The organism is Solimonas soli DSM 21787 (assembly GCF_000474945.1).
Taxonomy (GTDB): Bacteria; Pseudomonadota; Gammaproteobacteria; order Nevskiales; family Nevskiaceae; genus Solimonas; species Solimonas soli.
The window spans coordinates 1-54,500 of record NZ_KI440837.1 but is presented as its reverse complement, the minus strand read 5'-3'; the positions used below and the strand labels follow the sequence as shown (position 1 = coordinate 54,500).

Genomic DNA, 54,500 nt, shown 5'->3' with positions numbered 1-54,500 from the left:
CGGGCGGAACCAGTCGGCGGGAATCAGCGCCGCGACGCGCGCGCCGAGAAAGCCGAAGATCAGCGCCGCCATGACCGTCGGCCAGGTCGCGCGCCATTCGATCGTGACGCGGCGCGCATACTGCACGGCGGCCGTCGTCGTGCCCCAGACGCTGACGAACTTGTTGGTGCCGAGCAGCGTGACCGGCGCCATCTGCGGCAGCAGCACGAACAGCGCCGGCACCTGGATCAGGCCGCCGCCGCCGACCACCGAGTCGACGAAACCGGCGAGGAAGGCGAAGCCGCACAAGGCGGCCCAGGTCGATGCGAATTCAGGCGCGAGCGTCATCGCCGCCGGGCCGGCATCGCGCTCAGGCGGGCAGGCCGAGTTCGCGCTGGCGCTTCTTGCTCAGCTTGCGTGCGGTCAGCTCGTAAGCGCGGCGCAGGCTCGCCGCGTACCAGCCGCGGGCGTAGCGGCGCGGCTCGGTGACGGTGATCCACTTCGCGCGCGCTAGATACGCCGCGGCCTGAATGCCGGGCTGCTCGGTCAGCGCCAGGAACAGATCGTCGTCGACCTTGAAATGCAGCCAGCCGGCGCGCGGCCAGCCGGGCAGGTTCAGCATCGCGAACATCCTGCCGTCGACCGAGGCGACGCGATGGCTCTGCCACTTCACGTCGAGCGTGACGCCGGGCCAGGCGGCGACGAGTTTCTCGAACTGCGCCTCGGTCATCGTCCGTCACCGTGTCGGTTCAAAGCAGCGAAGCGACCTTCGACGGAATCTTGAAGCGCTTGCCGGCGAGCAGCTGGTTGAGCAGCAAGGTGATCCACTCGCGCGAGGTCGAGAAGCTGCGCAGCTTGAGGTAGACGTCCTCGCCTTCGCGCTCGATCTCGTAACGGTCGATCGAGGCGCTGGCCGGTTCCTTCTCGCCGCGCAGCAGCACGCGGAACTGCAGGCGGTTCTCCTGGGTGTCGACCTGGCAGTCGAGCACCTCACCGTATTCCTTGTAGCGATCGTTGACATAGGCGCGCAACGCCACGGCGAGCGCGCCCTCCTTCATCGACTTGCCCAGCTTTCCGAGCATGCGGACGTCTCCGGTTCCTGTTCTTCGCGAATCGCTACAGGATATCCGATGCGTAGGCAGCGAGGCGCGAACGTTCGCCGCGCGCCAGCGTGACGTGGCCGCCGTGCGGCCAGCCCTGGAAGCGGTCGACGACGTAGGTGAGGCCCGAGGTCGTCTCCGACAGATACGGCGTGTCGATCTGTCCGAGATTGCCGAGACAGATCATCTTCGAGCCGGGGCCGACGCGCGTGATCAGCGTCTTCATCTGCTTGGCGGTGAGGTTCTGCGCCTCGTCGATGATGATGTAGCGGTTGAGGAAGGTGCGGCCGCGCATGAAGTTCAGCGAGCGGATCTTGATGCGCTTGGCGAGGATGTCGTTGGTCGCCTGGCGTTCCCAGTCGCCGCCCGAGCTGTTCTGCGTCAGCACTTCGAGGTTGTCCATCAGCGCGCCCATCCACGGCGCCATCTTTTCTTCCTCGGTGCCGGGCAGAAAGCCGATGTCCTCGCCGACCGGCACGGTGACGCGGGTCATGATGATCTCGCGGTAGCGCTGCTCGTCCATGGTCTGCGCGAGGCCGGCGGCCAGGGTCAGCAGCGTCTTGCCGGAACCGGCGGTGCCGAGGATCGTCACGAAGTCGACGTCCGGATCGAGCAGCAGGTTCAGCGCGAAGTTCTGCTCGCGGTTCTTGGCGTGGATGCCCCACACGCTGGTCTTGGCGGCGCGGTAGTCGCGCACCACGCGCAGCTCGGCCATCGTGCCTTCGATCTTCGAGACGACGAGTTCGAGGCCCTTGTCGTGGTCGTCGTCGGGAATGTAGAGAAACTGGTTGACGTACCAGTTCTTCACCAGCGGCCCCTTGATGCGGTAGCAGGCGCGGCCGCGCGAATCCTGCCAGCTCTCCATCTTCTCGCCGTGCGTCTGCCAGAAGTCGGCCGGCAGTTCCTTGTAGCCGGTGTAGAGCAGGTCGAGATCGTCGAGGACCTGATCGTTGTGATAGTCCTCGGTGTGGACGCCGACGATCGCCGCCTTGATGCGCAGGTTGATGTCCTTGCTGACCAGCGCGACGTGGCGATTCTGGTTCTTCGCCTGCAGGTCGAGCGCGTTGATCAGGATGCTGTTGTCGGCCTTCTGGCCCGGCATCAAGCCGGGCAGCACGGCCTCGGTCGGCCGCGTCTGGAAGAACAGCTTGCCGGTGGCCGGTTCGCCGGAACGGCCGCGACCGTGGCCGTTGAGCGGACCGCGCAGGCCCGGCAGCGGCAGACCTTTCTCGATCTGCGCGTGGTTCTTGTCCTTCATCAGGTCGTCGAGGAAGCGGCTGACCTGACGCGCGTTGCGCGCCACTTCGCTGGTGCCCTTCTTGGAGTTGTCGAGCTCCTCGAGCACCACCATCGGGATGAAAAGATCGTGTTCTTCGAAACGGTACAGCGCGGAGGGGTCGTGCAGCAGGACGTTGGTATCGAGGACGAAGATCTTGCGCTTGCTCATCGGGCGTTGAAGCACCTCGCGCGCGCGGGCGGAGCCTGCGGCGCTGTCTGGAGACGTGGATGGAGACACCGCGGACAGCGACCCTCGTCCTGTGGGGGCGGGCCTGTGTAGCGCGCGCCGGAGCGCGATGGAGCAGGGTGTGTACTAATTTTTCCGGGGAAGCTTGGCTGGGAGAGCCGCGTCGGTGGCGCCGACGACCGGCTTCAATCTAGCCCATGCGCTTTGCAGAAAAAAGTGCTTTTCAGCGCGGGCTTTTGCCGCTACTGTGGGATTCCGTCGCGGCGCCTTTCTGCTGATTTTTTGACCGCACGCTACAGCGCGCGCACCGCTTCCAGCACTTCGGCGGCGTGGTTCTTGACCTTCACGCCGCGCCACTCGCGCACCAGCTTGCCGTTCGCGTCGAACAGGAAGGTACTGCGCTCGACGCCCATGTACTTGCGGCCGTACAGGCTCTTTTCCTTGATGACGTCGAAGGCCTGGCACATCGCCCCGTCGCCGTCGGACAGGAGCGCGAACGGGAACTCGAACTTGGCGATGAAGCTGTCGTGCGACTTGACGCTGTCGCGCGACACGCCGAGCACTTCGGCGCCGGCCTTCCTGAACTGCGCGTAGAGATCGCGGAAATCCTGGCCTTCCTGGGTGCAGCCCGGCGTGTTGTCCTTCGGGTAGAAGTAGATCACCAGCGCCTTGCCCTTGAACGAGCGCAGGGCGAGCGTCTGGCCGCCGCTGGCCGGCAGCTTGAGGTCGGGAATCTTGTCGCCGGGCTTCATGCGTGTCGCACCGCGTCAGGTCTTGATCGGGTCGAGCATGCCGTCGGCATTGAGATCGTCGCAGAGATCCATGAAGGACTCGCGCAGCGCCTGCGGATGCTGGTTGACCGGCACGTGCAGCACCATCTGCACGCTCGCCATCTCGGCGCCGGTGTAGGTCGACTGGTATTTCTGCGTCGAGATCTCGACGACTTCGACGTCCTGGTGCTGGAAGAACTCGAGGATGTTGACCAGAAGATTCGGGTCCTGCGGCGCGATGACCTCGGCCGCGTAAGGACGGAAATCCGGATTGACCGGCCGCACCTCGCAGCGCTCGAAGCGCACCTGCAGTTCCAGCTTCTCGGCGATGCCCGGCAGGGCGGTCTCGAGCCGGCCGAGCGTGCTCCAGTTGCCGGACACCAGCAGGTTCGCCGTCAGGCGATCACCGATCTGCGCGATGCGGCAGTCCTCGACTTCGCCGCCACGCTCGCGGATCGCCTTGAACAGCTCCAGGGGCACGTTGCCTTTCGGCTTGCCGATGACGGAGACGGTGAGCAGATTATCGTTGGCGGACATGGGCTCGGCAGGCGGAAAAGCGGCCTATTGTAGTGCCCGCGGCCAGAGCGCGTAAGCGGCGCCGCTACGCCGGCGTAGCGGCAATCGCTATACTTGCGCCCCCCGCAAACCCAGTTTCCCCGCACCGCGCATGATCAAGGGCAGCATTGTCGCCATCGTCACACCCATGTTCCCGGATGGCGCGGTGGACTGGGACAGCCTGTCCGCCCTGATCGAGTGGCATATCGCCGAAGGCACCGACGGCATCGTCGCGGTCGGCACCACGGGTGAATCGGCGACGCTCGGCGTCGAAGAGCACATCGAGGTGATCCGCCGCGCGGTCAAGCTCGCCAAGAAGCGCGTGCCGATCATCGCCGGCGCCGGCGCCAACGCGACCGCCGAGGCCATCGAGCTGACCAAGGCCGCCAAGGACGTCGGCGCCGACGCCGTGCTGCAGGTGACGCCGTACTACAACAAGCCGCCGCAGGAAGGCCTGTACCGCCATTTCAAGGCGGTCGCCGAAGCGGTCGACATTCCGGTGATCCTCTACAACGTGCCGGGCCGCACCGGCTGCGATCTGCTGCCGGCGACCGTCGCGCGTCTCGCGCAGATCAAGAACATCGTCGGCCTCAAGGAGGCCAAGGGCGATCTGGCGCGCATCAAGGAGCTGCTGGCGCTCGGCCTGCCGCGCGATTTCGCGATCTACTCGGGCGACGACGCGACGGCCTGCGAATCGATCCTGATGGGCGCGCACGGCGACATCTCGGTGACCGCCAACGTCGCGCCGCGCAAGATGCACGAGATGTGCATCGCCGCCCTCGCCGGCGACCGCGCCAAGGCCGAACGACTCGACGCGGAACTTCAGCCGCTCCACAAGCATCTGTTCGTCGAACCCAATCCGATTCCCGTCAAGTGGGCTTTGAACGAAATGAACAAGATTCCCGCCGGCCTGCGCCTGCCTCTGGTTCCCATGGATGCCGCGCACCAGGATGTGGTGCGTGCGGCGCTGCGCAGCGCCGGGGCGATCTGATGCGCCAGCTCGGAATCATCGCCGTGTGCGGCGCGGCACTCCTGATCGGCGCCTGCAGCAACACGCGCCGCTGCGATGCGACGCTGCCCTACCAGAAGGCGGAAACGCTGCCGCCGCCGGCCGCCGTGCCGGGCCTGACGGTGCCGGATTCGCCGTCGGCCCTGCGCATCCCGCCGCCGCCGGCGAGCGACGTGCCGTTCGGCCAGCGAGTCGCCGAGGCCCAGGATCGCCGCGACACCGCCAGGTACGAATGCCTCGACACGCCGCCGCGCCTGGCCGGCAGCGCCGAGCTGCAGCAGGCGGAGCGGGACAACAAGGCCGGCAAGAAAGTGCCGGACGCCAACGAAGGCGAAAAGAAGAAGCACTGGTGGTGGCCGTTCTGAGGCCCCTTTCTCTATAATCCGCCCCCTTAATCCGCGGTACCGATTTCCCGGAGAGATGTCCGAGTGGTTGAAGGAGCACGCCTGGAAAGCGTGTATACGGTTTATAGCCGTATCGCGGGTTCGAATCCCGCTCTCTCCGCCAATTTGGCGATTCAGGAGTAGTCCTGAAGCATCAAAGCCCTGATTCTGAGGGGCTTTTTGTTGCCTGACTACTTGGGACAGCCACAGACAACTCCTGAATACTCGATTCGCTGTGGGCTAAATTGTGGGCTAAGGTATCTTTGTGCGAGAGGGCACGATCGCCACGCAGAAAGGGCGCTCCACGGGTTCAAACCGCCAGGAGCGCGCTACCGGAACAGCAAACAGACACCAGCCGCGAATTGCTGTTCTGGTCGACGGCGGCAGCGCGGCTGCGTCCGAGATCGTAGCCTCTGCGCTGCGAGTTCATGCCGGCGCGCTCGTCGTTGGCCAACGTACTTACGGGCATGGCAGTGTTCAAACCATCATGCCCTTGCAGAACGGAGCGGCAATCAAGCTCACTACGGGTCGTTGGTACGACGCTGCTGATGTGCTGCTCGAAGGCAATGGCTTGAGGCCTGATGTTGAGCTACCGACGCCGCCTGACAAGCTCCTTGCCGGCGTGGAAGATCCATGGATCGATCGAGCTGTTGAGTTACTGAGGAGTCAGCGTCATTGAGTTCCCGCGGGGTTACGCGGCGTTGATGAAGTCTGTTTTCGCTCCAATCAACCAGCCGCTAAAAGGGGCCGACTAGATTGACAGTCGCTCGCGGCCACCGACTTCCATCGTATGGTGCTGCGCAGGATGGCGAAGAGGCTCAAGATGACGAGCACAGCCGGACCGAGGGCACCACCACCGCCGGAATCGCCCGTCGATGCCGCGCCGTTGGCACGGCGCAGTTCTGGTGATCCAGCGACACGTGTGATCTCGATGCCACCGTGGCCGGGCGGTGCGTACAGTGCGATCTCGGTACCGCCAACGTTAATCGCTCCGCCCGAACGCACGAGCAGCAGCCGGCCGTCATCCAGCGCCCTTCCTACCGGCGCCATTGCACTCTGGAAAGGGCCGGTGTCGAGACCGCTGCCGTTGAAGGTCGTGTCACGGCTGCCGTCGGCCCGCAGCCGCGCAACGACCAGCGTTGACGGCGTCGAAGCGGCGACGCTAAACGCGCCGCCTTTACCCGGCTGCAGGTCTACGCAAGCGGCCGGGCCATCGAGATCGACTTCTTTCGAGCCACCGTCCCCAAACGTCGTAACCGGCATTCCATTGGCGCTCAAGCGCCCGACGCGAACCCCATCGTCGGGAAACTCTATGCCCGGCGACGTGCTCCGGAATCCCCTTGGGCCGCAGACAAAGATGTTGCCGTCGCGATCTCGGCGCAACACTGAAACCGCAGGCTGTCCAGGGGCCGAAATCAAGCCAGTACGGCCGTCGGTGCCAAAACTTTGATCGACACTGCCGTCCGACAGCAGCCGTGACACGGAGATGCTGCCACCATCCGTCGACGCAGTCAGAATGCGGCCGTCTTCGAGTAAGTCGATCGCGTCGACTTCGGAGATCAGGCTCGCGACTGCCGGGCGCGCGATGCCGCCATCGCCGAATGTGGTATCGAGAGCGCCGTTAAAGGCGATCCGCATCACGGCGGCGCTGTTCGGCACGCCAATGCCGGAAGTATCACCGGCACCGCCAACGAGCAGTCGCTGCTGCTTCTCATCAACGGCGATCGCTGCCGGGGCGAAGGCAGGCGTATCCGGCAGCAAAAGCACGCCGCCGTCTCCGAAGCTCGAGTCGAGAACACCGGAGGCCGTCAGACGCATGATCGCTGCATATTCGGTAGCCGGGTTCGGAATCGGTCCCACATCCAGGCTGGCGCCGTAGACCGGAACATAGATTCGCCCTTGACTGTCGACCGAGGGCTCGCCGGGCTGCAGCAAGGTCTGTTGTGCCGGCGTCACGGCCTTTCCGTCGGTGCCGAACGTCGAATCCACATCGCTGGGGGCAGCAGCGCTGGTGGCGATTCCACTCATCAGCAGCATCACACCGAAAACTCGGGAGACTGTGCGCATCGCGGCTCCAGCCGACGGGATTGGTCCGTCCATGGTAGGCGAACTCACTAGAATTTCGGCAGTGTAAATGAGATGCACGTCTCATTGACGCCGCCGCCGGACCGCTTTCGCCTTGGTCCATCAAGGCCCCGAGTTTTTTGGGAAAGCCCGCAGGCGGGAGAAGCGGTCGTGCCCCGCCTGTAGAGTCGGTATCTGTAATCGCCAGGCCGCTGTCCTTTGTGATCTCGTCTAGGAAAATCGAGCGTTGGCCTCGTACGGCGCTCTTCTCCAAACGGGAAGCTATCCCCGCTTGGCATTGCCAAAGCCATGACAGGATCATCCGCGTGCGTGCTGGGAAAGCTGCGCCCACGGCCCACACTGACCGTGCTGGGGAGGATCACATAGTCAGCTTCGCCGCCCTTTGATCGATGCATGGTGAGGAACGAGAGATTCATCCACTGATCAAATGGTGAGCGTGTGGTTGGCAGAAATGGCCGACGTATGCGGCATCAGATCTCTCCGAGTTCCACTGATCAGTATCACTCGCTTTTTCGTCCCGGAAAGACTGAACCGCCCCGGAAATCTCGGAGGCTCCATAACTTGAGAGAATGGAGCCATGGCAAGAGTATCGAAGTATTCCCCGGAGTTGCAGGAACGTGCGGTTCGGCTGGTGCTGGAGCACGGGTCCGAGCATGAGTCGCAGTGGGCGGCGATCGCGTCGGTTGCTGCCAAGATCGGTTGCACGGCTGAGACGCTGCGGCGCTGGGTTCGGCAGAGCGAGCGAGACACCGGCGCGCGGCGTGGCCCGACGACATCGGAGATCGAGCGCATCAAGGCGCTGGAGCGCGAGAATCGCGAGCTGCGGCAAGCCAACGAGATTCTGCGCAAGGCCAGCGCGTATTTTGCCCAGGCGGAGCTCGACCGCCCGTTCAAACGATGATCGGGTTCATCGACGATCACCGCGAGGCCCATGGGATCGAGCCGATCTGCAGGCTGCTGCAGATCGCCCCATCGACGTACCACGCGCACAAGCAGCGGCAGCGCGATCCGCAGCGGTGTTCGGCGCGCGGCCAGCGGGACATGGCGTTGCTGCCGCAAGTCGAGCGGGTCTGGAATGAAAACTTCCGGGTTTACGGCGTGCGCAAGGTCTGGCGGCAGCTGCGGCGCGAAGGCTTCGGCGTGGCGCGCTGCACGGTCGAGCGGCTGATGAAGCGCCAGGGCCTGCGCGGCGTGATTCGCGGCAAGGGCGTGCGCACCACGGTGAGCAATCCGTCCGCACCGTGCCCGCTGGACCATGTGCAGCGGCACTTCAAGGCTGACCGGCCCAATGCACTTTGGGTGTCGGACTTCACCTACGTTTCGACCTGGCATGGCTTCGTCTATGTCGCCTTCGTCATCGACGTGTATGCGCGCCGCATTGTCGGCCGGCGCGCATCAACCTCGGCGCGGACCGACTTCGTGCTCGATGCACTGGAGCAGGCGTTGCACGCGCGCCGGCCCGTTGGGCCGAACCGCCTGATCCATCACAGCGACCGTGGCGTGCAGTACGTGTCGATTCGCTACACCGAGCGCCTGGCCGACGCCGGCCTGGAGCCTTCGGTCGGCAGCGTCGGCGACAGCTACGACAATGCCCTGGCCGAAACCATTAACGGGCTCTACAAAGCCGAAGTGATCCATCGCCGCTCGTCCTGGCGGACGCGCGAAGAGGTCGAGTGGGCAACGCTGCAATGGGTCGATTGGTACAACAACCGCCGACTGATGGAACCGCTGGGCCACATCCCGCCAGCGGAAGCCGAAGCAAACTACTATTCACAAATCCCGAGTCTCGCCATCGCGGCTTGACTCACACCAGCGGGCCTCCGGGAAAACCGGGGCGGTTCAGACGACGCGTTGCACGTTCTGAGCGTCCGGAAGTATGTAGCGGATGATCTGCGTCTTGCTTGGACCTTTGTCCGAGTCTGGGCCGCCGATATAGAACGTGCGACCGTCGTCGGAAATGCCATGGCCGCGTGTAAATCCCAGCGGATTTTCGATGAAGGTCCCGATGGTCGGTACGCCGACCGCGGGGATGCGTACTACTTCGACCAAGGTTCCGCTGCCCTCCGCAATGAGGGCCCTGCGTCAACGCGCGGGACCCTGCGCGCATGGAGGACTGTATGGATTTACAGTCGACGACCGAATGGATACTGTATGGATGTACAGTTATCGGACTCCGCCATGGACCTGACGTCGCGCCAAGCCGAAATCCTCGCCTTCATCCGTCGCCACTGCGATGCGCACGGCATGCCGCCGACGCGGGCCGAGATCGTCACCGCCTTCGACTTCCGCTCGCCGACCGCCGCCGACGACCATCTGCGTGCGCTGGCGCGCAAGGGCGCGATCGAGCTGCGGCCCGGCACCTCGCGCGGCATTCGCGTGCTCGACGCCGAGGACGCGCCGCCGCCGGCCAACGAGGGTATTCCGCTGGTCGGCCGCGTCGCCGCCGGTCTGCCGATGCTGGCGACCGAGAGCATCGAGGCCTGGTACAAGCTCGACCGCCGCATGTTCATCGCCGAGCCGGATTTTCTGCTGCGCGTGCAGGGCTGGTCGATGCGCGACGTCGGCATCCTGCCGGGCGATCTGCTGGCCGTGCAGCGCCGCGCGACGGCGCAGAACGGCGAGATCGTCGTCGCGCGCATCGGCGACGAGGTGACGGTCAAGCGCTTCGAGCGGCGCGGCGACATCGTGCGCCTGCTCGCCGCCAATCCGGACTTCGCGCCGATCCGCATCGACCTGCGTCGCGAGGAGCTGGTCATCGAAGGGCGCGTCGTCGGCCTGATCCGCAACGGCGGCTTCAGCCTCGCCTGATCCGCGCGCAGTCCTGCGATGAGCGCGCGTGCGCAAGCCCTGCACGATCTGCTGCGCGACGCGCGCCTGTGGCGTGGCGACGGCCAGGCGCCGCTGCGCGCCGAGCCGACCGGCCACGCCAGCCTCGACGCGCTGCTGCCCGGCGGCGGCTGGCCCTGCGCGGCGCTCAGCGAAATCGTCTACGCCGCGCCCGGCGTCGGCGAGCTGCAGCTGGCGATGCCGCTGCTCGCGCGCCTGGCACGCGGCCGGCGGCGCCTGGCGATGATCGCGCCGCCGTATGTGCCGTATGCGCCGGCACTCGCGCAGCACGGCCTCGACGCGCAAGCCCTGGTCGTCGTCGATGCCGGCCGCGAGAGCGATGCGCTGTGGGCCGCCGAGGAGCTGCTGCGCGCGCAGGCCGGTGCCGTGCTGCTGTGGCAGGACGCCATCGCGCCGACCGCACAGCGCCGCCTGCAGCTCGCCGCCGAAACCGGCGACGGCTTCGCGCTCGTCTATCGCCGCGCGACGACGCGCGATGCGGCCGGCGCATCGGCTTCGGTGGCGAGCCTGCGTCTCGGCATTGCGCGCGAGCGCGGTGTGTCGCGCGTCGATGTCCTCAAGTGCCGCGGCGCGCGGCCGACGCGGAGTTGCGCGCTCGGCGCGTGAGATCGCGATGCTGTGGCTGTGCCTGCACCTGCCGCGTCTGCCGGCCGAAGCCCTGGGGCTCGACGGCGAGTTCGATGTCGTCACCGATCAGCGTGGCGCGAGCCGCTGGCTGATCACGGCGGCGCCCGGCGTCGGCGTCGGCACGCCGCTCGGCACGGCGCTGTCGCTGCAGCCGCTGCTGCGGGCGCACGCGCGCCATGCGAAGGCCGAGCGCGCGATGCTGCAAGGCCTTGCCCACACGCTCTATCACTACGGCAGTCCGGTGCATGCCGAGCTGCGCGAGTTCGACGAAACCGGGCGCGCGCCGCAGGCGCTGCTGTGGCTCGAGATCTCGGCGAGCCTGCGTCTGTTCGGCGGCTATCTGCAGTTGCAGGCCGGCATCGAAGCCGAACTCGCCGCCGGCCGCCATCGAATCTCGCTGGCGGTGGCGCCGACGCGCGCCGCTGCGGCCCTGTTCGCCTGTGCCGGCGACGGCATTCGCGTGCGCGGGCCGGCGGCGCTCGCCCGGCGTCTGGCGGCGCGGCCGATTCGCGAGCTGCCGTGGCCGCAGGCGCAGATCGAGGCCTTGCGCGGCGTCGGCCTGCAGGCCATCGGCGAGCTGCGTGCGCTGCCGCGCGCCGCTTTCGCGCGCCGCTTCGGCGCCGGGCGCCTGCGCGAACTCGATCGCCTGCATGGCGAAGCCGCCGAGCCGGCCGTCGCCATCGTGCCGCCGGAGCGCTTCCGGCGCCGCTTCGAGCTGCCGGGCGAAGTCGAGCAGCTCGAGTCGCTGCAATTCCCCCTGCACCGGCTCGCCTACGAGCTGCAGGGCTGGCTGCGCGCACGCGACCTGACGCTGCGCGCCCTGCGTCTCGACTGCCTGCACGCGCGCCAGCGCACCAGCTTCACCTTGCGCTTTCTCGATGCGCATCGCGACGGCAAGCGCATCTTCAACGGCCTGAACGAGCGCCTCGGCCGCGAACCGCTGGGCGCGGCGGTGCGTGCGCTCGAACTGCGCGCAACCGAGCTCGGCGGCGCGCAGCGCACGCAGAGCGATCTGTTCGACAGCGGCGGCGGCCAGGCGGAATGGACGGCGGCGATCGAACGCATCGCCGCACGGCTCGGCGCGCACGTCCTGTGGACGCCGGCGCCGCAGGCTGATCATCGTCCGGAGCGCGCCTGGCGCAACGATGGCGACGCGCAGACGGTGAGTGCGCGGCCGCGACCGCTGTGGCTGCTGCATCAGCCGCAGCCCTTGCCCGGCGAGCCGGCGGTCGACGCGAACGTCGAGCGCATCGAAAGCGGCTGGTGGGACGGCGGCGAGCTGCGCCGCGATTACTACGTCGCCGAATGGCAGCGGCAGCGCGTCTGGGTGTTCCGCGAGCGCGCCGGCGGTCGCTGGTTCCTGCATGGCCTGTGGGGCTGACATGGGCTACGCCGAACTGCACGCCTTGTCCGCATTCAGCTTCCAGCGTGGCGCCTCGCTGCCGCAGGAGCTGATGGCGCAGGCCGGCGCGCTCGGCTATGGCGCGCTGGCGCTGACCGATGAATGCTCGGTCGCCGGCGTCGTGCGCGCCTACGAGGCACAGAAACGTCTGCGCGAAGCGCGCGAGCGCGATCCGCGCGTCAAGGTGCCGGAGCTGCTGATCGGCAGCGAGCTGAACTTCATCGACGGCCTGCGCTGCGTGGCGCTCGCCGAAACGAAGAGCGGTTACGCGAACCTGTGCCGCGTCATCACGCAGGCGCGGCGGGCGAGCGAGAAAGGCGGCTACCGGCTGGCGCGCGCAGACGTCGAAGCCTCGCTCGTCGACTGCAGCCTGCTGTGGCTGCCGCGCGGCGAGGGCGACGAGGAGGCGCTGGCCTGGCTGCGCGAGCGTTATGCGGGGCGCTTGTGGATCGCTGTCGAACTGCACCGCGACGGCAGCGACGCCGACAGGCTGGCGCGGCTGCGCGCCCTCGGCCGGCGCTGCGCCGTGCCGCTGGTGGCAAGCGGCGACGTGCACATGCACATCGCGCAGCGCCGCGCCTTGCAGGACGTGATGACGGCGCTGCGCCATCACCTGCCGGTCGCGCGCTGCGGACATCGCCTGTTTCCGAACGCCGAACGCCATCTGCGCACGCTCGATGATCTGGCCTCGCTGTATCCGCGCGATCTGCTCGACGAGACGCTGCGCGTCGCCGAGCGCTGCGCGTTCCGCATCGAGACGGTGAAATACTGCTATCCGCAGGAGATCGTCGGCGACGGCCACACGCCGACGAGCTGGCTGCGCCATCTCGTCGAGCGGCATCTGCCCGAGCGCTGGCCGGACGGCTGTGCGCCGCAGATCCGCGACACGATCGAGAAGGAACTGGCGCTGATCGCCGGCAAGCAGCACGAACCGTTCTTCCTCACGGTCCACGACATCGTGCAATGGGCGCGCAGGCACCGCATTCTCTGCCAGGGCCGCGGCAGTGCCGCGAACTCGGTGGTCTGCTACGTGCTCGGCATCACCGAAGTCGATCCGCAAAGAAACGATCTGCTGTTCGAGCGCTTCATGTCGGCCGAGCGCGACGAGGAGCCGGACATCGACGTCGACTTCGAGCACGAACGGCGCGAGGAGGTGATCCAGTACGTGTTCCGCAAGTACGGCCGCGAGCGCGCGGCGATCGCGGCGACGGTGATCGGCTACGGCGCGCGTTCGGCGCTGCGCGACGTGGGCCGCGCGCTCGACATCGGCGAGGAAGTCGTCGACCGCGTCGCCAAGTCGCTGGCCTGGTGGGACGATGCGGGCCAGCTCGACGAGCGGCTGCGCCGCGTCGGCGTCGATCCGGCGCAGCCGCGCATCGCGCTATGGCTGCGACTCGCGCAGATCCTCGCCAGCGACGGCGGCTTTCCGCGGCATCTGTCGCAGCACGTCGGCGGCTTCGTCATTTCCGATGGCCCGCTGCACGAGCTGGTGCCGGTCGAGAACGCGGCGATGCAGGATCGCACGATCATCCAGTGGGACAAGGACGATCTCGAGACGCTGGGTCTGCTCAAGGTCGACGTGCTCGCCCTCGGCATGCTCACCGCGCTGCGCAAGATGCTGGCGCTGCTGCGCGAGTTCGGCGAGCGGATCGACTATCGCGACATCCGCGATCGCGGCTACGACGAGGATCGGCTCACACGGGAAACCTACGACATGATCTGCAAGGCCGAGACGATCGGCGTGTTCCAGATCGAATCGCGCGCGCAGATGACGATGCTGCCGCGCCTGCGGCCGAAGTGTCAGTACGACCTGACGGTGCAGGTCGCCATCGTGCGGCCGGGGCCGATCCAGGGCGGCATGGTGCATCCGTATCTCAAGCAGCGGCATATGGACCCGGATGACATCCGGTATCCGCTCGGTCCCGATGATCCGATCAAGAGCGTGCTCAAACGCACCTCCGGCGTGCCGATCTTCCAGGAGCAGGTCATGCAGATCGCGATGGTCGCCGCCGGTTTTTCGGCGAGCCGCGCCGATGCGCTGCGCCGCGCGATGGCGGCGTGGAAGCGCAACGGCCACGTCGACAAGTTCCGCGACGAACTGATGGCCGGCATGGACGCCAAGGGCTACAGCCAGGAATACGCCGAGCGCATCTTCAAGCAGATCGAAGGCTTCGGCTCCTACGGCTTTCCGGAGAGCCACGCGGCGAGCTTCGCCTTGCTCGCCTTCAAGTCCGCCTGGCTCAAGCGGCATCGGCCGGCCGCCTTCGTCTGCGGCCTCATCAATGCGCAGCCGATGGGTTTCTATCCGGTATCGATGCTGGTCGGCGAGGCGCGGCGCATGGGCGTCGAGGTGCGCGCGATCGACGTGCAGGCGAGCCGCTGGGACTGCCATCTCGAACGCGATGCGCAGGGATGCGCGGCGATCCGCCTCGGCCTGCGGCTGGTGAAGGGCTTCAACGAGGCGGCCGCGCAGCGCATCGCCGCCGCGCGCGCGACGCGCACGTTTGCCGACCTCGACGATCTCGCGCGCCGCGCCGCGCTGTCGGCGCGCGAACTCGACCTGCTGGCGGCGGCCGATGCGCTGGCATCGCTGGCCGGGCATCGCTTCCAGGCGCGCTGGAAGACGCGCGGCCACGCGGCGCTCGACGGCGTGCTGCGCGAGGCCGTACTGCCCGACGAGCCGGCCTTGCTGCGCGAACCCACGGAAGGCGAGGCCGTCCACGCCGATTACCGGACGACCGAGTTGAGCCTGCGCCGGCATCCGGTCGCCTTCCTGCGCGACACGCTCGAGCGCCAGCGCATCGTGCCGAACGGCAGCCTCGCCGATTTCGAGGACGGCCAGACCGTGCGCGTCGCCGGCATGGTGATGTTCCGCCAGCGGCCGGGCTCGGCGAGCGGCGTCGTCTTCGTCACGCTCGAGGACGAGACCGGCATCGTCAACCTGATCGTGCGCCCGCAGCTGATCGAGGCCGAGCGCGAGGCGATCATCGGTGGCCGCTTCCTGATCGCCAGGGGCCGGCTGCAGAAGCAGGGGTCGGCCGACAGGGGCTGGGTGATCCACGTGCTCGCCGAGCGCTTTGCCGACCGCTCGCGGTGGATCGACGGCCTGCCGTACCTGTCGCGCGATTTCCACTGACGGCAGCCGGAAATACAAAAGCCCCGAAGGTATCGGGGCTTTGGCATGGGTCCCATGGTGGGAACAGGAATGCAAAAGCGGCCTTTCCCTATTGATTCAGAAATGTTTTTGCCCGTGGCCACGGACTATCTGCCCGAAAAGTTGCCCGAAATTGGCTGGGCTCCCCCAAGAATCATGTCTGCGGCCTTGGCCGCTCGCCGATCATGGCGAGTATTCTTTCCTGATCTTTCCGACGAACGGTCGCACGGTCGCGCGCATGAAGAGCACTTCGCGCGAAAGTTGCGCCTGCGGCAAGCGACCTACCGAGCTACGGTCGGCAGGCCTGACGATCGACAAATCGGGTTGCGGAGCAGGGCGACGGCCCAAGATGGTTGCGTCTGGAAGGCGGGGCATGTTGATTTCCTGTGTGCTACGGCTTGTCCGCTTCGGGCTGAGCGGATTCTTTGGCTTTCTTCACAGCTGCTTCGAGGGCAAAACAGATCGCCTTCGCCAAGTCGATATCACCCAGAGGCGGTATCAGCGGCTCGCCGTCCTTTCCCGTGTGCTGGACCTTGTCCGTGAACATCCCGAGATAGCGAGCCATGTTCGCGAGAGCGGAAACCTTGTCATGCATCTTGACCCGCAGGCCGTTCTTGCCGTGACTCACTTCGGCAATGGCGGCGGCGGTGTCGTCGTCTAGTTCATTGCTGGGGATGAACAGCACCTCACTCTCCACGCGAACCTTGCCGTCTTCTCCGTCGATGAGGCGTTCCTGATTGCTCCATTTAGCGACCTTGCGGATATCGGCCGTGGCGATCTTGGACCACGCCAGGAAAATCCTTTGCGCAGTCATTTCTGCCACCTTGGCGGCCTCGCTTTGGATCTCGGTGATCCGCGCCGAAACCCTAACGTCGCTTACCAGCCTGGATGCCGCCGCATCCGTAGCGTCGTCGGATTCGGTGTCGTAGCCAGCGGCACGATAGGCGGCACGCTGTGACTGCCCCTTCGCTACTTCTTGGGCAAACAGCTCATGACGAGGGTTGGAGAGCACAGGCATGGATCAGCCTTGTCGAGCGGCCTCGAAAGGCACAACCGCGCTTTCCCCTGAGGCAGGCTCAGGCCGATGTTGCGCGCCCCCCGCGTTAATCTGCACTGCGTTCCCGATATTCGTCTGTCGGACGAAGGTGAACGGCGCCGGATTCTTGAGGATTGCTAGGGACTCAGCGGTGGCCCGACTCTGAGCTTGAGCTTCGAGAGCCAGACGCAGATAGGTCTCTGCCGCGGGGAGGTATTCGCCGAGGTTTTGATTCGCCTTCCTGAGCATGGCGTTGAACACGGCGTCCAGGCTATGGGCCTGCACAGTAAGCATCGTCTCCAGCCGAGAAAGATCGCCCCCATGAACCGCTTTGGTCTGCGCGATCAGTTCGTTCATGACCGCTTTCTGATCAAGAACCTCCTCCGACAAGCTGAAAAGCTGAGCAGACCGGGCGCCCGCCGCCAAAGGATTAAGAAGCGCTTCGGCAATATCTGCCGGCGTCATGTCCTCAGGAGAGGCCGGAGCCTTCCCGCGCGAGCTCGTAGTTGAGAGCTCTGACATCAGGCGGCCTTTGCCTGCCGCTTGGCCAGGATCAAGGCATTGCGCCAGCCATAAGTGCATTGTGGGTGCACGAGACCCTCGCCAGTTGATTGGCCTATCCCACAATAGGGCTGCAGCTCTTCGGGCGTCCGATCCTCATTCATTCCGCAATACTTGCATCGGACCCCGCCGGGCAGCGGCGGTGCGACCAGAGTCTGAATCTGCGTCGGCGTCATGAACCGGTTCGGATTCGTGACCACAAGGCGTATCAGGCCATCGGAGCCCTTCCAGATATGGATGTTCTGAACACTCAGAGCCCCGACCACTTCGGGGATTCGGAGTGAGTTCACGAACGCCTGTTCGTCCGTCATCCAAGTCCCAGGCAGGAGTGGTGATGTGGCGATCTCCGGGATCATCTTCATGAGATGGACCGCTTTTCCACGCCAGATGGGCGTGTACTGGGAGATACCCTTGATAACGTCAACAAGCTCTTCCAAGTGTTCGTTCATTGCAGATCTTCTATCGACTAGTCGGAGGCAGCAGGCAGAGCACGAGAAGCGCCACTGCTGATAAGAAAAGGGGCTCGTTAAGAGACATTGGCGCGCGGCTCCGTGTTGTCGCCTTTGTCGCCTCCCCTATAGGGGAGAGGCGACATTGGCGACATCTGCACTTCGGTCTGTCTGCTGTCGCCATTTGTCGCCTGGGCTACAGTTGGCGACATTGGCGACAAATCTTCTGGGTTACTGCTCGCATCACTTGCGGCTATCCCCTCTGTCATCGTCGCTGGCCTGTGGACGGGCGTCGCTGTGTCGCCTTGTCGCCGATCGGCCTCCGGCGACATCGCGGTTTCCTTCACGAGTCTGACGGCGCCAGCAAACTCAATAAGGCGGCCAGCCGCCTTCAAGGCCTCGATCTGCTTGTAGACCGACTGGCGGAGGCACCCATGCGACTCAACGATGTGGTTGACGACATTGGTCCGCTTCACCGCCGTGTCGCCTTGGCTGAGAAACTCCACGATCGCGCCGCCGATCTCACTGACGCGTTTGTTCCTCGTCTGCTTGACCGGAGCGTTGGTTGGCTGCACGACGCAACTCGTAAACGGCTCGCCCCACTTGGTCGTTCCCAAGTTCACTTGCTCAAGTTGGAAACCAATGCGCGTGCCTTTGCCGGCGATATCGCGCTGCTTGGTGACTTCAGCGCAGCGCAGTCCGGTGGCGTCGTCGGCCGTGACCTCGATCTCGGTGTCGACAGCGGCCCGCAGGCCTGACCAACCGCGGGCGCCTTTAGCCTGGTCCTTGCCTGCGTGGTGGATCAGCATGACGTGCGCGCCGGTCGCTTCCCTGAGCGCATCAACGCGCTTGATAACGCGACCCATGTCCTCGCCGCTGTTCTCATTGGCACCGGCGCTGACTCTGGCCAGCGTGTCGGCGATGATGAACTGGCACGTCTTGTGGGTTTTGCCCTCGATCTCCTTGACCAGGTTTACGATGTCATCCTTGTCGCCGTCGCCGTTGAACAGATCGACCGGCGACGAAACGATGACGATGTTCGGGGTCTCGCATTTGAATGCAGTCCGGTAAGCCTGCAGGCGCGTGCGCGGCGAGGCCGGCGATTCGCTGGCAAGGTAGACGACAAGGCCGGGCTCTACGTGGCGATCGAACCACTGCGCGCCCCGGGCGACAGCGGCGGCGATATCGAGTGCGAGGAAAGTTTTGCCTGAGTTGCTGTCGCCGTACAGCAGGGACACGCCGCCACGGACCAAGAGGCCTTGCACGAGCTCGTCGGGAACGTCGCGGGCAGTTTCGTCGGTCGCCCATTCCCACTTGAGCCGTCGCGTCGTCGTGTCGTCGTTGTCGCCTACGACGACATTGGAGGCAACGAGGTTGCGCCGGATCGGCACGGTGTTGCTGACCAACTCGCGGATCACTTCACGATTGCGGCCAAATCGCTCCTGCGTGGCGGCGTCGATCATGCGGCTACCGCCATGTCGTTGATGTCGCCTTTCGTCGTTGGCGACATGATGAAGCGCGTCTCGGCACCCGCTTCGATCCACCTCAGCGCGCAGTCCTCAGCAGCGCTAATGCCGGCCGCATCATGGTCGACCGCAATGGTCAGGGCCTCGATGCCGGGCAGTGGGCCGAACTCCTTGAGATTGCCTGCGTCAATCAGCGCCCAGACCGGTGTAAAGGCGTGCGCGAGGCTCAGGGCAGTCTCGATACCCTCGGCGATTCCCAGTCCATGCGTCACGGCCTCGTTGGGCCAGAGACGCACGACGCCGCCCTGCTTGCGATGGTTCGGGATCAACAGACGGGGCGGATCGGTGGCTTTCCTGCCATCCGGCTTCACCCAAGTGCGATGTAGGCTCAGAGGCTCGCCGGTCACCTGGTCCGTGATCAGCGCCACCATCGCCGGGCCAACGTGGCCGCTCGGATGCTTGAGGGCTGCGTGGCAGCGCAGATGTCCATCCTTGGGCGGGACGACGCAGTTGCGTGCCTGCAGATACTCGCGGGCGGCACCGTGTATCGGGTCGCAGGCGTCCCACAGCGCGCGCCAGTACTCGCTCAGGGTTTCGTGCTTCTGCTCAAGGATGATCGGCATCACCGAACCCGCGCGGACCAAGCCGTCCCGGTGCTCGACGTGATTGCAGCGGAAGCAGTGCGCGATGCCCTTCTCATGGGTGATCGTCACCCCAAGCGTCTTGTCCTTTGGCCCTTTCCCGCAATTCGGGCAGGTCGCGCGCGAGTTGCCGTCCGGGAGCGATGTCCAAGGGACTCGCATTAGTTAGCCCAGCGTCTCGCTGTTGCCATCAGACAAGATGGTATTGGCGCGGCCACCACGGGCACGCTGCTGAGCAATGGAGCGCCGCTTCGCGGCCGCCAACGCTTCTTCATCCGGCATCGGCACAACCGGATCAGGGCGCGGCGGCGGTGGTGTGGCGCCTCCGAACAGATTCCCGGGATCGGCCACCCGCGACATTTGGCGATAGCCGCTGTCACCGAGAACATGTCGAAGGGTGCGATGACCAAGTGAATTTTGAATGCCGCTACCAATTCCAGCCATGGCGGACTCCTTAGGCAGCGATGCGCGTGGAAGCCAGCCGGCGCACATATGCCAGCAGATCGCTTTCGAGATGGAAGGAGTTGCGTCCGCGCTTAATCAGCGGGGGAAGCTCGCCGAGCTTGATCAGGTTGTAGTACGACGTAGGCGATCGAACGCCGACGATCTTCATGCCCTCGGACGGAGGGACGAGTCGGTCAAGGCTTGGGGTCTTCGCATCCATATCCATTCACCTTTGCTGTGCCGCATGGCGGCGGTGAATGGAAGACTAGCTATTCGCCTTGATTTATTAACTCATCGCTTGGGATTCTTTCTGTGAGTAGAGCGAAGCTTGCAAAAATCTTCCCGGACAAACTCCGGAAGGTCGTCTTCACTGACCTCAGATAATGCCTTCGAAAGGCGGTTCTCAAATGCCTTGACGCTCATAGGCCCCCAGGCGTTAGCGAGGAATTCAAGCAAAGCGGCACGGGTTTCGTGATGTCTTTTAGAGCCCAAGTAGCTCTGAACCAAAGCAACATGCAGGTTCTTGTTCCAACGCTTTGTTCTGTAAGAAGGTCTAGACGATTTCCCGGAATTTATCGTCTTTCGTAGCCGCGAATAGAGGTCTCTGTTCTCTACGGCCAAGGCTACAAGGTCATCTATGGCTTTTCGTGCAAAAGAAGGATCAGCTCTTGCCTCAATCAAGATCGCGATTCGAGCGCGATCCAGCCATTCCTTACGCAGTGTCTCAACAAGTTTTCGTTCTTCATTTTGGTCGAGCGGCTCAATGTCGGATAGAACGGTAATGGCTCGTCTATGCGGCTTCACAGACACCCCCATGTCCGAGCCTCCCATATTGTTGATGCGATGAGGCATGGGCCAAGAATCGCTTGGTAGAGAAGATCGCTTTCAGTTGGTTCAGGAAGTCCCTCCGTAAAGAGGGGCGTGCGCGGCGAACACTCATTCTCATGCCGGAGCCTGTAGGCCGCGTCTTGGCAGCGTTCAAACGAGCGAGCACGTTGTTCGTCGCTGCGTGCGGCTGCTGCGACATTGGCATTGCGCCTTTGAATCCAATCGCTATGGGCTCGCGCCGCCAACATGCGGATTTCATCGTCGCTTAACTTACTTAAGGCGTAGCGATACATAACGCCCTTGTCAGGCCTTGCGCGATAGTGCGCGAACAAGGCGACGGCGACAGCAATGCTCGTTGCTATGACAGCAAAGAGCAGGATGCGCTTCTGATTCAGTCGACTTTGGTTTTCCATCCGCTTCCCCGTTCTCAAAAAAGCGCCGCGCGAGGTCAGCCAAGACCCCGCGCGGTGGTGCGGTCAGGCAGATTGAATATCGGTGGTCATACCGACGGTATTGCCAAAATCCTTGCAGCCAAGCCGCCGGCGGATATCGGCGAGCTCGTGATCGGGGTCAGTGAGCGCCCACATGGAAGCGCGGCTGAGCGCCAGTAAGCGGGCAGCCATGCCACGGAAGTCGAGCCGATCGAGCCCGCACATTTCGATCATGCGCAGACAGAGCTGCTCAGCCTCCCATGCTGCCTCGATGGCGATCTTCAGGCGCTCAGGTTCGACCTGATCTTGATCAGGGGCGGCGTTCATCCTTCCACCTTCGCAGACTCGGCCGCATTCATCCTGCTCAGCGCAGCTGTCGTGATGTTCTGCGCCATGCTAAGCATGTTGAATGCTCCCCAAAGCATCCGCGCTGCAGCTTCCGGGTTGGCGGTTGTCTGCGAACCCTTATCTCCCAATTCGATCGCCAGAGTATTGACGATCTCAAGTGCGGGCTCGGACAAGGCCAATGCATCTTCCAGTAACGCGCTCGACGTTGCGTTGTCAGCGATGAGGTAATTGGCGTTCATGGTGAACATGGAGTCGCGCGCTTTCATGACTATGCCCCAACGATATTCTTGTGGAGAAGTCCACTACTCACGGCATCGATGAGCGCCTTTCCCATCTCGTTGAGATACTTGGCGGCGTGCGCCATGTTCGATTCGGCGGCGTTATCATCGATTTCCGTCGCGACGATGCGCGAAAGCGTTTCCGCACAGTCGATGAAACAGCTTGCATGCTCAAGCGCGATTTCGGCGGATATCCCGGCGGGAACGCTGAATAGGCCGATCTTTCCAGGCGCGTACTGAACAAACGAATGCGCGGCCGTCGCCGGCGCGTTACCATCTTTTTCAGCTTGCTTCATGGCTTTCTCCATGTTGCGAGTCAGAGTCAGCGGCGTGGGACAAGTACGTCGCTGATTCGCTCGAATGCCTAGCTGTCGTCCGCCGCCAGGCTTCGCGGTAAGTATTCAGGCTGCTCGCAAAAGCCCAGGCTTCGCGGTGTTGCTCTTCAGGGCGCCGCAATGATCGGCCCAGAACTGCATCAGCTTGCGGCGCTCGGGCAGGTGCTGCGATCGATCGTAGGCGCGCTTGATGGCGTTGCGCTCTTGATGCGCCAGCTGTCTCTCGATCACGTCGGATCGCCAGCCCAGCTCATGCAGCAGCGTTGACGCAGTGGCCCGAAAGCCATGGCCAGTCGCCTGTTCCTTGCTGTAGCCGAGGCCGCGCAGTGCGGCATTGACGGTGTTCTCGCTCATCGGCCTGAGGCGTGAGCGCGAAGAGGGAAACACGTAGCGTGGCGCATCGGGCCTCAGGTCCAAGCCATGGCCGGTCAACGGCTGCAATTCGCGCAGGATTGCGACGGCCTGCTCGCTGAGTGGCACGACGTGCTCGGTCCGCATCTTCATCTTCGACGCCGGTATGCGCCATTCAGCCGCCGACAGGTCGATCTCGCTCCACTCGGCATGCCGCAGCTCGCCGGGGCGCACGAAGAGCAATGGTGCGAGCCTGAGGGCGCAAGCAACCACGAAAGAGCCGCTATAGCCGTCCAGGTCGCGCAGCAGCTTGGCGAAGCGGTCGGGCTCGGTGATGGCGGCGCGATGGCGGACCTTCGCCGTCGCGAGCGCGCCCCGCAAATCCGCGGAGGGATCACGTTCCGCCCTCCCAGTGGCGATGGCGTAGCGGAAAATCTGGCCGCAGCGTTGCTTGAGCCGCTGCGCTGTCTCGATGCGGCCTCGTTCCTCGACCCGGCGCACGACGGCGAGCAACTCGGGAGCGGTGATTTCGCCAATCGGACGGCCGCCGATCCATGGGAACGCCATCTGCTCAAGCATGATGCGCGCCTTGTCATGCGTGGCGCGGGCCAGATGGCGCTGCTTCGCCAGCCATTCGCGGGCGACCGCCTCGAAGGTATTGATGGTCGCCGCCGCGACTGCGGCACGGGCCTCGCGGCGCTCGGCGCTTGGATCGATGCCGGCAGCGAGAAGGCGGCGTGCTTCGTCCCGGCGCTCCCGGGCAAGAGCCAGAGGAACATCGGGGTAGGGGCCCAGGCTGATCTGCTTTTCCCGGCCGGAGAAGCTGTAGCCGAACCGCCAGAGCTTGCTGCCGGTGGGCATTACCACCACGTATAGGCCGCCGTCTCGGGTCGACTTGTACGGCCTGGCCTTGGCCCGGAGCGCGCGCAGGTAGGTGTCGGTCAGCTTCTTCATGGGTCGGGCAACTTTTCCGCAGTGGTGGTGCGGGGCCAATGTTGCCCGACAAGTTGCCCGACGCAAGGGCTGGATGTTGGTGGACGGTACTGGACGACAGAAAACCGTAAGCCAAGAAAAAACCGCGCATTAAGCGCGGTTTCTGTACAGCGATGGACCCTTGCGGACCCTTGAATGGTGCCGGGAACAGGAATCGAACCTGCGACCTACTGATTACGAATCAGTCGCTCTACCGACTGAGCTATCCCGGCGAGGGGCGCGAATTATAGGGTGCTCGCCTGTCGCGAACAATGCCAACCGCGCCGACGGCCGGACCGCCCGGCGCGCCCGGCATCGCGATCGGGACGTCCGCCTGCGGCGCAGCGCGCGCGTGCCTGTGCAAGCATGACGAGCCCGCAAGCGAAAGGAGGATGCCGTGCAGCGATCGAGATGCTCAGCGCCATCGAAGACATCCGCTGGGTGAAGGCGCGCCACTTCCGTGGCGTCGATGCCGGCGACGGCGAACTGGTGCACGGCAGCCTGCCGACGACTGCGGGCTCGACTACCGCGGCTGCTGTACCGATCCCGGCAGCGGCCGGGGCTTAGGGCGCGGCGGCGCATGGCGGATCGCCGCCCTGCGCACCGAACGCATCCGCGTCCAAGTCAGCTGAGTGCCGCGCTTCATGGCGGGTTCATCGGCCTTGCCAATGATGCGGATCGGCGGGATCAAGTGGCGGAGAGAGAGGGATTCGAACCCCCGGAACCTTGCGGTTCAGCGGTTTTCAAGACCGCCGCAATAGACCACTCTGCCATCTCTCCGAGCCGGGAATCTTACCGGAAACCCCCTGCGCGCGGTCGTGTATCGGGGCCTGCATCCTGATACCATCGCGCGCCAAATTACCGCTCGAACACCACAGGCATCGCATCAGGAGTGCATGAATGAATCAGGAACAACTGGCTAAAGTCGCCAAGGGCCAGGGCTTCATCGCTGCGCTGGACCAGAGCGGCGGCAGCACGCCGAAGGCGCTCAAGCTTTATGGCATCGAAGAGTCCGCTTACAGCGGCGAAGCGCAGATGTTCGATCTGGTTCACGCCATGCGGGCCCGCATCGTCACCAGCCCGGCCTTCAGCGGCCAGCGCGTGCTCGGCGCCATCCTGTTCGAGATGACCATGGATCGCGAATTCGGTGGCCTTCCGGCCGCCGAATATCTGTGGAAGAAGAAGGGCGTGGTGCCGTTCCTGAAGGTCGACAAGGGTCTGGCCGCGGCCGCCGACGGCGTGCAGCTGATGAAGCCGAACCCGGGGCTCGATGAACTGCTGAAGCGCGCCCGCGCCAAGGGCATTTTCGGCACCAAGATGCGCTCGGTGATCGACGAAGCCAACCAGAAGGGCATCGACGCCGTGCTCGATCAGCAGTTCGAAGTCGGTCTGCAGATTTTCAATGCCGGCCTGATGCCGATCATCGAGCCGGAAGTGTCGATCAAGTCGCCGGACAAGGCGAAGATCGAAGACCTGCTGGTGGCGGGCCTTCTCAAGCGTCTCGACGCGCTGCCGGCGGGTACCTCGGTGATGCTCAAGCTGACGCTGCCGGAAGTGGCCGGCAAGTTCGATGCGCTGGTCAAGCATCCGAAGGTGACGCGCGTGGTCGCACTGTCCGGCGGTTATTCGCGCGCCGATTCCAATGCCATCCTCGCCAAGAACAAGGGCGTGATCGCCAGCTTCAGCCGCGCATTGACCGAAGGTCTGACCGCGCAGATGTCGGACGCCGAGTTCGACAAGGCGCTGGACGCCGCCATCGAGAGCATCTATCAGGCCTCGCTGACCTGATCGGCCGAATCAAATCCGCGGTCTTGCGGGCCAGACCCGCGGACGCCCGCTCCGGCAACGGAGCGGGCGTTTTCTTTTTGCGGTGCCGGAAAACATCAACCACAGATGCCGCAGGTGAAGCGACGGGGGAACATTTCTTTCTGTGTAATCTGTGAAATCTGTGGTTCCAACGGTCGGTGGTTCGAAGGAGGGGCGCATGACGGACATCGCGGGCAGGACGATCTGGATCACCGGCGCATCGAGCGGCATCGGCGAGGCGCTGGCGCTGCTCGCCAGCCGGCGCGGCGCGAAGCTGGTGCTCAGCGCGCGACGTGTCGATGAACTCGAGCGCGTGCGCGCCGCCTGCGCCGATCCGGCGCGGGTCGCCGTGCTGCCGCTCGATCTGACCGCGTTCGACGCCGCGGCGGCGCTGCGGGCGGCCGAGGCCTTTTTCGGGCCGATCGAGGTGCTCGTCAACAACGCCGGCATCTCGCAGCGCAGCCTGCTCGTGGATACCGGCATGGACGTCTACCGCCGCATCATGGAACTCGACTTCTTCGCGCCGGTGGCCCTGACCAAGGCCCTCGTGCCGGGCATGCGCGCACGCGGCGGCGGACACGTCGTCGTCATCAGCAGCGTGGTCGGCAAGATGGGCACGCCGCTGCGCACGGGCTACGCGGCGGCCAAGCACGCGCTGCACGGTTTCTACGAGGCTGCACGCGCCGAGCTGTGGCGCGAGGGACTGAAGTTCACGCTCGTATGCCCCGGCTTCATCCGCACGCAGGTCTCGGTGAATGCGATCACCGGCGACGGCGGCCGCTACGCGAGGATGGATGCGGGGCAGGAGAAAGGCATGGACGCCGAGGCCTGCGCGGCGCGCATCTGGGCCGGCGTCGGACGCGATGCCGAGGAGTTGTACGTCGGCCGCGAGAAGCTGGCGATTTACGCCAAGCGCTGGGCGCCGTCGCTGGTGTCGGCGCTGATCAAGCGCGCCCGGGTGACGTGAATGCGCGCGCCGTGACCGGCGCGTCCCGCCTCAGCGATGTGCGGCCAGCAGTTCCAGCACGCGTCGCTCGGCCCAGCTGCGCAGCGCGAAATCCTCGATGAAGCCGCAGTGGCCGCCATGCCGCGTCAGATCGAAGGCGTGCAGCGCGCCCTGCGCGCGCAGGCCGGCGAAATCGGCGACCGGAATGACCGGATCGTCGGCGGCGGTGAGGATCGCCAGCGGTGACGGCGATGCCTGCAGCTGTTCGGCGCCGAGTGTGTAGGCGGCGAAGTAGGGATCGAGCGCGCCGTACTCGGTGTGGCGCTCGGCGAAGCGCGCGGTGATCGCCATCAGGCTGCTGCCGTCGAGCAGCGCTTCGGTATCGAGGTCCGGCCACGCGGCCTTCTTGGCCAGCACGGTCTTGCGCCACTTGCCGGTGAAGTACCAGCGGAACAGCGTCGGGCCGTCGTCGATCGCCTGCATCGTCGCGCGCGGATTGATCGCCGGCGAAATGCCGATCGCGAGCCGCGGCCGCACGTCGAGCGCCGGACCGTACAGGCCGACGCGCAGCGCGAAGTTGCCGCCGAGCGAGAAGCCGATCACGTACAGCGGCGCGGCCTCGCTGTGGCGGCGCGCGTCGGCGATGGCGTGCACAACCTCGTCGATGCGCGCCGAGTGGAAGAACTCGCGGTTCAGATGATGCGTCGCGCCGTGATCGCGCAGATTGAGGCGCAGCACGTCGTAGCCGGCGGCGTAGACGGTGCAGGCCATCGAGTACAGATAGCTCGATTCGTGGCTGCCTTCCCAGCCGTGGATCAGCACGGCCAGGCCGCGCGGCGCGACGCCTTCGGCCTGTTTCGACAGGTACGCGGCGAGCCGCACGCCGTCGCTGCCGTCGAGCAGCAGCGCCTGCGCGCAGGCTTCGAGGCGGTCGTCGCGCCGCAGCCAGCGCCGGCGGCGCGGGCTCTTGGTCGCCAGGATCGACTGGATCTGCGCGTGGCGCAGTGCCCAGTGCGGGCGAAAGCTGTCGCCGGCGGCGGTCATCGTGGCGCGCGCGCCGTCGCTCACAGCAGGCGGTCGAGCGTGCCTTCGTAGATGCGGCTCAGCCGTTCGAGATCGGCGACGCGCACGTGCTCGTTGACCTTGTGGATGCTGTCGTTGACCGGACCGATCTCCACGGTCTGCGCGCCCCACGGCGCGAGGAAGCGCGCGTCCGAGGTGCCGCCGCCGGTGAACAGCAGCGGATCCGCGATGCCGGTGACGTCGGCGATCGCCGCCCGCGCGGCGGCGACCAGTTCGGCCTCGCGCGTCAGGAAGGGCTCGCCGGACAGCCACCAGTCGGCCTCGTAGCGCAGGCCGTGGCGATCGAGGATGTCGCTGACGCGGGCCTTGAGGTCTTCGGCGCTCGACTCGGTGCAGAAGCGGAAGTTGAAGATCAGGTCGACGTGGCCGGGGATGACGTTGCTGGCGCCGGTGCCGCCGTGGATGTTCGAGATCTGGAACGAAGTCGGCGGGAAGTGCGCGTTGCCGCGATCCCAGACTTCGGCGCTCAGTTCGGCGAGCGCCGGCGCCAGGCGGTGGATCGGGTTGTCGGCCTTTTCCGGGTAAGCGACGTGGCCCTGCCTGCCGAGCACGCGCAGATTGCAGCCGAGCGAGCCGCGGCGGCCGATGGTGATGCGGTCGCCGAGCTGCTCGGCGGCGGTGGCCTCGCCGACGATCGCGTAGTCCGGCCTGATGCCTCGCGCCTTCAGCACCTCGACGACGTGGCGCGTGCCGTGCTTCGCCGCGCCTTCCTCGTCGCTGGTGATCAGGAAGGCGAGGGTGCCGGAGATTGCTGCGGCAGCCGCGGGCTGCCGACCCTCGTCCCTCGCCCCGCGCAGCGGGGAGAGGGGGGGACCGTCGGCAGCGCCGACGGTGGGGTGAGGGGCGCGCCGCGCCAGCAGGCGCTCGACGGCGACGACCATGGCCGCCAGTCCCGACTTCATGTCGGCGGCGCCGCGGCCGTAGAGCACGCCGTCGCGAATGTCCGGCACGAAGGGATCGCTGAGCCAGTCGCCGCGCGGGCCGGGCGGCACGACGTCGGTGTGGCCGGCGAGGATCAGCAGCGGCGCGCCGCTGCCGCGGGTCGCCCACAGATTGGTCACGCCGCCGGCGTCGATGGATTCGAGCGTGAAACCGAGCCTGGCGAGGCGTTCGCCGATCAGCGCGCAGCAGCCGGCGTCGTCCGGCGTCAGCGAATGGCGCGCGATCAGCGCGCAGGTCAGATCGAGTACCGCGTGTTCGGCGAGGTCATCGGCCATGGCTGGGTCTGCCGGCAGGGCGGCCGGGCGGCCGCGGGGAGTAGCGCGCAAGTTTAGCGGCGCAAGTCCGGTGGCGCACCGCAAACGCTGCCCCTCATGGATAATGCGGAACATGGACGAGACTCAGGTTTCAGCGATCGCGCATACCATCCAGGTCGCCGTCGCGCCGGTGTTCCTGCTCGGCGGCGTCAGCACCATGCTCGGCGTGCTGACCAACCGCCTGGCGCGCATCGTCGATCGCGCGCGCAAGCTCGAATCGGATCTGGTGACCGCGGCGCCGGGCCGCGCGCCCGGCATCCGCATCGCGCTGCGCCAGCAGGCGCGCCGCGCGCGGCTGACGAACCTGGCCATCGTCTTCTGCATCGGCTGCGCGCTGCTGATCAGCAGCGTGATCGTCGTGCTGTTCGTCGGCACGTTCTCGAAGTGGAACCTGTCGCGGCTGATCACCGGCCTGTTCGTCACCTCGATCCTGTCGCTGATCGGCGGCCTGTTCTGCTTCCTGCGCGAGGTGCAGCTGGCGACCCGCTATCTGCGCATCGGCGAGCTCGATCCCGAACAGGCCGTGCCCGGGGCGCAAACCGTCAAGACGCATCGCGGCCAGCCGACCGACTGAGCGCGGCCTGCGTTGATGGCGCGGAGGGCGGCGCGCTACATTCCGGGCGCGACCTCGCGCTTCCCTGATCGGGGCATTCCATGAGCATCTCTTCCCTCCCTTACGCGATCGCGCGGACCGACATCGTCTTCGAGTCCTTCGATGGCGACGCCGTCGTGCTCGATCTGGGACAGGGGCGCTACTACGGATTCTCGGACTCCGGCAGCCAGGTCTGGCAGGCGCTGATCCTGCAGGTGCCGCCGGCGGCGCTCGTCGGGCAGGCATGCGCGGGCCAGGCGCTGAGCGCGAGCGATGTCGAAGGCTTCGTCGGCCGCTTGCTCGGCTTCGGCCTGCTCGCCGCCTCGCCGGAGGCCAGCCCGGTGCCGCTGCCGGCGGCCATCGCGGAGGCCTTGCAGGCGGCGCGTGAACCGCTGTCGGTGGAGATGCACGACGAGCTCGCCGATCTGCTGCTGGTCGATCCGATTCACGACGTCGAAGAACAGGCCGGCTGGCCGATCCGCAAGCAATAGCGCGACGCTCATGCGCCACGCCGATCGCGTCGTGCCTTCTCCGATCGTGTGCTCGGCCGGGTTGGTCGCGCCGCGTCCGCGGCGGGCGATGCATCGTCCTTCGTCGGCCTGCTGATGCGCCGGGTCATGCCGCAGACGCTGGTCCGCTATGCCCGCGACACACTGGCCCGGGCCGCGGCGGCCGACGCTTCCATTCCCTGCCGCCGCCGCGCGCGCCTGCCGGCGCTGGACGTCGAGATTCGCTGTGATCACGGCCCGCTCGCCGAGGCGATGGCCGGTTTCGCCGCGGGCGTCGCGGCGGCGCCCGACATGCAGGTGCGCATCGTCCATCCGGGGCTCGCCGGCATCGCGCCGCCCGCCGAGTGGGGCGACGCGGATTTCGGCAGCAACGCCTTCGCCGATCTGCTGGCGGCCGAGGGCCTCAGAGGCAGCTATTTCCACGAACTGCGCTTCTGGCAGTTCTACGATCCGGCGAGCCGCCAGGGCGTGCAGCTGATGGCGGCGCGCGACGCCTTCCCGCCGTGGGAGACCGGTGCGCCGCTGCGTGCGTTCCTGCACTGGTACTACGCCGCCCTCGGCATGCGCCTGACACACGCTGGCACGCTGGGCCATGGTGGTCGCGGCGTGCTGCTGGCCGGCGCCGGCGGGGCCGGCAAGTCCGGCACCGTGGCGGCCGGCCTCGTCGAAGGGCTGGACAGCGTCGGCGACGACTACGTGCTCGTGCAGCTCAGGCCGCAGCCCCGGGCGCACCGCCTGTTCGATACGCTCAAGCAGGATCCGGCCGGCTTCGCGCGCCTGCGGCTGGCGCGCGTCCTGCCGCAGCCGGGACCGCTGAACTGGCAGGGCAAGCACGAATTCCGCATCGGCGATCTGGCGCGCCGCGCGCCGGTGGACCATCTCGCGCTGACTGCGCTCCTGCTGCCGCGCATCGGCGGCGGGGCGCGCACGACCATCAGCCCGGCGCCGGCCAGCGAGGCGATGCTGGCGCTGGCGCCGTCCGCCATCAACCAGATGCCGGGTGATCGCCTGGCGGGATTCCGTTTCTTCGGCGCCCTGACGCGCAGCCTGCCTTGCTTCCGGCTGACGCTCGGTCACGACGCCGCCGAGATCGCCGCCGCCATCGCCGCCTTCATCGAAGGCGATCCGGCGTCGATGCAAGGACGGCGCGCATGAAAGTCAGCGTGATCGTGCCGGTCTTCAACCGCGCGGCGATGATCGGCGGCGCGCTGCGCTCGATCCTGCGCGAAGCGGCGCATGCCGAGCTCGACATCATCGTCATCGACGACGGCTCGACCGACGACAGCGCCGCGGTGGTCGAGGCGCTCGTGCCGGCGCATCCGCAGATCCGCCTGTTCCGCCAGTCGAACCGCGGCGTGACGGCGGCGCGCAACGCCGGGCTGGCGCGGCTGCCGGCGGATGCCGACGCGGTCACCTTCCTCGATTCCGACGATGCCTGGGCGCCGGGCCGGCTGGCCGATCTGGCCCTGCTCGCGGCGGCGCCGGACGCCGCGTTCTGCTATGGGCGCATGGCGATCGTCGCGGCGCTCGACGCCGAGACACTGGCGCCGGATCCCGCCGACGTCGTGGCGACGCTGCGCGGCGTGCACCTCGGCGTCGCGCTGTTTCGTCCGTGGCTGCTGGCGCGGCTCGGCGGTTTCGATGAAAGTTACCGGCAGTCCGAGGATCTGGATTTCCTCATGCGCGCTTTCGAGTGTCGCGTGCCGCATGTGCTGAGCGAGCGCGTCGCCATGTACTACCGCCGCCACCCCGGCAACATGACCGGCCGGCGCGACGAAGCGCGCCGCGACTTCGCCCGCGCGCTGCACGGATCGATGCGGCGGCGGCGCGCCGATCCGTCGCTCGGTTCGATCGCCGAGGTGATCGACATGGGCGATCTGGCGCGGAGGGGATTCCGCTGATGCCGGCCTACGACGTGGTGATCCCCGCCTTCAACGCCGAGCGCACGATCGTCGCGGCGCTGCGCTCGGTCGCCGCGCAGTCGCCTGCGCCGCAGCGGATCATCGTCGTCGACGACGGATCGAGCGACGGCACGGTCGACGCCGTGCGCCGCAGCGGCATCGACGTGCTGCTGCTGACGCAGCCGAACGCCGGCCCCGGCAGCGCCACCAGCCACGGCTTTGCCGCGAGCCGGGCGGCACTGATCGCGACGCTCGATGCCGACGACGTGTGGCTGCCCGACAAGATGCGCAGACAGATGGCGCTGATGGCGGCTGAGCCGGGCATCGCCATCAGCTTCACGCACTGGCGCCATTTCCGCGACGCCGATCCGGCCACCGCCGGACCGGCGGGTCCGGGATGGACGCGCAGCACCATGCTCGCGCGCGCCGAGGCGATCGCCGCCATCGGCCCCGTCGTCGATCCGCCCGGCCGGCGCGGCGAGATGGTCGACTGGCTCGGCCGCGCGCGCGCCCAGGGGCATCGCCTGCAGATGATGGAGGAGGTGCTGGTGCTGCGGCGCATTCACGCGGGCAGTCTTTCTTACGGGCGCGATGCCGCGCGTGACCGCGGCTATCTGGAAGTGGCGCGCCGCGCGCTGCTGCGCCAGCGTGCGGCGCGCGCCGCGCGCGACACCGAGGACGGAGCATGAGCGCGGACCACGCAGGCCGGTCGCCGGCGCGCCGCCTGCGGCGCTTTCCCGGTCATGGCTGGGCCTGGCCGGCGGGCGGGCGCGACCGCCTGCTGCGCGCCGCGCTGCTCGCCGACGACGCGGCGGCGCTCGCCGCGGCGCGGCGCTGGCTCGACGAGCACGACATCAATTCGGCCGGCTTCGCCGAGCATCGTCTTCTGCTCGCCATCGCCACGCGGCTGAGCGAGGCGCTGGCCGACCATCCGGCCTGGCCGCGGCTGGCCGGCCTGCAGAAGATGCTGTGGACGCGCTCGCAGCTGGCGCTGCGCGACACCCTGCCGGCGCTGCGCGCGCTGCATGCGGCCGGCATTCCGCTGATGATGCTCAAGGGCGCGAGCCGCATCGCCGTCGACGCGGCGGCGCAGCGCGGTCGGATCGCCTATGACATCGACGTTCTCGTGCCGGCCGCGGCGATGGGCCAGGCGCTCGATCTCCTGCACGAGCGCGGCTGGCTGGCCGCCAGCGGTGTGAGCCACCCGTATCTCCGCGCGCGGCTGGGCGCGCAGCGCGCCATCAACCTGCAGTACGGCCGTTTCGGCGATATCGACCTGCATCAGTGCGCCTATCACCCGCTGCAGGCCGATGCCGGCGACGACCGCGCCATCTGGGAGCGCGCCCGTCCGGCACGTTTCGGCGGGCTCGATGTCTGGGTGCCGTCCGCCGCCGACCGGGTGGCGCTGGCCATCGCCCATGGCGCGCGCAACACCGCCGCGCACAGCGACTGGCTGGTCGACGCCGCGGTGACGCTGCGCCAGGGCCAGACCGATGCGGCGCAACTGATGGACGTGCTGCGCCGCCGCCGGCTGCTCGATCCGGCGGCGGTCGCATTGTCCTATCTCGCCTGCGGCCTCGACGTTGCACTGCCCGAGGGACTGCTGGACGCGGTGCGCGCCGCGGCCGGGCGACCGGGCCTCACGCGGCTGATGACGCTGGCGTCGATGAAACCCAAGCAGGGCCTGAATCCCGTCCTGCGCCTGCTGCGGCGCGGCGTGCGTGTCCTGGCGGCGCGCGCCGAGCGCCGGACGATGCCGCCGGAGGTGACGGTGAAAGGCAAGGTCGTGGCCGGCGCGCGGGCGGCACACGAAGCCGCGGCGGTGCTGCGCGCCGAGCTGCCGCTGCCGGCGGCGCCGGCGCGCGGCACGACGCTGCGATTCGATCTGCGGCTGCGTTTCGAGATGCCGGTGCTGCCGAGTTCGCGCGGCATCCGCCTGGAACTGAAGGCGGCGGGTGTTCATCTCGCCCATCTCGTGTACCGGCATGCGCGCAAGCGCGGCGGGCCGCTGATCCTGCGCTTTCGCGGCGAGGTGCCGTGCCCGCTGCCGCTCGGGGCGCTCAGCCTGGAATCGCGCTGGCTGCGGCATTGTCGCGACGGCGAGCCGCAATCGACGGTCGAGCGGTTTGAGGCCTTGCCGTTCCGCGTGCTCTCGGCGCGCGTGGAGCCGGGCTGAGCGCCGCCGCGCATCGCGGCGACGCGGCGACGGTGCGGGCCGCGCAAACAAAAAGCCCCGCAGACTCGAAGTCCGCGGGGCTTCGCGCGCCGCAGCGCCGGGCTCAGAGATCGCGCAGCAGGGCGTTGATGCCGACCTTCTTGCGCGTGTTTTCGTCGACGCGCTTGACGATCACCGCGCAGTTGAGGCTGTACTTGCCGCCGGCCTTCGGCAGCGAGCCGGCGACCACCACGGCACCGGCCGGCACGCGGCCGTAGCTGACGGTGTCGGCGTCGCGGTCGTAGATCGGCGTCGACTGGCCGATGAACACGCCCATCGAGATCACCGCGCCTTTCTCGACGATCACGCCTTCGACGATCTCCGAGCGCGCGCCGATGAAGCAATCGTCTTCGATGATCGTCGGGCTCGCCTGCAGCGGCTCCAGCACGCCGCCGATGCCGACGCCGCCCGACAGATGCACGTTGGCGCCGATCTGCGCGCAGGAGCCGACCGTCGCCCAGGTGTCGACCATGGTGCCGCGGCCGACGTGCGCGCCGATGTTGACGTAGGAGGGCATGAGGATCGCGCCCGGCGCGATGTAGGCGCCCTTGCGCACCGCCGCCGGCGGCACCACGCGCGCGCCCTGCGCCTTGAACTCCTCCTCGCCCCAGCTGGCGAACTTCAGCGGCACCTTGTCATAGCCCGCCAGCGCGCCCATGTCGACCGGAATGTTGTCGTGCAGGCGGAAGTACAGCAGCACCGCCTTCTTCAGCCACTCGTTGACGATCCATCCCGAGGCTGACGGCTGCGCCACGCGCGCCTCGCCGCTGTCGAGCAAGCCGATCGCGTCCTCGATCGCGTGCCGCACCGCCGCGTCGTTCTTGTCGAACGCCTCGCGCTGATCCCAAGCCGCTTCGATGGTGTTCTGCAGGGTGGTCATCGGGATTTCTCTCGTTGTCGTTTGTCTGTTTCAAAAATCGTGAGGAGACCGCAAGCCGTCCTTGTGAGCAGGGCCAAGGTCGCGGCTTCCGCGCACAGCTGTGCCGAGGCACGGCGAGCACGGAGAGCGCGGGATCGGCCCGCGCAGCGGCCGGATCACGCCGTCTCCGGCCGATCGAGGGTGCGGACGAGGACCTCGCGCAGATCGTCCAGCACGTCCTCGTCGACGATCGGCCGGTGCATGCGGTCGGTGACGTAGAAGACGTCCTCGGCGCGCTCGCCGATGGTGCCGATCTTCGCCGCGTTGAGCAGGATGCCGCGCTTCTGGAACACGCGGCCGATGATCGACAGCAGGCCCGGCTGGTCGGCCGTCACCAGTTCGAGGATCGTGCGGCCGCGCGCGTCGTCCTGGCTGAAGTGCACGTTGGTCGGCGTGTTGAAGTGCTTGAGGCGCTGCGGCATGCGGCGGTTGACGTCGATCGTCGAGGCCTCCGGATCGGACAGCACCTTGCGCAGCGCCGCGCGGATCTCCTCGAAGCGCATCGGCTGCGTGATCGGCGTGTTGTCGCCTTCGGCGACCGCGTAGGAGTCGAGCACGAAGCCGTCGTCGGTCGTGTGCAGGCGCGCGTCGAGGATGTTGAGGCCGAGACGGGCAAGCACGCCGGTCGACAGGCCGAACAGGTGATCGCGGTCGCGCGTGTAGATGAACACGCTGGTGCCGCGGTTGCCGATCGAGGCGACCAGGACCAGCGGCAGGTCGGCCTCGGTCGCCGACATGATCGCCGGCAGCTGCCAGGCCAGCTCGTCGGGCGAGTGACGCAGGAAGTAGTCGCGGTCGAAGCGTTTCCACACGCCTTCGGCCTGCTCGTGCGTGATGTTCTGCGCGGCGAGCAGGGCGAGCGCCTTGGCGCGCACTTCGGCGGCGCGCTCGTCTTCCTGCAGGGGATTGTCGACGCCGCGCTCGAGCGTGCGCACCGTGAGGCTGTACAGCTCCTTGAGCAGCGAATCGCGCCAGGCGTTCCACAGCGCCGGATTGGTGCCGCGGATGTCGGCGCAGGTCAGCAGGTAGATGTAGTCGAGATGCTGGCGGTCGCCGACCGCACGCGCGAATTCGGCGATGACGGCAGGGTTGCTGAGATCCTGCTTCTGCGCGGTCAGCGACATCAGCAGGTGGTTCTGCACCAGCCAGCGCACCAGCGCCGCATCCGGATGCGAGAGGCCGTGGTCGAGGCAGAACTGCTCGGCCTCGCTGGCGCCGATGTCGGAGTGATCGCCGCCGCGGCCCTTGGCCATGTCGTGCCAGAAGGCGGCGAGGTACAGCAGCTCCGGCTTGGCCAGGCGGTCCATCACCTGGCTGCAGAACGGCAGCTCGTGGCGGAAGCGCTGCATGGCCAGACGGCGCGCGTTGCGCACCACGCGCAGGATGTGCTCGTCGACCGTCAGCGTGTGGAAGAGGTCGTACTGCATGAGGCCGACGATGCGGCCGAAGGCGGGCAGGTAGCGGCCGAGCACGCCGTAGCGGTTCATGCGGCGCAGGTTGCGCGTCAGGCCGCGGCCCTCGCGGAACATCTCGATGAACAGCGAGCGCGCCTGCACCGACTGGCGCACCTGATCATTGAGCAGGCGGCCGTCGCGCAGGATCAGGCGCAGGGTCTGCGCGCGGATGCCCTCGATCTTCGGATGCTGCTGCAGCAGCAGGAACACCTCGATGAGCGCCCAGGGGTAACGCTGGAAAACGTCGTCGGCGCGCACTTCGAGCCAGCCGTTGCGGACCTGGAAGCGCGGGTTGAGCGTGATCGGCTCGCCGCCCTGCGCCGGATGGATGATCGCTTCCTCGAACAGCTGCAGCAGCATGTCGTTGAGGCAGGACAGCGACTTGATCGTGCGGTAGTACAGCTGCATGAACTGCTCGACCGCGCGGTTCTTGTCGTCGTCCTCGTAGCCGAACAGTTCGGCGACCTTGATCTGGTGGTCGAACAGCAGGCGGTCCTCGTGGCGGCCGGTCAGCATGTGCAGCGCGAAGCGCACGCGCCACAGGAAATCCTGGCCGGCGAACAGCTCGTCGCACTCCTGCTTGCTCAGGAAGCCGCGCTCGCGCAGCTCGCCGAGCGTCTGCGCGCCGAAGTAGCGCTTGGCGACCCAGCCGATCGTGTGGATGTCGCGCAGGCCGCCCGGCGATTCCTTGACGTTCGGCTCCAGCTTGTAGCCGGTGTCGTCGTACTTGCGGTGGCGGGCCGCCTGCTCTTCCTTCTTCGCCTCGAAGAAATCCTTGACCGGCCAGATCCTGTCCGGCGTCAGCGCCGCCTGCATGGCGCGGAACAGGTTCTCGTCGCCGACCAGCAGCCGTGCCTCGATCAGGTTGGTGATGATGGTGACGTCTTTCTCCGCCTCGGCCACGCATTCGGCGACCGTGCGCACGCTCTGGCCAACTTCGAGGCCGATGTCCCAGCCGAAGGCGGTCATCTGCTCGAGCGCGCCGCGATGCTGCTCCAGGGCGTCGCCCTCGTGCAGCAGCAGGATGTCGATGTCCGAATGCGGCGCCAGTTCGCCGCGGCCGTAGCCGCCGACCGCGACCAGCGTCAGGCCGGTGGCGCCGCGCGGCAGGAATTTCTGCCAGGACGCGCGCAGCACCTCGTCGACGAGGTGCGCGCGCGCGTGCACCAGCGAGTCGGCGGGCAGGCCTTCGTGGAACAGGCTGTAGAGGCGTTCGCGGCCCCAGTTCAGCGTGTCGCGGAAGGAGTTGATGGAGTAGCCGCCATCGGCGAGCCGCGAGCGGATGCGGTGCGCGCTGAAGATGCCGGCGGCTTCCTCTTCGGCGAGATCGATCTCGGCGCCCATTAAGTTGCCTGCCGCGCAGCGGCGCTGTCGTCCCTCGCCCGCGTAGCGGGAGAGGGGGGGACCGTCCGCGGAGCGGACGGTGGGGTGAGGGCCGCCACGATGCCGCGCCGGGGCGCGTGTGGCGGAACGAATGAAATCGGCTTGCCCACGCTCACATCTTCCCGTCGCGCAGCGTCAGCACTTCGTACCCGTCCTTCGTGACCAGGATGGTGTGCTCCCACTGCGCCGACAGCGAGTGATCCTTGGTGACGACCGTCCAGCCGTCCGGCAGCAGCCGCGTTTCCGGGCGGCCGGCGTTGATCATCGGCTCGATCGTGAAGGTCATGCCCTCGACCAGTTCAAGACCCGTGCCAGGGCGGCCGTAATGCAGCACCTGCGGGTCTTCGTGGAAGCCGCGGCCGATGCCATGGCCGCAGTATTCGCGCACCACCGAGAAGCCGCGCGATTCGGCGTACTTCTGGATCACCGCGCCGATGTCGCCGAGCCGCGCCCCCGGCCGCACGACCTTGATGCCCTCGATCATCGCCTCGTGCGTGGTCTCGCAGAGGCGGCGGGCGAGGATGCTCGGCTCGCCGATGTAGTACATGCGGTTGGTGTCGCCGTGCCAGCCGTCCTTGATGACGGTGACGTCGACGTTGAGGACGTCGCCCTTCTTCAGCACCTTGGCGCCCGGAATGCCATGGCAGACCACATGGTTCACGGACGTGCAGATCGATTTCGGGAACGGCGGCCGGCCGTTGCCGCCGCCGTAGTGCAGCGGCGCGGGAATGCAATCGAGCACGTTGACGATGTATTCGTGGCAGAGCCGGTTGAGCTCCTCGGTGCTCACGCCCGGCTTGACGTGCGGTTCGAGCATCTGCAGCACGGAGGCCGCGGCGGCCCCGGCCTCGCGCATCTTCTGCTGCTCCTCGGGAGTCTTGATCGTGACGGCCATTGCGCCTGCGTAGTGGTCTGCGGCGAGCCGCAAACTCATTGTTTTCAAAGGGGCGCTATGGTATAAAGCGCGCCCTCCAAAGGCAATCCGCAAGGCGGAGCGTCCTTGGAAATCCACTCGCGCCATTCGTAAGGTGCCCGCCCGTCGGCGGTGCCCCGGCGCGATTTGCTGACAACCTACGGAGTCTCACATGGCGGACATCACGATGCGCCAGTTGCTCGAGGCGGGTGCCCACTTCGGCCACCGCACGCGCTACTGGAACCCGAAGATGGATCAATACATCTTCGGCAGCCGCAATCGCATTCACATCATCAACCTCGAGCAGACCCTGCCGATGCTGAAGGACGCCTGTTCCTTCGCCGGCAAGCTCGCCGCCAACGGCGGCCGCATCCTCTTCGTCGGCACCAAGCGCGCCGCGCGCGAGACGATCGAGGAAGAGGCCAAGCGCTCGGGCATGCCGTTCGTCAACCAGCGCTGGCTGGGCGGCACGCTGACCAACTTCAAGACCGTCAAGGCCTCGATCAAGCGCCTTGTCGAGATGGAGAAGCAGGTCGAGGACGGTTCGATCAACCGCCTCAACAAGAAGGAACAGCTGGTCTTCACGCGCGAGATCGAGAAACTGCGCAAGTCGCTCGGCGGCATCAAGGAAATGCCGGCGCTGCCGGACTGCCTGTTCATCATCGACACCGGCTATGAGAAGAACGCCGTCCTGGAAGCCAAGAAGCTCGGCATCCCGGTCATCGCCGTCGTCGACTCGAACAACGATCCGAGCCCGATCGACTGCGTCATCCCGGGCAATGACGACGCCACGCGCGCCATCAAGGTCTATGCGCAGTGCATCGCCGACGCCATCATCGAAGCGCGCGGCGCCAACCCGGTGCCGTTCCGCGCCGTCGAGGAGCCGGCGGAAGTGGCGGCGGGCGACGATCGTCCGCGCAAGCCGCGCGGCGCCCCGCGTGGCGACCGCAAGCCGGGTGGCGGCGAGCGTCGCGGCGCCGGCCGCCGCGGCGAGTAAGCCCCGCGCAGGCGGGCGCGGCACGCCGCGCCCGCACGACCCGGCCGCCGCCGTTCGGCTGCCGGGTTTGTCGTTTCAGGGGCTCGGCCCCATCACCGAAGAATCGAACACTCAGGAACCCCCATGAGCACTCCCATCACTGCTGCCCTCGTCAAAGAGCTCCGTGAGCGCACCGGCGCCGGCATGGGCGACTGCAAGAAGGCCCTCGAAGCGACCGGCGGCGATCTCGACAAGGCTGCCGAGAAGCTGCGCATGGACGGCGCCGCCAAGGCCGACAAGAAGGCGAGCCGCACCGCCGCCGAAGGCGTGCTGGCGATCGCCGGCAACGACGAGGCGCTGGCCATCGTCGAGCTGAACAGCGAAACCGACTTCGTCGCCAAGGGCGAGGCCTTCCGCGAGCTGGCCAAGCTGGCCGCGCAGGCCGCGCACGCGCACAAGCCGGGCCACGTCGACGCGCTGACCGCGCTCAAGGCCGGCGAGGCCACGCTCGACGAGCAGCGCCGCGCGCTGATCGCCAAGCTCGGCGAGAACATGACGATCCGCCGCTTCGCGATCGTCGAATCGGCCGGCGGCCCGCTGGTCAGCTACCTGCACCCGGGCGACAAGATCGGCGTGATCGTGGCGATGGAGTCGGGTGACGTCGAGCTGGCGCGCGACATCGCCATGCACATCGCCGCGATGAGCCCGCGCTTCCTCAACGCCGGCGAAATCTCGGCGGAGGTGCTGGCCAACGAGCGTCGCATCATCGAAGCGACCGTCGCGCAGGAGCAGGCCGACGCCAAGGCCGAGTCCGACAAGCTGGCGGCGGCGCTCAAGGAAATGGACGAGGAAAAGCAGAACGGCGTCTATGCCGGGCTGTCCGACGACGAGAAGAAGCGCTGGGACGACGACTACGCGGTGATCAAGAAGAAGTTCGGCGGCGGCTTCAAGGCCAAGCCGGCCGAGATTCTCGCCAAGATGATCGACGGCCGCACCGCCAAGTTCGTCAGCGAGATCACCCTGCTCGGCCAGCCCTTCGTCAAGAACCCCGACCAGACCGTCGAGAAGCTGCTCGCCGAGAAGAAGGCCAAGGTCGCGCGTTTCGTGCGCTTCGCGGTCGGCGAGGGCATCGAGAAGGCGCAGGTCGATTTCGCCGCCGAGGTCATGGCGCAGGCCGGCATCAAGGCCTGATCCGCGTTAAGATCGACGCGCTTAGCGTCCGATAGCGAAGAAGCCCCGGAAACGGGGCTTCTTTTTAAGCCCATGGCGCTGACGGACCCTAGTACTATGCGGGCGGTGTGACGCCGCCCGAGCCCCGCCCGAGCCCACTTCGAGCCCCCATGAGCACGCAGAGCGCTGACCTGAAACCCGCGTACCGGCGAATCCTCCTCAAGCTGTCCGGCGAAGCGTTGATGGGCGATCAGGCGTTCGGCATCTCGCCGGAGGTCACGGCCTTTCTCGCGCACGAGATCAAGGCGGTGGTCGACATCGGCGTCGAGGTCGCGCTGGTGGTCGGCGGCGGCAACATCTACCGCGGCGAGCGCCTGGCGCGGGCCGGCATGGACCGCGTCACCGGCGACCAGATGGGCATGCTGGCGACCGTCATCAACGCCCTGGCGCTGCAGGATGCCATCGAGCGCGTCGGCGGCCTGCAGGTGCGCGTGCAGTCGGCGATCCGCATCAACGAGGTCTGCGAGGACTTCATCCGCCGCAAGGCCGCGCGTCATCTCGAGAAAGGCCGCGTCGTGGTGTTCGCCGCCGGCACCGGCAACCCGTTCTTCACCACCGACTCCGCGGCCGCGCTGCGCGCCGTCGAGATCGAGGCGGACCTGCTGCTGAAGGCGACGACCGTCGACGGCATCTACACCGCCGATCCGAAGAAGGACCCGACCGCGAAGCGCTACGACGAGCTGAGCTACGACGAGGCGCTGGCCAGGCGGCTCGGCGTGATGGACCAGACGGCGATGGTGCTGTGCCGCGACCACGGCATGAAGCTGTGCGTCTACGACATGGACCGGCCCGGCGCGCTGCTGAAGATCGTCACCGGCGACATGACCATCGGCACGCGCGTCAATCGCTGAGCTGCAAGGACAATCGCCGCACCCATTCGCTGTACTGGAGTTTCGCAGATGCTGAACGACATCAAGAACGACGCCACCAAGCGCATGAGCAAGTGCGTCGACGTGCTGAAGAACGAACTGGCCAAGCTGCGCACCGGTCGCGCCAACGCCGCGCTGCTCGACCACGTCCGCGTCGAGTACTACGGTTCCGAAGTGCCGCTGTCGCAGGCGGCGCAGATCACCGTCGAGGACGCCCGCACCATCGTCATCCAGGCCTGGGACAAGGCGCTGGTCAGCCTGATCGAGAAGGCGATCATGACCTCCGATCTGGGCCTGACGCCGAATACCGCCGGGCAGACCATCCGCATCATCATTCCGCCGCTCACCGAGCAGCGCCGCAAGGATCTGGTCAAGGTCGTCAAGAGCGAGGCGGAGAACGCCAAGGTGGCGATTCGCGCCGTGCGCCGCGATGCCAACCAGGCGGTCAAGGACCTGGTCAAGAACAAGCAGATCTCGACCGACGACGAGAAGCGCGCCGAGACCGACATCCAGAAGCTGACCGACCAGTACGTCGCCAAGGTCGACGAAGCGGCGGCGGTGAAGGAAAAAGAACTGATGTCGATGTGAGGCGGCCGCCGTACACCGCGCCATGTCGCGCGCATCCCGCCCGATAGGCCCCTCGATGGGCATATCCGAACCACCGCGCCACGTCGCGATCATCATGGACGGCAACGGCCGCTGGGCGCAGGCGCGCGGCCAGCTGCGGCCGTTCGGGCACCAGGCCGGCGTCAAGGCCGTGCGCCGCATCGTCGGCGCCGCGCGCGACCTCGGCATCGAAGTGCTGACCCTGTTCGCCTTCTCGCAGGAGAACTGGAAGCGGCCGCCGCTCGAAGTGCGCATGCTCATGGAGCTGCTGCTGACGGTGCTCGAGCGCGAGCTGCCGGACCTGCACCGGAACGGCATCCGCCTGCGCGTGATCGGCGAGCACTCCGGCTTCTCCGACAAGCTGCGCCAGCGCATTGCCGAGGCCGAGCGGCACACCGCCGGCAACACGACGATGACGCTGGTGGTCGCGGTCGGCTATGGCGGGCAGTGGGACATCGTGCAGGCGGCGCAGAAGGTCGCGGCGAGCGGCCGCGAGATCAGCGCGGCGGCGCTCGAAGCGGAACTGGCGACCGCCGAGTGGCCGGCGCCGGAGCTGCTGATCCGCACCGGCGGCGAATCGCGCATCAGCAACTTCATGCTCTGGCAGCTGGCCTACACCGAGCTGTACTTCACCGAACTGCTGTGGCCGGACGCCGACGCGCCGCTGCTGCGCGAGGCGCTCGACTGGTACGCGAGCCGCGAGCGCCGCTTCGGCGGCGTGCCGGCGGCCGCCGGGAGTTGAACGAACCGTGCCGACCCGTGGCCCGAATGAACCGATGAGGAAGCCGACATGCTGATGCAACGCGTCCTCACGGCGCTGGTGCTGCTGCCGATCCTGCTCGGCCTGGTCTGGTTCGCGCCGACGCCCTGGCTGTATCTCGCGCTGTCCGGCGTCGGCCTGGTCATGGCCTGGGAGTGGACCGCCTTCATGGGACTGGCCGCACGCCGGGGCGCGCGGATCGCGTATCTGGCGGTGACCGCGGCGATGCTGGCGGCGACCTGGTTCAGCCCGATCAACGGCCCGGCGCTGGGCACGGCGCTGCTGCCGGTCGCGCTGATCTGGCTGCTGATGCCGCTGCGCCTGCGTCTCTATCCGCGGAGCGGTCCGGTGGCGACGCCGGCGCTGGCGCTCGGCGGCCTGCTCATGATCGCCAGCACGCTGATCTCGATCGCCGCGCTGCATCGCCTGGAGCAGGGTCCGCTGAAGCTGCTGTACACGCTGTTCGTCGTGTTCGCCGCCGACACCGGCGCGTACTTCGCCGGCCGCGCCTTCGGCCGGCGCAAGCTGGCGCCGGCGATCTCGCCGGGCAAGACGCTGGAGGGCGCCTGCGGCGGGCTGGCGCTGGTCGCGGTGTTCGCGCTGGTCGCCGGCAGCTGGGTGTTCGGCCTGCGCACGCCGGGGGCGATCGCGGCACTGGTGGCGCTGTCGCTGATCGTCGCGGCGGTGTCGATCATCGGCGATCTCACCGAATCGATGCTCAAGCGCAGCGCCGGCCTCAAGGACAGCGGCCACATCCTGCCGGGCCACGGCGGCATCCTCGACCGCACCGACAGCATCGTCGCCGCCGTGCCGGTGATGGTGCTCGGCCTGCTGCTCTGTGGTCTGGCGTGAAGGCACGATGCCCGACCTGCGCATGCCTGCCGTGAAGCCGCAGCAACTGGTGGTGCTCGGCGCGACCGGCACGATCGGCCGCAACACGCTCGATCTCGTGCGTCGCCATCCGCAGCGCCTGCAGGCGCTGGCCCTGACCGCGAACCGCGACGTCGATGCGCTGGCGGCGCTGTGCGTCGAGTTTCGCCCGCGCTACGCGGCGCTCGCCGATGCCGGGGCGGCGCAGGCGCTGCGCGCGCGTCTGGCCAACGAAGCGGGCCTGCGCACCGAAGTGCGGGCCGGCGCCGCGGCGCTCGCCGAGCTCGCCGCGCACGCCGACGCCGATCAGGTGATGTCGGCGATCGTCGGCGCCGTCGGTCTGCTGCCAACCCTGGCCGCGGTGCGCGCCGGCAAGCGCGTGCTGATCGCCAACAAGGAACCGCTGGTGATGGCCGGCCGCTTGCTGATGCAGGAAGCCGCGCGCAGCGGGGCCTTGATCATCCCGATCGACTCCGAACACAACGCGATCTTCCAGTGCCTGCCGCCGGACAGCCGCTGCGGCCGCGCGCCCTCGCACGTGCAGCGCCTGATCCTCACCGCGTCCGGCGGGCCGTTTCGCGAAACGCCGCTCGAGGCCCTGGCGGACGTCACGCCCGAGCAGGCCGTGCGCCATCCGAACTGGGTGATGGGTCGCAAGATCTCGGTCGACTCGGCGACGATGATGAACAAGGGCCTCGAGCTGATCGAGGCTTCGGTGCTCTACGACCTGCCGGACGCGCGGCTCGAGGTTGTCATCCACCCGGAAAGCGCCATCCATTCGCTCGTCGAATACGTCGATGGTTCCATGCTCGCGCAGCTCGGGCAGGCCGACATGCGGGTGCCGATCGCGCACGCGCTGGCCTGGCCGGAGCGCTGGGAATCCGGCGTCGGCGGGCTCGATCTGGCGGCGCTCGGCCGCTTCCGCTTCGAGCCGGCCGATCCGCGACGCTTCCCGTGCCTTGCGCTGGCCCGCGCCGCGCTGCGCGGCGGCGGCGATTTGCCGAACATATTGAACGCCGCGAACGAAATCGCTGTCCAAGCGTTTCTGGAGGGGCGGCTTTCGTACCCGGGGATTGCAGAAGTGATCGAAACGACGCTGAGCGACGCAGCAGGCAGGAGCGCGCCACCGGCCGCCGACATGGAGGCGATCGTCGCTGTCGATGCCTGGGCGCGCGCGCGCGCCGCGGAGGCCGCCGGTGCTTGACACGCTTACGGCGGGGCTTGCCACCGGCGCCTGGTCGATCGGCGGTTTCATCGTCACCATCGGCGTGCTGGTCGCGTTCCATGAATTCGGGCACTACTGGGTGGCGCGTCGCTGCGGCGTCAAGGTGCTGCGTTTCTCGATCGGCTTCGGCCGGCCGATCTGGACGCATCGCGCCAAGGACGGCGTCGAGTGGGTGATCTCGGCGGTGCCGCTCGGCGGCTACGTGAAGATGCTCGACGAGCGCGAGGGCATCGTTGCGCCGGCCGAGCGCCATCTGGCCTTCACGCAGGCCCCGGTGTTCAAGCGCATGGCGATCGTCGCCGCCGGGCCGCTGTTCAACTTCGCCCTGGCGATCGCGCTGTACTGGTGCGTGTTCGTGATCGGCGTGCAGGGCCTCAAGCCGATCATCGCGCAGCCGCCGGAAGGCTCGGTCGCCGCGCAGGCGCACCTGGCGGCCGGCGAACAGATCACCATGGTCGGCGACGAACCGATCCCGACCTGGAACGAGCTGCGCACCGAGATCATCGAGCGCACGCTCGACAGGGGCGAGCTGCCGCTGACGGTGAAGTCGAGCGGCGGCGGCCTGCGGTCGGTGGTGCTGCCGCTGTCCGGCGTGCGCGTCGACCCCGAATTCCTGTTCGACGATCTCGGTCTCGTGCCGTTCCAGCCGAAGCTGCCGGCGCGGCTCGACGGCGTGCAGCCGGGCGGCGCGGCGGAGGCGGCCGGCTTCAGGCCGGGCGACGAGCTGCTGAGCTTCGATGGCACGAACATTGATTCCTGGCAGCAGTGGGCAAGCTGGGTACGCGCGCATCCGGGCGAGGTGACCAAGGTTCGCGTGCGCCGCAACGGCGAGGAACTGGCGTTCACGGTGATCCTCGGCCGCGTCGAGGAGGACGGCAAAACCATCGGCCGCTTCGGCGCCAGCGTGGCGAACCCCGGGGACTTGTGGCAGGATTTGCGCGCCGTCAGTCAGTCCGGTCCGCTCGAGGCGATTCCGCGAGCCGCGTCAGAGACTTGGCGGATGTCGGCGTTGAGCTTGCGCATGCTGTGGCGCATGGTGACCGGCGAGGTGTCGGTCAAGAACGTCAGCGGTCCGATCCAGATCGCGCAGGTCGCGGGGTATTCGGCGCAGGTCGGATGGATTCCGTTCCTGAGCTTCATGGCGGTGGTCAGTGTCAGTCTCGGCGTGCTCAACTTGCTGCCGGTGCCGGTGCTGGACGGCGGGCATCTGCTTTATTACGGCGTGGAAGCACTGAAAGGTTCGCCGCTTTCCGAGCGGGCCCAGGAAGCGGGGCAGCGCATCGGCCTGACGCTGCTGGCCTTGCTGATGGGACTCGCGTTTTACAACGATATCGTGCGCCTGCTGAACTGATCTAAAGAATAGAGCCGGTGAAAAGACTCAAGACTTCCAAGACGGCCATTGCCACCGCTCTGGCCGCACTGGCGCTGACGGCGCAGGCGCATGCCTTCGAGCCCTTCAAGATTTCCGAGATTCGTGCCGAGGGCCTGCAGCGCCTCGAGATCGGCACGGTGCTCACCTATCTGCCGTTGACCGCCGGCGACGAACTCAACAGCGCGACCTCGACGCAGGCGATCCGGGCCCTGTACGGCTCGGGCCTGTTTCAGGACGTGCAGCTCGAGCGCGACGGCAATGCGCTGGTCGTCAAGCTCGTCGAGCGACCGGCGATCTCGACCTTCAAGATCGAGGGCAACGAGAAGATCGGCGGCGACGAGCTGAAGAAGTCGCTGAAGGATCTCGGCCTCGCCGACGGCGAGCTGTTCCGCCGCGACCTGCTCGATCAGGTGGAGCAGGAACTGCGCCGCCAGTACTTCGCCAACGGCTACTACGACGTCGGCATCGAGACCAAGGTCACCGAGGAGCCGAACAACCGCGTGTCGCTGAACATCAAGGTCACCGAAGGCTCGGTCACCAAGATCACCGACATCAACATCATCGGCAACCACGTCTTCAAGACCCAGGATCTGCTCGACCAGCTGAGCCTGAAGACCACCAACTGGGTGCCGTTCCAGAAGAGCGACCGCTACTCCAAGCAGGCCCTGTCCGGCGATCTCGAGAAGCTGCAGTCCTACTACCAGGACCGCGGCTACCTGAAGTTCTCGGTCGACTCCGTGCAGGTCGCGCTGACGCCGGACAAGAAGTCGATCTACGTGACGATCAACGTCACCGAAGGCGACATCTACAAGATCAAGGACCGCCGCTACTCGGGCAACACCATCCTCAACGAGCGCTACCTCGAGGCGCTGACCTCGACGCAGGCCGGCCAGACCTTCTCGCGCAAGGAAGCGACCGAGTCGTCGGATCGCATCGAGGCGGCGCTGTCGGACATCGGCTACGCCTTCGCCAAGGTGACGCCGGTGCCGGAGGTCGACGAGGACAAGAAGGAAGTCTCGCTGAACTACGTGGTCGACCCCGGCAAGCGCGCCTACGTCCGCCAGATCAGCTTCACCGGCAACAGCGGCACCAACGACGAGACGCTGCGCCGCGAGATGCGCCAGCTCGAGGCGGCGCCGTATGCGAAGTCGTCGATCGAGCGTTCGCGCGTGCGTCTCACGCGCCTGCCGTTCATCGAGGAAGCGGAAGTCGACACCAAGCCGGTGCCCGGCAGCGACGATCTCGTCGACGTCGCCTTCAAGGTCAAGGAGCGCCCGCCGGGCTCGCTGCAGTTCGGCGTCGGCTACTCGGGCTCGTCCGGCTTCCTGATCACCGGCCAGATCACGCACACGAATTTCCTCGGCACCGGCAACCGCATCGACCTGCAGGCCGAGAACAACGCGATCTCGCGGGCGATCAACCTGTCGTGGACCGATCCTTACTTCACCGAGGACGGCATCGCGCAGACGATCTCGCTGTCGTACCGCAAGTCGGAATCGGTGATCCGCTATTCGTCGGGCTTCAACACCAACACGCTGGCGGCGAACCTGACCTACGGCATCCCGCTGTCGGAATTCGTCGCGCTGCGCGCCGGCTTCGGCATCGAGAACACCGCGGTCGACACCTTCCCGTCGAGCAGCTCGGACGAAATCCTCAGGTTCGTCATCGACAACGGCACCGAGTTCTTCACGTACCAGGCGCGCACCGGCATCAGCTACGACTCGCGCAACCGCACCTTCTTCGCGACGCGCGGCGCGCTGCACTCGCTGACCATGGATCTCGCGCTGCCGGGCAGCGACCTCGAGTACTACAACCTCAGCTACCGCGCCCAGCAGTACGTGCCGCTGTTCTGGAAGTTCACCGCCGAGATCAACGGCTCGATCGGCTTGGTCGACAGCTACGGCAGCAGCGACGTGCCGCCGTGGGAAAACTACTTCGCCGGCGGTTCGCGCACGGTGCGCGGCTACAAGGACGGCTCGCTCGGTCCGCACGACCATCCGACCAACCTGTTCGGCAACCCTTACGGTGGCAAGCTGCGCACCACGGCGCAGACCAATATCATCATCCCCCTGCCGATCGAGAGCGACGGCAAGTCGACGCGCCTGGAAGCCTTCTGGGACGTCGGCAATGTGTTCGCCAAGCCCGGCGACTTCGAGTTCGACGAACTGCGCCAGTCGGCCGGTATCGCCTTCTCCTGGTTCACGCCGTTCCTCGGCCTGCTCGACCTGAGCTATGCGTTCCCGCTCAATCCGAAACCGGGTGACGATCAGGATCGCTTCCAGATCACCTTCGGCTCCGGCTTCTAAAATTTCTGCAGCAACACGACGACACGAGAGAGAGACATGATTCGTAAGACCCGCGCCATCACCGGCGCCATTGCCGCTATCGTTCTGGCCATGACGGCGCTGCCGGCGCTGGCCGACGTCAAGATCGGCGTGCTGCGTTCCGCCGAGCTCACCGCCAAGGCGCCGCAGTTCAAGGCCGCCCAGGACCAGCTCAAGGCACAGTTCGACCGCCGCAACAACGACCTGCAGGCCGAAGGCAAGAAGCTGCAGGACGACATCGGCGCCTACCAGAAGGAAGCCGATCTGCTCGCGGCCGCCGATCGCGCGAAGAAGGAGAAGGATCTGACGACGCGCCGCATCGACATCGAAGCCAAGGGCCGCCAGTTGCAGGAAGATTTCAACAAGGCGCGCCAGGAGCAGCTGTCGAAGGCGATGACGGCGATCAAGGGCGTGATCGACGCCGTCGCCAAGGAAAAGAATCTCGATCTGGTCGTCGACGAGCCGGTGTTCGCCAAGCCGGACATGGACATCACCGACGACGTGCTGAAGCGCCTGCAGACGCCGGGCGGCAAGTAGGCCGCGGCCGGCGGCGGCGCTGCGCCGAGCGAGCCCGCCGCATGGTTCACGACGGCCTGCCTGCGCAGGCCGTCGTTGTTTGCGCGCCCTGCCGGCGCCCGGCTAGGCTCTAGCCTGCCGCCGCACATCCACTCCGCGTCCATGGCTTCCTACACGCTCCAAGATCTCGCGCAGCGCTTCGGCCTCACTTCGCGCGGCGATCCGTCCACGCCGGTGTCCGGGGTCTGCGGACTGTCGCCGGGCAAGGCGGGCTGCCTCAGCTTCCTGTCGAATCCCAGGCTGCGCGCCGAGCTGGCGACGACGGCGGCGGCCGTGGTCATCGTCCATCCGCGCGACGCCGAGGCGCTGCGGACCGCGGGCCTGGTCGCGCCCGATCCGTATCTGGCCTACGCGCGCATCGCCGCGCTGTTCGATCCGGACCGCGATTTCGCGCCCGGCGTGCATGCCAGCGCCGTGGTCGCGGCCGGCGCGACGCTCGGCGAGGGCTGCCACGTCGGCGCCGGCGCGCTGATCGAGGCCGGCGCGCAGCTCGGCGCGCAGGTCTTCGTCGGCCCCGGCTGCGTCGTCGCGCGCGACGCCGTGATCGGCGAGCGCACGCGCCTCGTCGCCCGTGTCTGGGTCGGGCCGCGCGTGCGCGTCGGCGCGCGCTGCCAGGTGCAGGCCGGCGCCGTGCTCGGCTCGCGCGGTTTCGGCAACGCGCGCGGCCCGAACGGCTGGGAGGAGGTGCCGCAGCTCGGCTCGCTGCTGATCGGCGACGACGTCGAGATCGGCGCCAATACCTGCATCGACCGCGGCGCGATCGACGACACGGTGATCGAGAACGGCGTGCGCCTCGACAACCTGATCCAGATCGCCCACAACTGCCGGATCGGCGCGCATACGGCGATCGCCGCGCACACCGGCATCGCCGGCAGTACCCGCGTCGGGCGCCGCTGTATGATTGGCGGCGCGGTAGGCATCAACGGCCATATCGAGATCGCCGACGACGTCGTCGTGCTGGGCCGTGCCATGGTGACGAACTCGATCCGGCAGCGCGGCATCTACGGCTCCGGTCTGCCGCTCGACGACGCCCGCGAATGGCGCAAGACCGTGGCGCGGGTGCGGCGCCTGGGCAAGCTGGAAGCGCGCCTGCAGGCGCTCGAGCAACACCTCCGTCTCCCCCAAGGGTCACAGGACGATGACGACAACAACGACGCCAACCTTTGATATCTGCCAGATCCTCAAGCTGCTGCCACACCGCTATCCGTTCCTGCTGGTCGATCGGGTGACGGCGATCGACGCGGAGAAGATGACGCTGACCGCGATCAAGAACGTCACCTTCAACGAGCCGTTCTTCCCGGGCCATTTCCCCGGCCTGCCGACCATGCCGGGCGTGCTGCAGATCGAGGCGCTGGCGCAGGCCTGTGGCCTGCTCGCCATCCACAAGTCGGGCCTGTCCGCCAAGGACGGCCTGGTGCTGTATTTCGCCGGCATCGACAACTGCCGCTTCAAGCGGCCGGTGACGCCGGGCGACACCCTGACCTTCCACGTCGAGCTCGAGAAGCACAAGCGCGACATCTGGAAATTCCGCACGCGCGCCACCGTCGACGGCGAGCTGGCCAGCGAGGCGGAGATCATGTGCGTGCTGCGCACCGCGAAATACGACGAGGGCGTCGAATCGTGAGCAGCCGCATTCACCCGACCGCGATCATCGATCCGAAGGCCGAACTGCACGAGACGGTCGAGGTCGGCCCGTACAGCATCGTCGGTCCGGGCGTGACGATCGGCGAGGGCACGGTCGTCGGTCCGCATGTCGTGCTGCGCGGGCCGATGACGATCGGCAAGCACAACAGGATCTTCCAGTTCGCCTCGCTCGGTGAGATTTCGCAGGACATGACCGCCAAGCCGGATGATCCGACGCGCGTCGAGATCGGTGACGGCAACACGATCCGCGAATACGTGACGATCCAGCGCGGCACGATGAAGGAAAAGGACGGCCTGACCAGGGTCGGCGATCGCAACTGGATCATGGCCGCGGTGCACATCGGCCACGACTGCATCGTCGGCAGCCACAACATCCTCGCCAACAACACCTCGCTCGCCGGCCACGTGCTGCTCGGCGACTACGTCGGCTGCGGCGGCTACACGCTGATCCACCAGTACTGCCAGATCGGCAATCATGTCTTCACCGGCGGCGGCAGCGTCATCACCCGCGACGTGGTGCCTTTCATCATGGTCCAGGGCCATCCGGCCGAAGCGCGCGGCATCAATGCCGAGGGCCTGCGCCGGCGCGGCTTCAGTGCCGAAGACGTCGCGGCGATCAAGGACGCGTACAAGCTGATCTTCCTGTCGGGCCAGACGATGGAGAACGTCAAGCTCGAGCTGGCGCAGATGGCATCCGGATCGGCGCAGGTCGCGTACATGCTGAAGTTCATCGAAGGTTCGAAGCGCGCGCTGCAACGCTGAGCGCGCGCCGGCGGCCCAAGGCTCAAGGAGAAGGTCATGCGCATAAGCAAATGGTGGATCGCGGCACTGCTCGGACTCGGCGTCGTCATGCCGGCGAGCGCCGCGCTGGAGGCGGGCGCCAGCGCGCCGGATTTCTCGGCGCCGGCGTCGCTGGCCGGCAAGGACTACGCCTTCTCGCTGGCCGACGCCCTCAGGCGCGGTCCGGTCGTCGTCTACTTCTACCCGAAGGCCTTCACCAAGGGCTGCACTGTGGAAGCGCATCTGTTCGCCGAGGCGATGGACCAGTACAAGGCGCTGGGCGCGACGGTGATCGGCGTGTCGGGCGACGCCATCGATACCCTGCACAAGTTCTCGCTGACCGAATGCGGCGGCAAGTTTCCGGTCGCCGCCGACGCCGACGCAAAGATCATGACGGCCTACGACGCCAAGCTGCCGCTGGTGAATTACGCCAGCCGCATTTCCTACGTCATCACCCCGGACGCCAAGATCCTCTACGCCTATAGCGCGATGGACCCGAGCCAGCACGTCGCCAACACGCTGAACGCCATCAGGCAGTGGAAGGCGCAGAAGCCGGCGCAGCCGGCTTCGTGAGGGCGCCGGCACGACGGGCGGACGTTCGCGCGCGATGCTGAAGATCGCGCTGATCGCCGGCGAGCTGTCCGGCGACCTGCTCGGTGCCGCGCTGATCGAGGCGCTGCGCGCGCGGCTGCCGCACGCGCAGTTCTACGGCGTGGCCGGGCCGCACATGCGCGCCGCCGGCTGCGAGGCGATCGCCTCGATCGACCAGCTGTCGGTGATGGGCATCGCCGAAGTGCTGCCGGCGCTGCCGCGCATCCTGCGCCTGCGCCGCGAGCTGATCGCACGGTTCTCGCTCGACCGGCCGGACGTCGTCATCGGCATCGACGCACCGGATTTCAATCTCGGCGTCGAACGCGCGCTGCGCGTGCAGGACCTGCGCACCGTGCACGTCGTCAGCCCGACGGTCTGGGCCTGGCGCGCCGGCCGCGTGAAGACCATCGCCAGGGCGGTCGAGCGCATCCTCTGCCTGTTTCCCTTCGAGCCGGCGTTCTACGCGCAGCGCGGCGTCGCCGCCGACTACATCGGCCATCCGCTGGCCGACGAACTCGATGCCGCGGTGACGCCGCGCGAGGCGCGTGCCGCGCTCGGCCTGCCGCTCGACACGCCGACCGTCGCCGTGCTGCCGGGCAGCCGCGGTTCGGAACTGAAATACCTGGCCGCGCCGTTCGCGCAGGCGGCGCGGCGCATCGCCGCGCAGCTTGCCGACGTGCGTTTCGTCACGCCGCTCGCCAAGCCCGGCTTGCGTGCGGCCATGCAGGCGGCGATCGCCGAGCACGCGCCGCAGCTGCCGTGGACGCTGCTCGACGGCCAGTCGCGCGAGGTGATGCGTGCCGCCGACGCAGTGCTGATCGCCTCCGGCACCGCCACGCTGGAATGCCTGCTGGTCGGCCGGCCGATGGTGGTGGCCTATCGCGGCTCGCCGGTGACGGCCTGGCTGCTGCTGAAGGCCGGCATGCTGAAGACCCGGTACGTCAGCCTGCCGAACCTGCTCGCCGACCAACCGACGGTGCCCGAACTGCTGCAGGACCGGGCGACGCCGGAGCGGCTCGCCGCCGCCGTGCTCGAACTGCTGACGCCCGGCAGCGCCGCGCGCGCGCGCCAGCTCGAGGCCTTCGACCGCGTGCGCCAGACCCTGCGCTGCGACGCCGCGGCGCGCGCCGCGGCGATCATCGCCGGCATGCTGCAGCGCTAGGCCTGTTGACGCTCATCGCGTCGCTGTGGTGCCGTCTGGCAAGCCGCCAGGCACCGGGTTCCCGTCCAAGGGCAAGGCGCGGGACGCGCACTCGGGTGATTCCCAGGAAGCGGCCCGCAACGCCGCATGGCGGCTTGCCAGACGGCATCCCGTAGGGGCCGGCCCCATGAAGCGGGGCTTGCCGCAGAACCCGCCGCGCGCCGTCGCGCCGGGACGTTCGCGCGTCCGGCGCGTTCGTCAAGCCTGTTTTCGTCGCCCGCAGCGCCTAGAATTCCCGCCATGCCCCGTCGCGTCTCGATCGCCTCGTACACCGTTCCGCTCGTCGCCGGGATCGACGAAGCCGGGCGCGGCTGCCTCGCCGGGCCGGTCTATGCGGCGGCGGTCATACTCGCCAGAAACCACGGCATCCGCGGCCTCGACGATTCGAAGAAGCTCAAGGCCGCCGAGCGCGAGACCCTGTTCGAGCAGATCCAGAAGCGCGCCCTCGCGTTCGCCATCGCGCGCGCCGAGCTCGAGGAGATCGAACGCCTCAACATCCTGCACGCAACCATGCTGGCGATGCAGCGCGCCATCGCCGCGCTGCAGCCGGCGCCGCTGCATTGCCTGATCGACGGCAACCGCCTGCCGCCGCAGCTGCCGTGCCCGGCCTCCGCGGTCGTCGAAGGAGACGCCATCCACGCGCCGATCATGGCGGCCTCGATCCTCGCCAAGGTGGCGCGCGACCGCGAGATGCGGCGTCTCGACGCCGACTATCCGGGCTACGGCTTCGCCAAGCACAAGGGCTACGGCACGCCGGATCATCTCGCCGCGCTGCGTCGCCTCGGCGTCTGCGCGCTGCATCGCCTGAGCTTCGCGCCCTGCGCGCAGCCCGATCTGTTCGCCGACGCAGCACCCGACGACAGCGCGCTCGAACGGGACGGCGTTTCGGCATGAGCGTGCGACACGGTGCTTTGCGCGCAGCGCAAACGGGTGCGGGAGCACGCTCTCTCATGCGTGCGGCCGCACGTCCAGGCATGTGCGCG

57 protein-coding genes, 3 tRNA genes, 2 pseudogenes and 1 other annotated feature (1 of these 63 running past the window's edge) are annotated in these 54,500 nt (G+C 67.1%); of the genes and pseudogenes, 34 read left to right on the top strand and 28 right to left on the bottom strand.

The features are described 5' to 3' along the window. The 6 genes from K344_RS0114920 to K344_RS0114895 form a co-directional block, all read right to left on the bottom strand. Positions 1-327 carry the beginning of a sulfite exporter TauE/SafE family protein gene (locus K344_RS0114920; RefSeq protein ID WP_051362274.1) on the bottom strand. Its footprint begins 456 nt before the window's first position, so only the first 327 of its 783 coding nucleotides appear in the window; the start codon lies at positions 325-327; its stop codon lies off the left edge, out of view. Positions 328-349: 22 nt separating this feature from the next. After that, positions 350-709, bottom strand: coding sequence for an MmcQ/YjbR family DNA-binding protein (locus tag K344_RS0114915; protein ID WP_028081336.1), 360 nt, complete (start codon positions 707-709; stop codon positions 350-352). A gap of 19 nt (positions 710-728) precedes the next feature. Continuing rightward, on the bottom strand, positions 729-1,061 hold the full coding sequence (locus K344_RS0114910) for a hypothetical protein (protein ID WP_245586229.1): 333 nt from the start codon (positions 1,059-1,061) through the stop codon (positions 729-731). 34 nt (positions 1,062-1,095) lie between these two features. Then, a complete protein-coding gene (locus K344_RS0114905) occupies positions 1,096-2,526 on the bottom strand; it encodes a PhoH family protein (protein WP_028081334.1) in 1,431 nt (476 codons plus the stop codon). A gap of 311 nt (positions 2,527-2,837) precedes the next feature. After that, positions 2,838-3,296, bottom strand: coding sequence for a peroxiredoxin (locus tag K344_RS0114900; protein WP_043114664.1), 459 nt, complete (start codon positions 3,294-3,296; stop codon positions 2,838-2,840). 15 nt (positions 3,297-3,311) lie between these two features. After that, positions 3,312-3,851, bottom strand: a complete 540-nt coding sequence (locus tag K344_RS0114895; RefSeq protein ID WP_028081332.1) for a glycine cleavage system transcriptional repressor — start codon at positions 3,849-3,851, stop codon at positions 3,312-3,314. 130 nt (positions 3,852-3,981) lie between these two features. Between K344_RS0114895 and dapA the strand changes: the two genes are divergently transcribed. From dapA to K344_RS23580, 4 genes are all read left to right on the top strand, one after another. Continuing rightward, positions 3,982-4,860, top strand: a complete 879-nt coding sequence (gene dapA / locus K344_RS0114890) for a 4-hydroxy-tetrahydrodipicolinate synthase (RefSeq protein ID WP_028081331.1) — start codon at positions 3,982-3,984, stop codon at positions 4,858-4,860. Next, a complete protein-coding gene (locus tag K344_RS0114885; RefSeq protein WP_028081330.1) occupies positions 4,860-5,243 on the top strand; it encodes a hypothetical protein in 384 nt (127 codons plus the stop codon). The genes dapA and K344_RS0114885 overlap by 1 nt, the downstream gene beginning before the upstream one ends. A 49-nt stretch (positions 5,244-5,292) precedes the next feature. After that, positions 5,293-5,385: transfer RNA gene (locus tag K344_RS0114880), tRNA-Ser, on the top strand. Positions 5,386-5,526: 141 nt separating this feature from the next. Next, complete coding sequence (locus K344_RS23580; RefSeq protein WP_169729304.1) at positions 5,527-5,940, top strand: S41 family peptidase; 414 nt, start codon at positions 5,527-5,529, stop codon at positions 5,938-5,940. 47 nt (positions 5,941-5,987) lie between these two features. Here K344_RS23580 and K344_RS25080 read toward each other — a convergent pair. Together K344_RS25080 and K344_RS25075 are read right to left on the bottom strand one after the other, a co-directional pair. Further along, a pseudogene (locus tag K344_RS25080) lies at positions 5,988-6,467 on the bottom strand (NHL repeat-containing protein); the annotation flags it as partial. Positions 6,468-6,698: 231 nt separating this feature from the next. After that, positions 6,699-7,289 (bottom strand): annotated as a pseudogene (locus K344_RS25075) (hypothetical protein); the annotation flags it as partial. Between the two features lie 634 nt (positions 7,290-7,923). On the opposite strand from K344_RS25075, the gene K344_RS0114865 reads away from it, so the two are divergent. Continuing rightward, positions 7,924-9,149, top strand: a protein-coding gene (locus K344_RS0114865) for an IS3 family transposase (RefSeq protein WP_436278832.1) whose coding sequence is annotated in 2 segments (ribosomal slippage) — positions 7,924-8,209 and positions 8,209-9,149 — 1,227 coding nt in all. Because the reading frame shifts where the segments join, the coding sequence is not laid out codon by codon here. Further along, positions 8,202-8,318, top strand: a sequence feature (AL1L pseudoknot). It overlaps the preceding gene by 117 nt. 36 nt (positions 9,150-9,185) lie before the next feature. On the opposite strand, the gene K344_RS24160 is transcribed toward K344_RS0114865, so the two are convergent. Continuing rightward, on the bottom strand, positions 9,186-9,395 hold the full coding sequence (locus tag K344_RS24160) for a hypothetical protein (protein ID WP_157622981.1): 210 nt from the start codon (positions 9,393-9,395) through the stop codon (positions 9,186-9,188). A 129-nt stretch (positions 9,396-9,524) separates the two neighbouring features. On the opposite strand from K344_RS24160, the gene lexA reads away from it, so the two are divergent. From lexA to K344_RS0114845, 4 genes are read left to right on the top strand one after another with little or no spacing between them, the layout of a single operon-like run. Beyond that, positions 9,525-10,154 carry a transcriptional repressor LexA gene (gene lexA / locus K344_RS0114860; RefSeq protein ID WP_157622979.1) on the top strand — a complete coding sequence of 210 codons (630 nt, stop codon included), beginning with the start codon at positions 9,525-9,527 and terminating at the stop codon, positions 10,152-10,154. A gap of 18 nt (positions 10,155-10,172) precedes the next feature. Then, a complete protein-coding gene (gene imuA / locus K344_RS0114855; RefSeq protein WP_051362273.1) occupies positions 10,173-10,799 on the top strand; it encodes a translesion DNA synthesis-associated protein ImuA in 627 nt (208 codons plus the stop codon). Between the two features lie 7 nt (positions 10,800-10,806). Further along, entirely contained in the window at positions 10,807-12,201 is a 1,395-nt protein-coding gene (locus K344_RS21950; protein ID WP_051362272.1) for a Y-family DNA polymerase, read from the top strand. A 1-nt stretch (position 12,202) separates the two neighbouring features. Next, on the top strand, positions 12,203-15,358 hold the full coding sequence (locus tag K344_RS0114845; RefSeq protein ID WP_028081324.1) for an error-prone DNA polymerase: 3,156 nt from the start codon (positions 12,203-12,205) through the stop codon (positions 15,356-15,358). A gap of 409 nt (positions 15,359-15,767) precedes the next feature. Here the strand turns inward: K344_RS0114845 and K344_RS21945 are convergent, their stop codons facing one another. The 13 genes from K344_RS21945 to K344_RS0114795 form a co-directional block, all read right to left on the bottom strand. Further along, positions 15,768-16,394: a terminase small subunit gene (locus K344_RS21945; protein ID WP_051362271.1), complete on the bottom strand. Its 627-nt coding sequence runs from the start codon at positions 16,392-16,394 to the stop codon at positions 15,768-15,770. A 3-nt stretch (positions 16,395-16,397) separates the two neighbouring features. Beyond that, the gene (locus tag K344_RS21940) at positions 16,398-16,877 is read right to left on the bottom strand and encodes a hypothetical protein (protein WP_157622977.1); all 480 of its coding nucleotides are present in this window, start codon (positions 16,875-16,877) and stop codon (positions 16,398-16,400) included. 56 nt (positions 16,878-16,933) lie between these two features. Further along, a complete protein-coding gene (locus K344_RS0114830; RefSeq protein WP_028081323.1) occupies positions 16,934-17,422 on the bottom strand; it encodes a hypothetical protein in 489 nt (162 codons plus the stop codon). 77 nt (positions 17,423-17,499) lie between these two features. Then, the gene (locus K344_RS21935) at positions 17,500-18,885 is read right to left on the bottom strand and encodes a helicase RepA family protein (RefSeq protein WP_051362269.1); all 1,386 of its coding nucleotides are present in this window, start codon (positions 18,883-18,885) and stop codon (positions 17,500-17,502) included. Then, positions 18,882-19,601: a DUF7146 domain-containing protein gene (locus K344_RS0114820; RefSeq protein WP_211234559.1), complete on the bottom strand. Its 720-nt coding sequence runs from the start codon at positions 19,599-19,601 to the stop codon at positions 18,882-18,884. The genes K344_RS21935 and K344_RS0114820 overlap by 4 nt, the downstream gene beginning before the upstream one ends. A gap of 93 nt (positions 19,602-19,694) precedes the next feature. Further along, on the bottom strand, positions 19,695-19,973 hold the full coding sequence (locus tag K344_RS24155) for a hypothetical protein (protein ID WP_157622975.1): 279 nt from the start codon (positions 19,971-19,973) through the stop codon (positions 19,695-19,697). Positions 19,974-19,983: 10 nt separating this feature from the next. After that, complete coding sequence (locus K344_RS24150) at positions 19,984-20,193, bottom strand: hypothetical protein (RefSeq protein WP_157622973.1); 210 nt, start codon at positions 20,191-20,193, stop codon at positions 19,984-19,986. A 71-nt stretch (positions 20,194-20,264) separates the two neighbouring features. Beyond that, entirely contained in the window at positions 20,265-20,825 is a 561-nt protein-coding gene (locus tag K344_RS24145) for a hypothetical protein (protein WP_157622971.1), read from the bottom strand. Positions 20,826-21,277: 452 nt separating this feature from the next. Next, positions 21,278-21,559, bottom strand: a complete 282-nt coding sequence (locus K344_RS0114810; RefSeq protein WP_028081321.1) for a hypothetical protein — start codon at positions 21,557-21,559, stop codon at positions 21,278-21,280. Then, the gene (locus K344_RS0114805; protein ID WP_028081320.1) at positions 21,556-21,846 is read right to left on the bottom strand and encodes a hypothetical protein; all 291 of its coding nucleotides are present in this window, start codon (positions 21,844-21,846) and stop codon (positions 21,556-21,558) included. Before K344_RS0114805 ends, K344_RS0114810 begins: the two co-directional genes overlap by 4 nt. Before the next feature lie 2 nt (positions 21,847-21,848). Continuing rightward, the gene (locus K344_RS21930; RefSeq protein WP_043114660.1) at positions 21,849-22,154 is read right to left on the bottom strand and encodes a DUF3077 domain-containing protein; all 306 of its coding nucleotides are present in this window, start codon (positions 22,152-22,154) and stop codon (positions 21,849-21,851) included. A gap of 105 nt (positions 22,155-22,259) precedes the next feature. After that, on the bottom strand, positions 22,260-23,498 hold the full coding sequence (locus K344_RS0114800; RefSeq protein ID WP_028081319.1) for a tyrosine-type recombinase/integrase: 1,239 nt from the start codon (positions 23,496-23,498) through the stop codon (positions 22,260-22,262). Between the two features lie 175 nt (positions 23,499-23,673). Continuing rightward, positions 23,674-23,749, bottom strand: a tRNA-Thr gene (locus K344_RS0114795). Positions 23,750-23,927: 178 nt separating this feature from the next. Here K344_RS0114795 and K344_RS24140 point away from each other — a divergent pair. After that, a complete protein-coding gene (locus K344_RS24140; RefSeq protein WP_169729303.1) occupies positions 23,928-24,083 on the top strand; it encodes a hypothetical protein in 156 nt (51 codons plus the stop codon). Positions 24,084-24,208: 125 nt separating this feature from the next. On the opposite strand, the gene K344_RS0114785 is transcribed toward K344_RS24140, so the two are convergent. Beyond that, positions 24,209-24,296: transfer RNA gene (locus K344_RS0114785), tRNA-Ser, on the bottom strand. Positions 24,297-24,416: 120 nt separating this feature from the next. On the opposite strand from K344_RS0114785, the gene K344_RS0114780 reads away from it, so the two are divergent. Next, positions 24,417-25,304 (top strand): fructose bisphosphate aldolase, encoded by an 888-nt coding sequence (locus K344_RS0114780; protein WP_028081318.1) that lies wholly within the window; start codon positions 24,417-24,419, stop codon positions 25,302-25,304. 196 nt (positions 25,305-25,500) lie between these two features. After that, complete coding sequence (locus K344_RS0114775) at positions 25,501-26,289, top strand: SDR family oxidoreductase (protein WP_028081317.1); 789 nt, start codon at positions 25,501-25,503, stop codon at positions 26,287-26,289. 30 nt (positions 26,290-26,319) lie between these two features. Here the strand turns inward: K344_RS0114775 and K344_RS0114770 are convergent, their stop codons facing one another. Further along, positions 26,320-27,336: a YheT family hydrolase gene (locus tag K344_RS0114770; protein WP_051362268.1), complete on the bottom strand. Its 1,017-nt coding sequence runs from the start codon at positions 27,334-27,336 to the stop codon at positions 26,320-26,322. Then, on the bottom strand, positions 27,333-28,568 hold the full coding sequence (gene dapE / locus K344_RS0114765) for a succinyl-diaminopimelate desuccinylase (protein ID WP_028081315.1): 1,236 nt from the start codon (positions 28,566-28,568) through the stop codon (positions 27,333-27,335). Before dapE ends, K344_RS0114770 begins: the two co-directional genes overlap by 4 nt. A 112-nt stretch (positions 28,569-28,680) precedes the next feature. Here dapE and K344_RS21925 point away from each other — a divergent pair, with 112 nt between their 5' ends. The 6 genes from K344_RS21925 to K344_RS0114735 all read left to right on the top strand — a co-directional run bounded on the left by K344_RS21925 (position 28,681) and on the right by K344_RS0114735 (position 33,785). Further along, the gene (locus K344_RS21925) at positions 28,681-29,181 is read left to right on the top strand and encodes a DUF2721 domain-containing protein (protein WP_084197493.1); all 501 of its coding nucleotides are present in this window, start codon (positions 28,681-28,683) and stop codon (positions 29,179-29,181) included. Positions 29,182-29,261: 80 nt separating this feature from the next. Beyond that, positions 29,262-29,690, top strand: coding sequence for a PqqD family protein (locus K344_RS0114755; RefSeq protein WP_028081314.1), 429 nt, complete (start codon positions 29,262-29,264; stop codon positions 29,688-29,690). 126 nt (positions 29,691-29,816) lie between these two features. Then, positions 29,817-30,863: a hypothetical protein gene (locus K344_RS0114750; RefSeq protein WP_211234558.1), complete on the top strand. Its 1,047-nt coding sequence runs from the start codon at positions 29,817-29,819 to the stop codon at positions 30,861-30,863. Continuing rightward, complete coding sequence (locus K344_RS0114745) at positions 30,860-31,609, top strand: glycosyltransferase family 2 protein (protein WP_028081312.1); 750 nt, start codon at positions 30,860-30,862, stop codon at positions 31,607-31,609. Before K344_RS0114750 ends, K344_RS0114745 begins: the two co-directional genes overlap by 4 nt. Further along, positions 31,609-32,298: a glycosyltransferase family 2 protein gene (locus K344_RS0114740; RefSeq protein ID WP_028081311.1), complete on the top strand. Its 690-nt coding sequence runs from the start codon at positions 31,609-31,611 to the stop codon at positions 32,296-32,298. The genes K344_RS0114745 and K344_RS0114740 overlap by 1 nt, the downstream gene beginning before the upstream one ends. Next, a complete protein-coding gene (locus tag K344_RS0114735; RefSeq protein WP_028081310.1) occupies positions 32,295-33,785 on the top strand; it encodes a nucleotidyltransferase family protein in 1,491 nt (496 codons plus the stop codon). The genes K344_RS0114740 and K344_RS0114735 overlap by 4 nt, the downstream gene beginning before the upstream one ends. Before the next feature lie 103 nt (positions 33,786-33,888). Here K344_RS0114735 and dapD read toward each other — a convergent pair whose 3' ends face one another. From dapD to map, 3 genes are all read right to left on the bottom strand, one after another. Further along, positions 33,889-34,704: a 2,3,4,5-tetrahydropyridine-2,6-dicarboxylate N-succinyltransferase gene (dapD, locus tag K344_RS0114730; protein WP_028081309.1), complete on the bottom strand. Its 816-nt coding sequence runs from the start codon at positions 34,702-34,704 to the stop codon at positions 33,889-33,891. A gap of 155 nt (positions 34,705-34,859) precedes the next feature. Continuing rightward, positions 34,860-37,541, bottom strand: coding sequence for a [protein-PII] uridylyltransferase (gene glnD, locus K344_RS0114725; protein ID WP_028081308.1), 2,682 nt, complete (start codon positions 37,539-37,541; stop codon positions 34,860-34,862). Positions 37,542-37,692: 151 nt separating this feature from the next. Next, complete coding sequence (map, locus tag K344_RS0114720; RefSeq protein ID WP_084197491.1) at positions 37,693-38,514, bottom strand: type I methionyl aminopeptidase; 822 nt, start codon at positions 38,512-38,514, stop codon at positions 37,693-37,695. A gap of 151 nt (positions 38,515-38,665) precedes the next feature. On the opposite strand from map, the gene rpsB reads away from it, so the two are divergent. From rpsB to rnhB, 16 genes are all read left to right on the top strand, one after another. Further along, positions 38,666-39,490: a 30S ribosomal protein S2 gene (gene rpsB, locus K344_RS21920; protein ID WP_043114658.1), complete on the top strand. Its 825-nt coding sequence runs from the start codon at positions 38,666-38,668 to the stop codon at positions 39,488-39,490. A gap of 123 nt (positions 39,491-39,613) precedes the next feature. Next, entirely contained in the window at positions 39,614-40,660 is a 1,047-nt protein-coding gene (gene tsf, locus K344_RS0114710; RefSeq protein ID WP_028081306.1) for a translation elongation factor Ts, read from the top strand. A gap of 149 nt (positions 40,661-40,809) precedes the next feature. Then, positions 40,810-41,550 carry a UMP kinase gene (gene pyrH / locus K344_RS0114705; protein ID WP_028081305.1) on the top strand — a complete coding sequence of 247 codons (741 nt, stop codon included), beginning with the start codon at positions 40,810-40,812 and terminating at the stop codon, positions 41,548-41,550. 48 nt (positions 41,551-41,598) lie between these two features. Beyond that, positions 41,599-42,156, top strand: a complete 558-nt coding sequence (frr, locus tag K344_RS0114700; RefSeq protein ID WP_028081304.1) for a ribosome recycling factor — start codon at positions 41,599-41,601, stop codon at positions 42,154-42,156. A gap of 55 nt (positions 42,157-42,211) precedes the next feature. Beyond that, positions 42,212-42,916, top strand: coding sequence for a polyprenyl diphosphate synthase (gene uppS, locus K344_RS0114695; protein WP_169729302.1), 705 nt, complete (start codon positions 42,212-42,214; stop codon positions 42,914-42,916). A gap of 48 nt (positions 42,917-42,964) precedes the next feature. Next, a complete protein-coding gene (locus K344_RS0114690) occupies positions 42,965-43,786 on the top strand; it encodes a phosphatidate cytidylyltransferase (RefSeq protein WP_028081302.1) in 822 nt (273 codons plus the stop codon). A gap of 22 nt (positions 43,787-43,808) precedes the next feature. After that, the gene (gene dxr / locus K344_RS0114685; protein ID WP_043114730.1) at positions 43,809-45,008 is read left to right on the top strand and encodes a 1-deoxy-D-xylulose-5-phosphate reductoisomerase; all 1,200 of its coding nucleotides are present in this window, start codon (positions 43,809-43,811) and stop codon (positions 45,006-45,008) included. Beyond that, positions 45,001-46,380, top strand: coding sequence for an RIP metalloprotease RseP (gene rseP, locus K344_RS0114680; RefSeq protein ID WP_051362316.1), 1,380 nt, complete (start codon positions 45,001-45,003; stop codon positions 46,378-46,380). Before dxr ends, rseP begins: the two co-directional genes overlap by 8 nt. Positions 46,381-46,397: 17 nt before the next feature. Beyond that, positions 46,398-48,707: an outer membrane protein assembly factor BamA gene (bamA, locus tag K344_RS0114675; protein WP_043114656.1), complete on the top strand. Its 2,310-nt coding sequence runs from the start codon at positions 46,398-46,400 to the stop codon at positions 48,705-48,707. A 36-nt stretch (positions 48,708-48,743) separates the two neighbouring features. Continuing rightward, complete coding sequence (locus K344_RS0114670; protein ID WP_043114654.1) at positions 48,744-49,262, top strand: OmpH/Skp family outer membrane protein; 519 nt, start codon at positions 48,744-48,746, stop codon at positions 49,260-49,262. 141 nt (positions 49,263-49,403) lie between these two features. Next, positions 49,404-50,468, top strand: coding sequence for a UDP-3-O-(3-hydroxymyristoyl)glucosamine N-acyltransferase (gene lpxD / locus K344_RS0114665; RefSeq protein ID WP_028081297.1), 1,065 nt, complete (start codon positions 49,404-49,406; stop codon positions 50,466-50,468). Then, positions 50,440-50,925, top strand: coding sequence for a 3-hydroxyacyl-ACP dehydratase FabZ (gene fabZ, locus K344_RS0114660; protein ID WP_043114653.1), 486 nt, complete (start codon positions 50,440-50,442; stop codon positions 50,923-50,925). Before lpxD ends, fabZ begins: the two co-directional genes overlap by 29 nt. Then, positions 50,922-51,707, top strand: a complete 786-nt coding sequence (gene lpxA / locus K344_RS0114655) for an acyl-ACP--UDP-N-acetylglucosamine O-acyltransferase (protein ID WP_028081295.1) — start codon at positions 50,922-50,924, stop codon at positions 51,705-51,707. The genes fabZ and lpxA overlap by 4 nt, the downstream gene beginning before the upstream one ends. A gap of 36 nt (positions 51,708-51,743) precedes the next feature. Beyond that, entirely contained in the window at positions 51,744-52,298 is a 555-nt protein-coding gene (locus K344_RS0114650) for a peroxiredoxin (protein WP_028081294.1), read from the top strand. A gap of 34 nt (positions 52,299-52,332) precedes the next feature. Next, the gene (lpxB, locus tag K344_RS0114645; protein ID WP_043114652.1) at positions 52,333-53,478 is read left to right on the top strand and encodes a lipid-A-disaccharide synthase; all 1,146 of its coding nucleotides are present in this window, start codon (positions 52,333-52,335) and stop codon (positions 53,476-53,478) included. A 279-nt stretch (positions 53,479-53,757) separates the two neighbouring features. After that, complete coding sequence (gene rnhB / locus K344_RS0114640; protein WP_051362267.1) at positions 53,758-54,411, top strand: ribonuclease HII; 654 nt, start codon at positions 53,758-53,760, stop codon at positions 54,409-54,411. The last annotated feature ends 89 nt before the right edge of the window (positions 54,412-54,500 follow it).

What these genes read in the sequence shown, in the direction of transcription:
- K344_RS0114915 (WP_028081336.1), bottom strand. Translation starts at nt 709, where the DNA reads ATGACCGAGGCGCAGTTCGAGAAACTCGTCGCCGCCTGGCCCGGCGTC.
- K344_RS0114910 (WP_245586229.1), bottom strand. Translation starts at nt 1,061, where the DNA reads ATGCTCGGAAAGCTGGGCAAGTCGATGAAGGAGGGCGCGCTCGCCGTG.
- K344_RS0114905 (WP_028081334.1), bottom strand. Translation starts at nt 2,526, where the DNA reads ATGAGCAAGCGCAAGATCTTCGTCCTCGATACCAACGTCCTGCTGCAC.
- K344_RS0114900 (WP_043114664.1), bottom strand. Translation starts at nt 3,296, where the DNA reads ATGAAGCCCGGCGACAAGATTCCCGACCTCAAGCTGCCGGCCAGCGGC.
- K344_RS0114895 (WP_028081332.1), bottom strand. Translation starts at nt 3,851, where the DNA reads ATGTCCGCCAACGATAATCTGCTCACCGTCTCCGTCATCGGCAAGCCG.
- dapA (WP_028081331.1), top strand. Translation starts at nt 3,982, where the DNA reads ATGATCAAGGGCAGCATTGTCGCCATCGTCACACCCATGTTCCCGGAT.
- K344_RS0114885 (WP_028081330.1), top strand. Translation starts at nt 4,860, where the DNA reads ATGCGCCAGCTCGGAATCATCGCCGTGTGCGGCGCGGCACTCCTGATC.
- lexA (WP_157622979.1), top strand. Translation starts at nt 9,525, where the DNA reads ATGGACCTGACGTCGCGCCAAGCCGAAATCCTCGCCTTCATCCGTCGC.
- imuA (WP_051362273.1), top strand. Translation starts at nt 10,173, where the DNA reads ATGAGCGCGCGTGCGCAAGCCCTGCACGATCTGCTGCGCGACGCGCGC.
- K344_RS21950 (WP_051362272.1), top strand. Translation starts at nt 10,807, where the DNA reads ATGCTGTGGCTGTGCCTGCACCTGCCGCGTCTGCCGGCCGAAGCCCTG.
- K344_RS0114845 (WP_028081324.1), top strand. Translation starts at nt 12,203, where the DNA reads ATGGGCTACGCCGAACTGCACGCCTTGTCCGCATTCAGCTTCCAGCGT.
- K344_RS21945 (WP_051362271.1), bottom strand. Translation starts at nt 16,394, where the DNA reads ATGCCTGTGCTCTCCAACCCTCGTCATGAGCTGTTTGCCCAAGAAGTA.
- K344_RS21940 (WP_157622977.1), bottom strand. Translation starts at nt 16,877, where the DNA reads ATGACGCCGGCAGATATTGCCGAAGCGCTTCTTAATCCTTTGGCGGCG.
- K344_RS0114830 (WP_028081323.1), bottom strand. Translation starts at nt 17,422, where the DNA reads ATGAACGAACACTTGGAAGAGCTTGTTGACGTTATCAAGGGTATCTCC.
- K344_RS21935 (WP_051362269.1), bottom strand. Translation starts at nt 18,885, where the DNA reads ATGATCGACGCCGCCACGCAGGAGCGATTTGGCCGCAATCGTGAAGTG.
- K344_RS24155 (WP_157622975.1), bottom strand. Translation starts at nt 19,973, where the DNA reads ATGGCTGGAATTGGTAGCGGCATTCAAAATTCACTTGGTCATCGCACC.
- K344_RS24150 (WP_157622973.1), bottom strand. Translation starts at nt 20,193, where the DNA reads ATGGATGCGAAGACCCCAAGCCTTGACCGACTCGTCCCTCCGTCCGAG.
- K344_RS24145 (WP_157622971.1), bottom strand. Translation starts at nt 20,825, where the DNA reads ATGCCTCATCGCATCAACAATATGGGAGGCTCGGACATGGGGGTGTCT.
- K344_RS0114810 (WP_028081321.1), bottom strand. Translation starts at nt 21,559, where the DNA reads ATGAACGCCGCCCCTGATCAAGATCAGGTCGAACCTGAGCGCCTGAAG.
- K344_RS0114805 (WP_028081320.1), bottom strand. Translation starts at nt 21,846, where the DNA reads ATGAAAGCGCGCGACTCCATGTTCACCATGAACGCCAATTACCTCATC.
- K344_RS21930 (WP_043114660.1), bottom strand. Translation starts at nt 22,154, where the DNA reads ATGAAGCAAGCTGAAAAAGATGGTAACGCGCCGGCGACGGCCGCGCAT.
- K344_RS0114800 (WP_028081319.1), bottom strand. Translation starts at nt 23,498, where the DNA reads ATGAAGAAGCTGACCGACACCTACCTGCGCGCGCTCCGGGCCAAGGCC.
- K344_RS24140 (WP_169729303.1), top strand. Translation starts at nt 23,928, where the DNA reads ATGCTCAGCGCCATCGAAGACATCCGCTGGGTGAAGGCGCGCCACTTC.
- K344_RS0114780 (WP_028081318.1), top strand. Translation starts at nt 24,417, where the DNA reads ATGAATCAGGAACAACTGGCTAAAGTCGCCAAGGGCCAGGGCTTCATC.
- K344_RS0114775 (WP_028081317.1), top strand. Translation starts at nt 25,501, where the DNA reads ATGACGGACATCGCGGGCAGGACGATCTGGATCACCGGCGCATCGAGC.
- dapE (WP_028081315.1), bottom strand. Translation starts at nt 28,568, where the DNA reads ATGGCCGATGACCTCGCCGAACACGCGGTACTCGATCTGACCTGCGCG.
- K344_RS21925 (WP_084197493.1), top strand. Translation starts at nt 28,681, where the DNA reads ATGGACGAGACTCAGGTTTCAGCGATCGCGCATACCATCCAGGTCGCC.
- K344_RS0114755 (WP_028081314.1), top strand. Translation starts at nt 29,262, where the DNA reads ATGAGCATCTCTTCCCTCCCTTACGCGATCGCGCGGACCGACATCGTC.
- K344_RS0114750 (WP_211234558.1), top strand. Translation starts at nt 29,817, where the DNA reads ATGCCGCAGACGCTGGTCCGCTATGCCCGCGACACACTGGCCCGGGCC.
- K344_RS0114745 (WP_028081312.1), top strand. Translation starts at nt 30,860, where the DNA reads ATGAAAGTCAGCGTGATCGTGCCGGTCTTCAACCGCGCGGCGATGATC.
- K344_RS0114740 (WP_028081311.1), top strand. Translation starts at nt 31,609, where the DNA reads ATGCCGGCCTACGACGTGGTGATCCCCGCCTTCAACGCCGAGCGCACG.
- K344_RS0114735 (WP_028081310.1), top strand. Translation starts at nt 32,295, where the DNA reads ATGAGCGCGGACCACGCAGGCCGGTCGCCGGCGCGCCGCCTGCGGCGC.
- dapD (WP_028081309.1), bottom strand. Translation starts at nt 34,704, where the DNA reads ATGACCACCCTGCAGAACACCATCGAAGCGGCTTGGGATCAGCGCGAG.
- glnD (WP_028081308.1), bottom strand. Translation starts at nt 37,541, where the DNA reads ATGGGCGCCGAGATCGATCTCGCCGAAGAGGAAGCCGCCGGCATCTTC.
- map (WP_084197491.1), bottom strand. Translation starts at nt 38,514, where the DNA reads ATGAGTTTGCGGCTCGCCGCAGACCACTACGCAGGCGCAATGGCCGTC.
- rpsB (WP_043114658.1), top strand. Translation starts at nt 38,666, where the DNA reads ATGGCGGACATCACGATGCGCCAGTTGCTCGAGGCGGGTGCCCACTTC.
- tsf (WP_028081306.1), top strand. Translation starts at nt 39,614, where the DNA reads ATGAGCACTCCCATCACTGCTGCCCTCGTCAAAGAGCTCCGTGAGCGC.
- pyrH (WP_028081305.1), top strand. Translation starts at nt 40,810, where the DNA reads ATGAGCACGCAGAGCGCTGACCTGAAACCCGCGTACCGGCGAATCCTC.
- frr (WP_028081304.1), top strand. Translation starts at nt 41,599, where the DNA reads ATGCTGAACGACATCAAGAACGACGCCACCAAGCGCATGAGCAAGTGC.
- uppS (WP_169729302.1), top strand. Translation starts at nt 42,212, where the DNA reads ATGGGCATATCCGAACCACCGCGCCACGTCGCGATCATCATGGACGGC.
- K344_RS0114690 (WP_028081302.1), top strand. Translation starts at nt 42,965, where the DNA reads ATGCTGATGCAACGCGTCCTCACGGCGCTGGTGCTGCTGCCGATCCTG.
- dxr (WP_043114730.1), top strand. Translation starts at nt 43,809, where the DNA reads ATGCCTGCCGTGAAGCCGCAGCAACTGGTGGTGCTCGGCGCGACCGGC.
- K344_RS0114670 (WP_043114654.1), top strand. Translation starts at nt 48,744, where the DNA reads ATGATTCGTAAGACCCGCGCCATCACCGGCGCCATTGCCGCTATCGTT.
- lpxD (WP_028081297.1), top strand. Translation starts at nt 49,404, where the DNA reads ATGGCTTCCTACACGCTCCAAGATCTCGCGCAGCGCTTCGGCCTCACT.
- fabZ (WP_043114653.1), top strand. Translation starts at nt 50,440, where the DNA reads ATGACGACAACAACGACGCCAACCTTTGATATCTGCCAGATCCTCAAG.
- K344_RS0114650 (WP_028081294.1), top strand. Translation starts at nt 51,744, where the DNA reads ATGCGCATAAGCAAATGGTGGATCGCGGCACTGCTCGGACTCGGCGTC.
- lpxB (WP_043114652.1), top strand. Translation starts at nt 52,333, where the DNA reads ATGCTGAAGATCGCGCTGATCGCCGGCGAGCTGTCCGGCGACCTGCTC.
- rnhB (WP_051362267.1), top strand. Translation starts at nt 53,758, where the DNA reads ATGCCCCGTCGCGTCTCGATCGCCTCGTACACCGTTCCGCTCGTCGCC.